The sequence below is a fragment of the Paenibacillus auburnensis genome (genome assembly GCF_927798115.1).
Classification (GTDB): Bacteria; Bacillota; Bacilli; order Paenibacillales; family Paenibacillaceae; genus Paenibacillus_AQ; species Paenibacillus_AQ auburnensis.
Genome location: NZ_CAKMMG010000001.1, coordinates 1,672,475 through 1,728,808 on the forward strand (window position 1 = coordinate 1,672,475; position 56,334 = coordinate 1,728,808).

The following is a 56,334-nucleotide window of genomic DNA, read 5'->3' on the forward strand; positions in this document are numbered from 1 at the left end:
GAAGCTGCCCCTCCAAGGGCAATCATAATTTGATGCTCCAGATAATCCTTAGTGTAGAGGTATTGCTCGGTCTGCGGATTATGCCGAACATAACCCAAAGCCTGTCCGCGTGGAGTCAGGGTAACCTGGCTGACACTTCCCGGACGCAGCAGCTCTGCCATAATCGCATGGCCAAGTTCGTGGATAGCCACCCGCTGCTTTTCTTCCTGGTTCGTCTCACGGTCTGTCTTTTCGCCCATCATCACCTTGTCGATGGCCAGCGAGAGATGCCGCTGTTCCACTTCGGTCAGGTTCTCACGCATCATGTAAATCGCGGCCTCGTTCATTACACTTTCCAGCTGGGCACCAGAGAACCCGTAGGCTTCTTCTGCTACCTTGTCCAGATTGACATCCGCGTGCAGCGGCTTATTCTTGGCGTGCAAATCGAGAATCGATCTGCGGCCCTTCTTGTCAGGCATATCGACCTGGATATGACGGTCAAACCGGCCCGGACGCAGCAGCGCGGAGTCAAGCATCTCTTTACGGTTCGTCGCAGCAACCAGCAGGATGCGCGGGGTGTCGTTGTTGTAGATCCCGTCCATTTCAGTCAGCAGCTGATTCAGCGTCTGATCATACTCGCGCTGCTGCCCGCCTTCACGCTTACCGCCGATTACATCAATTTCATCGATAAAAATAATTGCGCTTTGCTTGTTTTCTTTTAAGGCGCGGTTGCGGGCATCCTTAAACAAATCACGGATACGTCCGGCTCCGACACCCACGTACATTTCCACGAACTCACTGCCTGATGCCGCGACAAACACGGAATTAGTGTAATGTGCCGCCGCTTTGGCCATCAGAGTCTTCCCTGTTCCCGGAGGGCCGGTAAGCAGAATACCCTTCAACGGGCGAATGCCGAACTTGCTGATTTCCTCATGCCGGATCAGAAAATCCAGTGCTTCGCGCAGCTCTTGCTTCGCATTGTCCTGTCCGCCGATTTCTTCAAAGGTAAGCTTGGATGGGCCGCTCTTCTTACGCTTCTTATCCGCGCCCGCATTTACCGTCAATCCGCCGCGCAGGTGGGCAATCAGCAGCAGTGCGCCGATCATGCCGGCGGCAATAATCACCGGAAAAATATTGATACCGACAAACGCCATAAAAATCAGCAGTACCGGAACAAATCCGGCCAGAACTTCTTTCCAATACTTAGGCATTGTTCCACACTCCTATCGCTCCTGGAACCCGGGGTAAAATAATAAATTTGCTCTCTTTACCGTTTGTAAGGCTTACATATACGTTACTGTCATCAATTTCGGTCGTTGCAGTCACATCTTTATATTGCGAATATTCCGCGATAAGTCCATCCAGCTTGGCAGGGATAAGTGTATATTTACGGCTCTCCATCGCTTCAGCGACCGAGAACATCGCCTTGTCCCAATATTCGTCAAGCAGGGCGCTGGAGTGCTGATTCACATCAAGTTTCAGGGTACGGCCGTCAATGGCGGAACTGCCCTTAGTGTTCACATACTGCACCAGCTCACGCAATTTCGTGCCGGGTGCGAGATCCAGTTTCAAAGTGACCTCGTTACGGTTAATAGTAATATGTGAATCGTTGACTCCTTCGTAGGATGATACAATCTTTTGGAGCGGCTCCTGCACAACGAACTGGCGATAGGAGTACCAGCCGCCAAAGAGCAGCGCAGCAGACAACAAAGACGTTAAAAGCACAGGCACAAGACGTAATTTCAAGAAACGTCCTCCTCTCAGATATGGGGCTATAACTATATGAATGCAATAGATAGCGTGTCAAACAGGTTTCCGATTCTGACATGCTCTTTGGCATGTCTTAATACAAATAGTAGTATATCATATGTGTATATACGATTCCGAATAAAATTGTGAATATATTTAAAATTTTCGATACTAATTTCTGGGTGTTTTATTACTCTTTGCCCCTTTATCGACAAAAAAGACCTGAATGATTAGTTCATTCAGGTCTTTTTTCCATTCGTTTGCAAATTCGCGAGAATATTATTATAGCAAGATATTAATTTTACTAATCATATAAACGGCAAAGTCCTGACTGTCTGTGGTAACCTCATTACCGCCGGATGCTCCGCTATATTCCGCAAGACAAAGGTATGTATTACTGCTACTAATATATCAATCATATACATCATCGTCTATATCAATCATCATTACACTTTATCAGAAAAGAAAACAGCAGGTAAACAGTTGCCTGTCCACCTGCCGCCCGTTCCTCTTATGATGTCTTATTTGCTTGGCAGACTGTAGCCCTCGCCAATCGCCGTACCATCCGCGAACCGGTAGAACTGGTAATAATACCTGTTGTCCAGCTTGTAAAAGACCTGCCATGCGTATTCACCGTTAAACACACCCGGAAGCAGCCTCTTAATTGCTGCACCCGGTAGCTGAGCGGCTATAATTGCGCGGATCTGCTTCTCCGAGGTTCCCTTAGACAGCTCTTCCGCATAAATATCGTTGGTCCCTCCAGCCGGCTTCCCGTCAAGCGTAAAACGGACCCAGACCATAAGCTTCGTCCCGGCACCGTTTTTTCCCGTAAGCACCCAGTAGATCGAGTTTGCATCCCAGACCGATTTCTGCGCTTTAGTGATCTCCGTCAGTCCGGCACGGGACTTAGCAACTTCCTTGGCTGCATTCCGCTCATTCCACTGGTCCTTCATGATATAGGCATAGAACTGCCCGAGTCCGAACAAAAGGAGCAGCACCACGCCAATCCCCAGCGGAAGCCATTTTTTCCTTTTCCTCAAAGTGCAGCTCCCTTTCCTTAAAATAACAACCTGATATTAACGTTTGAGCAGGCTTTCGAAGGTTTCCTGCGCCTTACGGCGGATTTCTTCCTCATCCAGCGTCAGGCATTTACCGTGCTTTACAACCTGCTGGCCGTTAATCCAGACATGCTCTACATCCTTGGCACTTGCCGAATATACGGCATGGGAGAGCAGGTCAGAATGCGGCAGCAAATGAGGCTGGTCAATATCAATTGCGATAAAATCAGCCTTCATGCCTGCGGCAAGACGCCCAACATTGTTCAGATAGATAGAGGCAGCGCCATATTCTGTCGCCATCAGCAGTGCTTCCGGTGCCGGTACTGCAGTAGGATCTCCGCTTACACCTTTATGGATTAACGCTGCAAGCCGCATTTCCTCGAACATATCCAGGTTGTTGTTGCTAGCCGCTCCGTCAGTTCCGAGCGAGACCTTCACTTCGGCTCTGAGCAATTCAGGCACACGGGCAACTCCGCTCGCAAGCTTCAGGTTACTGCCCGGATTATGGGATACGCCAACCTTATAACGGGCCAGAATCTCAATTTCTTCATCATTCAAATGTACGCCATGGGCAATCAGGGACGGTCTGGTGAACATACCCAGCTTCTCCAGATGGGCCACAGGGCGCAGGCCGTAATCGGCCACGTTCTGCTCCACCTCATGGCGCGTTTCGGACATATGCGTATGCATCGGCAAATCCAGATCATGGGCTGCCTGCACAAATTTCATGAAAAATTCCGGCGGACAGGTGTACGGAGCGTGAGGCGAGAGCATTGCCGTAATCCGGCCGTCCGCCTTGCCGTGCCAGTTCTGGGCGAACTCTACGGCTTCGGCAAGCTTCTGGTTCTGCACATCCTCCGGACATAGACCGATCGCACCGCGCATAAGCACAGCACGTATGCCCGACTTCTCTGTCACCTCTGCAACGCGGTCCATATGATCGTACATGTCCAGGAAGGTCGTTGTGCCGCCCTTCAGCATCTCGAGAACAGACAAGGCAGTCCCCCAGTATACATCATCTCCGGTGAATTTCGCTTCCATCGGCCACATCTTTTCCTGCAGCCAGCTCTGAAGCACCATATCATCACCATAACCACGCAGAAGCGACATCGCCGCATGGCCATGAGTATTGATCAGACCCGGCATAAACAGCAGGCGGCTGCCGTCAACGGTCAGGACACCCTCTTCAAAGGCGGGTTTGTCTTCCCCTATGTATGTGATCAGGTCATTTTCTATAGTCATATAACCGTTCAGGACGGGTTGCACCGAACCGGGTACGAGAAAGCGTCCATTTTCGATTACTGTCTTATTGCTGCTCATCCGTATGCTCTTCCTTTCCATCATGCAAATAATAGGCCAGACTCTGCAGATCGGTCGTAAAGTCGGCAGCATGAATGCGAATCGTTGGCGGGGTTTTTAAAATTACCGGCGCAAAATTCAGGATAGCTTCGATCCCCGATTCCACCAGAATATCAGCTACATTCTGCGCTTCGCTGTCCGGAACGGTGATAATACCAATCCGGATACCCTGCTCACGAATCGTCTGGCCCAGCTCTTCCATTGGCTGAACAGTCAGAGAGTTGATCTTCTGTCCCACTTTAGGCGCATAAGAATCAAAGACAGCCGTAATTTTCATTGTATCCTTCAGATAGGCGTTATAGTTGGACAAGGCGTGACCGAGGTTACCGGCACCGACCAGAGCCACGTTGATTTGCTGGTCAAGCTTGAGGATATGGCGGATTTTCTCGATCAGGTAGGATACATCATATCCAATGCCCTTTCTGCCAAAATCACCGAAATAGGCCAGATCCTTGCGGATCTGAGCCGGGTTGAGATCCAGCTTCTGCCCCAGCTCCTGAGAGGAAACTGTGGCGATTTCACGTTTCTGGAGATCATTCAGAAAACGCAGGTACACGGGGAGCCTGCGAACAACAGCCTCCGATATTTTATCCGATTTCATGTTTTCTCCTCCTAAAATAAAATCACTCTGATGCGTAGCTTATGAAATCCGCAAGGCACGTTCCGGCAGCATAACCGGGAACGCGCATGCGGAGACTAGAACATTTATGATCAAACTATCAAAACAAAACTGTACAAGATAATTGCAATTTCCGGTTCCTGAAGGAGATCATTGAATGCTGGACTCATTGCCGCCTTCAAGCCATTCTTCAATTCTCGGAACCATCTGATCAGTCAGCATATGCTCCATTTTGGGACCCGGAAGAGAATACAGGAAATACTTCCCGTAATAAGCTTCGATGACCCTGGTATCATATACAATGACAATTCCCCGATCCTGGGCCGTCCGAACCAGCCGGCCAAACCCCTGCTTGAAACGGATAACCGCCTGCGGAACAGACAGTTTCATGAAAGGATTCTTCTTCTGGGCCTGTAACAGCTCGGACTTCGCCTCCGCGAGCGGATGGTTCGGCGGCTGAAACGGAAGTCTGACGATCGCCAGGCAAGTCAGTGCCTCTCCGGGTATATCCACACCTTCCCAGAAGCTGCTGGTCCCGAGCAGCACCGAAGCCGAGCTGTCCTGGAACCGCCGGATCAGCTTGCTGCGGCTGCCTCCCTCCACGCCTTGGCCAAGGACCGTAATATCCTCAGATGCCAGTGCTTCCTTAAGCGGGTCATACACCTGACGCAGCATCTTATACGAGGTGAACAGCACAAGCATGCGGCCTTTGGTTGCGACCGCCGTTTCCGCCAGTGAATGCACCAGCTTATCCACAAAGCGGGCATCACCCACGCTGCCTTTGACGCTGGGGAAATCACGCGGAATAACAAGCAGCGCCTGTTCGCGGTATTTGAACGGCGAAGGCAGCAGTGCTGTCATAAGACGATCCTGTTCGGCGGCCTCGCTAAGCCCCAGATTATCGATCATGAACTGGAAGGATTTATCAACAGAAAGTGTCGCTGATGTCAGCACAATACTCTTCTTCTTGTCGAAGAACAGCTCCTTGAGCTGTGTACTGACATCGACCGGAACAGCATACAGCTGCAGCGATTTGCCGCGGTAGTTGCCGCTCCCCTCCATCCAATAAACGATATTCTCATCATTTAAACCCATGAAGAAACGGATCTGTTCACGGATTGAGGCTAAATCCTTAAACAAGCCGCCAATATCCGTCACCAGACTGTCCGACGAGGACTGGCTTTCAGTATCACGCATCTCGCTGAGCATTTTGTCGCCTCTGCGGATAATATCGCTAAGGCTTAAATTCAGCGTATTTTCTAATGTAGCCAGCTCTTCCCAGTCCTTCGGCTTCTTACCGGGATGAAGGCGTGTCACCAGCTGCCCGGCCTCACCCGCCGCTGCGTCACTTCGTTCGGGCAGGAGGCCAAACAGCTTGTCGCTGAGCGCATCCCAGGTTTCCTTAACCGTCAACAGGTCCGGATAGATCCTGTCGATCACACCGCTCCACTCGGAAGCCTCTTCGCTGCCGGAGGATTGCAGGGTCTGGCGCAACGCCGGCAGCTGTCCGTTACGACTGTCTTTGTACAGCCGCGTCAGGGTGTGGGCTACCGTGAAATACTTCATCTGCATGCCAAGATGCTTGCCGGCCACATCCTCCAGATGATGAGCTTCATCAATCACGAGATGTTCGTAAGCAGGAAGCAGCTGATGTCCGGCCTTCACATCGGCGAACAGCTTGGAATGATTGGTAATGACCACATCAGCAATACCGGCTTCATGCTTGGCCCGGTGGTAATAGCATTTACGGAACCATGGGCAGGCGCGGCCCAGACAGGAGTCAGTATCACTCGCCACAGTCTCCCAAAAGTCGCCACCACGGCCGTTCAGATTCAACTCCTCGTCATCACCTGATTGGGTCTGGGTCAGCCACACAATCATTTGTGCCGCAGTGAGGGCTTCTTCTCTGGGGCTTACAAAGTCTTTTTTATTAATTTTGTGTTCAAATTTGCGCAGGCATAAATAATGCCCTCTTCCCTTAAAGATCGCAGCTTTGAACGGAAACGGCACCACGCTCGTAAGCAGGGGGATGTCGCGCTCACGCAGCTGATCCTGAAGATTGATGGTATGTGTGCTGACCATTACCTTCTGGTCAGTGCGCACGCTCTGATAGATTGCCGGCAAAAGGTAGCCCAGCGATTTACCGGTACCGGTGCCCGCCTCAATCAGCAGATGCTTCTCCTCCTGAAGAGCCGTCTTCACCTCGCCGATCATAATTTCTTGGGCTTCCCGGCTTTCATATTGCGGCAAAGTATCTTTAAGGCGCTTGGTTACTTCAGCCATATAGTCTTCAAAGGATATATTCTCCAAAGGATTGCTGGAACCTTCTTCCCGCGGCGGGACAAGCTCAGTCCAGTCTCCTACAGCCAGTGCCAGCTGACGATGAAAGGTCAGCTCGCCTTCCGGCTGAAAGGTCTCCATTTCCCGTTCCCGCAGGAGGCCGTCAAAATACCATGCGAGATCACTGTCTTCTTCAGCAAACAGCTCAGTCAGCCGCTGAATAGTCAGCAGAGGCAGGCTGTATAGCTCTTCCAGACATTGAAGCAGCACCAGGGCTGTTGCCAGCGCATCACTGTCCGCCTGATGCGGACGTTCATGGGTAAGCCCGAAATGCGAGCTAACCGCTCCAAGCTGGTAGGTCGTCAGTGACGGAAAGCAAATTTTGAGAAAATCAATCGTATCGAGAATTCTTCCCTGAAACGGCAAATAGCCGCAGCGATCCAAAGCACTCTGTAAAAAATGAAAATCAAAAGCGACATTATGTCCAACAAGCACAACATCATCCAAAAGCGGGACAAGCTCCATCATCATTTCGTCCAGCTCCGGGGCATTCGCTACATCCTCATCGGTTATGCCTGTCAAGCCCGTAATAAAAGGTGGAATCGGCGTTCCGGGCTTGACATAGGAACCATACACCCGGGAGATGGACCGGTCTTCTTCTATAATGGCAAGGCCAACCTGGATGATCTCACCCACGGATTGGGTTCCCGTAGTTTCAAAATCAAGCACGGCAAATTTCATTATAAGTTCTATTCCCTTTCACTTGAGACTCCTTATCAGCATAACAGAAGTTACGTAAAAAGGCGATGCAAGCCGCTTGTTCAAGTGGGTGCATCGCCTAAATGAATGGCTATAATTACAACAGCGAAACAAGCTGATTCCCAAAATGAAGCTTCCCGCCCCGTTTGCGGCAAACCTCCAGATTGACACTCGGCTCCGGCAAAGCGGGATCATGCAGTAAAGAAAGACTGAACAATTCACTTGCTTCCTTGAAGCGCTCCTGTGAGGCTCTGATGCAGCCCAGAGCATTATAGATCATTGCCTTGAGCTTGCTCTCGCGGATCAGCGCCAGCATATGGTTCAGATGGCCCCAGGCCGTCTCTCCGTCACCTTCCTGCAAGTAGGCCATAGCCAGATACAGGCGGGCGGCCAGACTGTCCGGATGCTGCTGAATCACTTCTTTGAACTGCTCAATACATTTGCCGTACATCAGCAGCTTATAATACCCCTGTCCCCTGACAAAAGAGTCCATGGCAAGCTCAGGAGCTTCCTGCTGCACCGCTTCCTCCGGCTGAACCGGAAAATCAGAATGCTCCCGGAATTGGCTCAATTTCTCGGCAAAGGCCAGCCATTCATCCATCACTTCATCGCTAAGCCTGTGAAGCATATTGTACTTGCATAACAGATCATTCCGGCGCGCCCCTTCCGCAGAAGGATAGTCCGTGACAATCTCCTGGAGCATCTTGTTCATCTCAGCAAATAAATGTTGAAACATCGGGACATCCCCCTTTACTGAAAATGAAATCAGCCTAAGCTTGCCTGCCTTCATTTTTCGCAAAGTACGGGTACTTCATCCCTGCCATTGATTACATGGCTCAAAAACAGCTGCTTAAGCGATGGTTGCGTGCACTTCATGATCTACCAGCTTCACCGGCTTGTTGTCGGCATCCACAAAAACTACAGTCGGCTTATGTCCGGCCAGCTCCTCGGATGACAGCATGGCGTAGGAAATAATAATGACCGTATCTCCGGGCTGCACTAGGCGGGCGGCCGCCCCGTTGAGACAAATCACTCCGCTGCCCCGCGGTCCCGGAATGACGTAGGTTTCCAGACGCGAGCCGTTGTTGTTGTCCACAATTTGCACTTTTTCGTTTTCAAGCAGATCGGCGGCCTCCATCAGGTCCTCATCAATGGTTATGCTGCCCACATAATTCAGATTAGCTTCTGTCACCGTGGCACGGTGAATTTTGGATTTCATCATATGTCTAAACAAGAGCGTGAGCCTCCTTCGGGATAAATACATTATTATCAATCAGGCGGGTTCTGCCGAACTTCACGGCCAGTGCCATGATGATTTCGCCGTCAGCATCCGTTAAGAGTGAGCTTCCATCCAGAGTCTCCAGTTCAGGGAAAGTCAGAATTTCCGCATAATCGATCACTGCAAGCGGAGAAGAGGAAATCACCGAAACGAGCAGGTTCCGCGCGTCGTCTACGGTACGGACTTTGCCTTCCTCCATGGCTTGGCGTACGCTCTGGAGTGAGCGGGATAGCACTAGTGCCTGACTGCGTTCTTGCGCCGACAGGTAGACGTTACGCGAGCTGAGCGCGAGACCGTCATTCTCCCGGACAATCGGACAGGCGATAATTTCCACATTCATGTTCAGGTCAGAAACCATCCGGCGCAGTACAGCCACCTGCTGGGCATCTTTAAGACCGAAGAAAGCATAGTCCGGCTGCACGATGTTAAACAGCTTGCTGACCACAGTGGTCACACCGTCGAAATGTCCAGGACGGGAAGCACCGCAAAGCTGGGTAGTTAGCGAGGATACCGATACTTTCGTGCGGATCGGCTGCGGATACATCTCTTCCACACTTGGAATAAATACAATATCTGCGCCTTCGCGTTCCGCAAGCTCCAAATCCCGGACTTCATCGCGGGGGTATGAAGCAAAATCCTCATTGGGCCCGAACTGCAGCGGATTGACAAAAATGCTCATTACGACCGTGCTGCTCATTTCTCCTGCCCGCCGCAGCAGACTGGCATGTCCTTCATGAAGATATCCCATTGTTGGCACAAAACCGATGGGAGTATGCCCTCCTTGACGCATATATTCAAGCGCTTCACGCAATTGTGCTACTGTTCTGACTACTCTCATCTTATTTCGCTCCTTTTCCGGAAGCACCGTATAAAGATTCCAATACATGCTCATCCGCATTAAAAATATGATTCTCAGAAGGGAAGGAACGCTCCTTCACTTCCTTAACATAGTTGCTGATTCCTTCACGGATTACGCTGCCCACATCGGCATAGGTTTTGACGAACCGTTTCTCCCGGTAGGGTGAGGCATAACGGAGTATATCATGGAATACCAGCACCTGACCGTCGCAATACCGGCCTGCACCGATGCCGATCGTCGGAATGCTGAGCGCCTTCGTAATGGCCTCCGCCACCTCTTCGGTTACCAGTTCCAGCACAATCCCGAACGCCCCGGCTGCTTCAAGCGCTTTGGCCTCGTTTATCAGCCTCCGGGCATCCTCTGGATCTTTCCCTTGAATCCGGTAGCCGCCGATCATGTTGACAGACTGTGGAGTAAGACCGATATGTCCAAGCACAGGCACACCGGCTTTCACCACAGCAGAGACAGTATCACAGATTTCCAGCCCGCCTTCCATCTTGACGGCTTGAGCCCGGCCCTCCTGCATCAGCCGGCGCACACCGCGCAGAGTCTCATCAACGCTGCCGTGGTAAGTCATAAAAGGCATATCCGTTACTATAAAGGTATCCGGTGCCCCCCGGACGACTGATCGTGTATGGTACACCATATCGTCAATCGTTACCGGCAGGGTAGTATCGTAGCCAAGGACCACATTCCCCAAAGAATCTCCGACCAGGATCAGATCAATCCCTGCCTCTTCAGCTAAACGTGCCGACGGATAGTCATAAGCGGTCAGCATGCTCAAGGGCACACCGTCCGTTTTCATTTTTTTCATTTTCACAATATTAGTAGCATGTTTTTCAGCCATTCGCTCCCGTTCCCCTTTTCGCAGTTAAATTACGCGTAAACGCGCAAACAAAAAAACCCTTTAGCATAGTCCGCTAAAAAGGTCCGATGGGCAAAAAAGAGTCACTCGCGATCGTCCCTTCTGTCTCGGTCCTTACGGCTCAGAGCAGAATCCAACGTAACCGTGTAGTACAGTTATGAAGGTGTATCCCAATAGCAATTTCTGAAGTAACAAAAAATTCCCGGAGTACAGTTCGTCAGAACGATACCGTCTCTGTCCATAGTATAGCAAATTCAGCCGTCAATTACACCAAAAAAATGTGACAAGGGATGGAACCCTTGTCACTCAGATCATTTCTATTTCACCGGACAATATACTGATGATCTTCCCGGAGGCGTCCTGCAGCAGTAAACCGCCGTTCTCATCAAGACCCATTGCAGTTCCTTCGCAACGCCCCTGAGGCGTGCTGAACGAGATTTGGCGGCCCAGCGTCACCGACATGGCTTCCCAGAAATCCTTAACCGGCTTAAAGCCCTGCTCTATGTAAAGCGTATATAAATATTCCAGCTCTGTCAGCACAGCTTCTGTAAGCCGGGTACGGTCAACAGGAATCCCCCCGCCTTCGATCAGCAGCGAGGTACCGACTCCCTGCAGGTAGTCTGGATAATCTTCTTCGGTCAGGTTAGCAGAAATACCGATGCCCGCGATAGCATAATGCAAACCGCCTTCCCTTAGAGAGGATTCCAGTAAAATCCCGCAGATTTTGCGCCCGCCGGCCAGCAAATCGTTCGGCCATTTGATCCCGGCCGGCACACCTGTAACCTCACGGATAGCCCTGCACACTGCTACTCCGGCAAGCAGCGTAAGCTGCGGAGTCAGGGACAGCGGCAGGTCAGGGCGAAGCACGACGCTCATCCAGATGCCTTTTCCGGCTGGGGAGTGCCATTTCCTGCCCATCCGCCCGCGGCCGCCAGTCTGTTCTTCCGCCCGGACCGCTGTTCCTTCCGGCGCCCCTTTCTCGGCTAGCTTCTTCGCTTCCTCCTGGGTAGACGCCACCGTCTCCAGCAGTTGAATATTGTCTTTCCAGCTGGAAACGAAATGATCACGGTTCAGCCGTGTCAGGTGCCGGGTGTCATCGCTTTTCATTTGAATCCATCCTTTTTTGCTTCCTGCAGCAGTAATTGATTGTCGTTAGGAATATCTCCGGCTGCGGCAGAATGCAGCAGCCTCTGCAGCAGCTCCCCCAGCCACGGCCCGGGACGTTTGTCCAGGGCTGCAGACAGCTCTTTTCCCGTAACTGCCAGCTCCGCCAGCGAGCTGAGCGGCATACCTGCCATCCAGGAGCGCAGGCGGCTAGGCGGGATGTGTAGCGGCGCAGCCGAAGCATGTGCGTCCCCAGCGGAAATATTCTGCCGCAGAGGTATGGAAGCCGGGGCCGGCTGCCGGAAAGGCATAGCGGGCTCACCGGCAGTGCCCGCGCCGGACTGGCTGCCCGGCGGCTGCGCGCCGCCCAGCGTAACGCAGGCGGCCTGCGGCACCGCCTCCAGCAGCGTCAGCCACCCTTCGGCGGCTTCCGTGCCGCAGGCGAGCACAGCGGCGATCCAGCGCCGCCGCAGTGCCTCCTCCGCGCCGGATCCCCCCGGCGCAGAGGCCAGTGCCGCGTCCCATGCTTCGCGGACGCGCAGCACCCGGGCGACGGCGCTGCGCGTCGCCCCCGGGAACGTCCATGCCCGCAGCAGCTCATCGGCCGAAACGGCCGACTGCCCCAGGGCATGGAGCAGCAGCGCCCACCGCAGGCGGGCGCTCTGCAGTTCCCCGATCCCGGGCAGGATGGCGGCGGCTGCCGCCAGATCGGTGCCGGTCCAGGGGAACGGGGCTTTGCCGCGCGGCAGCAGGCCGCTGCGCGCGAGCAAGCCGAGGCCGCGCCAGGGATGCGGCCCCTCGATGATGCGCTCCGTCTCACTGCGGACGCGCTCCACGGCAATATGCGCCAGCTTATCCCGCTGGCGCAGCAGCCCCCGCCAAGTGTTCTTGGCGATGGCAAAGTCCAGCACCGACGCGAAGCGGATGCAGCGCAGCATGCGCAGCGCGTCCTCGTCGAAGCGTTCCTCCGCTTGGCCTACGCAGCGGATCAGCCGGGCGCTTAAATCACGCGCCCCCCCAAAAGGGTCCACCAGCACACCGTCAAGACCGCAGCAGATGGCATTGATTGTGAAATCACGCCGCCGCAGATCCTCTTTAACATCGCTTACAAAAAAGACGTGCTCCGGACGGCGGTGATCGGCATAGCCGCTTTCCGTCCGGTACGTCGTCACTTCAAAGCTGTAGCCATCCTGCAATACCGTAACCGTGCCGTGCGCTAGTCCCGTAGGGATACAGCGGGTGAACATGGCCATAACCTCCTCCGGCAGCGCAGAGGTCGTCAGATCCATATCATGCACCGGCCGGCCCAGAAGCTCATCACGGATGCAGCCCCCGACATAATAGGCTTCACGGCCGCTCTGAAGCAGGCTTGCTATCACCTTGCCGGCTGCTTCCGCCATACCGGATGGTGCCATTGTCCATTCCATGAAGCTCTCCTTACCCCCGGATGGTATCCATTCCGAGCACCCTGCGCCCTAGCACACGGTAGTAAATATCCTCATACTGATTTGTGATGCTGTCCCGGCTGAAATCATTGCATGATCTCTCTAGACACGCCTTTCTGAACTGTTCTGTCATCCCCTCGTCCGACAGCAGCTTCACCGCATATTTTGCCATAGCGGTTGTGTCCCCGATCGGCGCCAGGAAGCCGGTTTTGCCGTGCTGAATCAGCTCCGGTATACCGCCAGCCTGGGAACCGATTGTCGGAACGCCGCAAGCCATCGCTTCCAGCGCTACCAGACCGAAGCTCTCCTTCTCAGAAGGCAGCAGGAGCAGATCCGCCAGGGAGATTACCTGGGCAATTTCATCCTGCTTACCCAGGAAGCGGACTTTGTGCTCCAGACCCATTTCATTGATTTTTGCCTGAATCTTAGGCAGCTCGGGACCTTCACCTACAAGCAGCAGCTTCGCAGGAATCTCCTTGCTCACCTTGGCAAAAACATCAACAACATCACTAACCCGTTTGACCGGACGGAAATTGCTGATATGCATCAGGATCTTCTCATCCGGATTGGCAAAATCGCCACGGAGATCGGTTACGTCACGCGGGTAATACACACGCTTGTCGACAAAGTTATAGGTCAGATCAATATCACGGGTAATATCCAGCACGCGCCGGGTTTCCTTGATCAGATCCTGAGAGACAGCGGTAACCGCATCACTCTCATTAATGCCGAGGCGGATCAGGTCCTTAAGCGATTCATCCTGGCCCAGTACTGTAATATCCGTCCCGTGCAGGGTTGTGACTACCTTGATATCATTGCCGAGCATCTGCTTGGCCAGGAAAGCACATACGGCATGCGGCACCGCATAATGAACATGTAACAAATCCAGCCCCTGCATCTTGGCTACCTGCGCCATCTTGGTGGCAAGCGCCAGATCATAAGGAGGGTAACGGAAGACATAGTAATCGTTAACCTCAACCTCGTGGTAAAATATATTCTTCTGAAACGTTCCAAGCCGGAACGGGATACTGTGTGTAATAAAATGGACTTCATGGCCCTTTTCAGCCAGAAGCTTCCCCAATTCAGTTGCCACTACCCCCGAGCCGCCCAGAGACGGATAACAGGTGATGCCTATTTTTAGCCGGTCCATAGCTCCGTCCCCTTCGTTAACTTATCTCTTACTTCAAGTAATGATATGAGTTTATTATAGTTGCATCTCAGGAGGAAATAAAGTTTGTTCCTAATAGCCCCCGCTTATGAATAGATCAACGGCATGGGGAACCTTCGCTGCGAACCCTTCAGCAAAGGGAATCAGCCTCCGCTGTCCGAGCAGCATATCCCTTGAGCGGACCCGTTCGATATAGCCCTCGTTGAGCGGTGTCGATACCACATCCTCACCCGGGGTCTTCTCGAATTGGGAACGGTAGCAGGACAACGCCTGCTCCTTCAAGCCATATTGCTGAGTCACATCTACTATAAGGTCAGTACGGCCTAAGTCATTAATAAAGTAAAAATAGAGCAGCGGTGCAGGTATGGCCGGCTTGTCCGGCATATATTTGCGCAGCTTCGAATTGAATACCGCTTCTTCCACTAGCTTACTGCAGGCAATATGATCAGGATGGCGGTCTTCCCAGTAAGGGGCAAACACAATGGCCGGGGCAAATTTCCGGATTTCTGCAGTGACTACAGCCAGATGTTCCTCTGACATATAAAGACCGCGGTCCGGTAATCCAAGATTGGTGCGTACGGATGCCCCTAGCACTTCAGCAGCCTGCTGAGCCTCCTGCTTACGGCGTTCCACGGTTCCGTTCGAGGACATTTCCGCTGCAGTCAAATCGCACAGGCCGACCTTCAGACCGGCAGCAGTATGCTTGGCAATGGTTCCCGCCATCCCGATCTCAGCATCATCTGCATGAGCCCCGAATACAAGAATGTCCAGTTTCATTATTCGTCCACACCCGGCTTGTATTTATGTACCAGCTCCCGCCATCCGAAATCGCCGCGGTCGATCGCCTTTACCAGAATTTCAGCTGTAGCGATGTTAGTCGCTACCGGAATACCGTACACATCGCACAAACGGAGCAGTGCGGTGATATCCGGCTCATGCGGCTGTGCCATTAGCGGATCACGCAGGAAAATAATCAGGTCCAGCTCATCCTGTGCCACCAGCGAACCGATCTGCTGGTCTCCGCCGAGCGGTCCAGACATGAAACGGTGAATCTTAAGCTGGGTTACATCCATAATCCGCTGGCCTGTAGTTCCCGTTGAATACAATTCCAGGCCGGTAAAAACATTCTCATAAGCGGTAACGAAATTGACCATCTCTTCTTTTTTCCGGTCATGTGCAATAAAGGCAATCTTCAACATGATGAGTTCTCCCCTGTCTATTCAATAAAATGCTCAAAGCCATAGATCAAGCCTGTGTATTCCATCACTTTCTGGATACCCATTTTGACCCCTGGCATGTAACCTGCCCGCTCGTATGAATCATGGCGGATTTTAAGCGATTGTCCAAAACCGCCGAATACTACTTCCTCCTGCGCAAATACGCCGGGAAGGCGGACACTGTGAATCCTGAAACCGTTGTAAAAGCCGCCGCGTGCACCCTCAATAATCTCCTCTTCCTGCGGATTACCCTGACGGAGCTCCTGCCGGGCTTCAGAGATCATCTCAGCCGTCTTGATCGCTGTACCTGACGGGGCATCCAGCTTCTGGTCACCATGGTACTCGATAATTTCCAGATGCGGGAAATACTTAGCCGCCTGGGCGGCAAATTTCATCAGCAGAATCGCACCAATGGAGAAGTTCGGGGCAATCAGCCCACCGATTCCCTGCTCCTGACATTGCTTGTCCAGCTCGGCAATCTGCTCCGGGGTGAACCCGGTAGTCCCTATAACCGGACGCACCCCGTATTTGATTGCAAGCGAAGTGTTGGCATAAGCGGATTGCGGAATCGTAAAATCAACAAGCACATCTCCGCGGCTTCCTGCCAAGGCAGCTTCCAGATCTGAAGTAACTGTTATCCCGCATTCCTCTAGTCCTACCATGCGGCCTGCATCTGTTTCGCCTGCGGAACGGTCTACCGCCGCTGCAAGTTCCAGTTCTTCATCCTGCAGTACCAGCTTAACAACCTCTTTACCCATTCTGCCTCCTGCTCCGGAGACAATCACTCTGATCTTGTCGCTCACCTTTATTTCCTCCTCGCTTTCACTGGTTCCATCATTAGTGGATATATTTTTGCAATGATCTTTGCAGGTCTTTCATAAGCTGCCGGAGACCGGAGTCGTCCGGGTGGAGGGCAATAACCTCTTTCATCGCGGCAATCGCCTGTACGTGCTCATTCATCCGGCTATGCGCAATCGCGAGCCAGACGTAGGCGTCGCCATACAGAGGATCAAGTGAAATCGCTTCTTTCAGGAGTGTGACTGGACGATACGGATTAAGCGTCCCTCCTGCTTCATCCTCCAGCAGACGTTTAGCCTCCTGAACAAGCTTAAGGGCCTGCAAATGCTGGAGATGCAAATGGTATTCCGGCTTGCCGCTATCCAGCTTCACCGCTGCGAGCGCATGCTCCAGCGCCTTATCCATCATACCGCTGCGCGCATAGGTAATCGAACACCGGTATCTGACCTCGGCGTCGTCCGGGCTGGCCGATATCGCAGCTTCAAAATATTGAATGGCCTCTTCAAAATCGCTGCGCAATATAGACCGGTATGCCGCATTGACATAATCGTTATGATTCATATACTCACCATCCTGACGGCTAAATCCCGTTCGTTTGGTACAGCATATGTTATAGAGGCCTAATCGGTGTTTTTAAGTGTCCACCGTCCGGCGTCACGGGTATTGAACTTGTGCATCACTTTATTATGGGCTTCCGTCAGGTCAATGCCCAGAGAATTGGCGAAGCATACGGTTATGAACAGAATATCACCCAGTTCAAGTTCAATAGAATTGTCCGCCTCGTCTGCCTTTTTAGGCTTTTCGCCGAATTGATGGTTCACTTCGCGGGCCAGTTCACCCACTTCTTCCGACATCCGGGCCAGCATAGACAACGGGCTGAAGTAACCTTCCTTAAACTGTGAGATATAAGCATCGACTTCTCGCTGTATCTCACCTAGACTTTTATCCATAATTTGTTGCTTCGCCCCCCTATAAATTCTTGCCTTCTGTTTGCCCCTATGTTATCGTAAAGACGTTTTGAAGACAAATCTTTTTTACATTTGCAGCTGTACAACATGAAAGTCATGCATGTATAAAACGCCCGTAAGAGGGCTCAGGCGAGGGATTATATGAAATCATTAAATGCAATGAATATCGGCAAAACAGTAGCGCCTATCATGCTGGGTGCGGCAATATATGCGTTCGGGCTCCTGTACTTTATCGTCCCCAATCAGCTGATGGAGGGAGGAGTAACCGGGATTACCATCCTGCTGAATTATGCTTTTGATATTCCGATCTTCCTGACTACGCTCCTGCTGAACCTCCCGCTGTTCCTGCTGGGCTGGAAAGTACTTGGTTCTCATCAGATTGTCTATACCGGTGTCGGCATTGGGGCATTGTCTTTTTTCCTGTGGGTTTTTGAACGGCTGATTGCCGCAGGCTGGCTGGTGCCCTTCAGCACCGAGCATGATTTTATTCTTGCTTCATTATATGCCGGGGTCACGCTTGGCCTTGGACTCGGTATCGTCTTCCGGTACGGCGGGACCACTGGAGGCGTTGACATCGTTGCCCGGATTCTCGGGCGCAAGTTCGGCTGGAGCATGGGTCAGATTATCTTAGCTGTCGATGTTATCATTATCGGCGCATCACTGCTCTACATACCCCGCGAAAAAATATTGTATACCCTTGTGGCCGTATTTATCTCTTCTCGTGTAATTGATTTCATCCAAGAAGGCGCTTATGCCGCCAAGGCGTTCACGATCATCAGCGACGATGCTCCACAAATCGCGGACCTGATCACTGCCGAAATGGAGCGCGGTGTGACGCTGATCCCGGCCATCGGTGCATATTCGAAGCAGGCCAAGCATATGGTGTATTGCGTTGTCTCCCGCCAGGAAATCCGCCGGCTCAGCCAATTAGTGAAGTCCGTTGATCCTACGGCATTTGTAATTATCAGCGATGTTCACGATGTCATGGGCGAAGGCTTCCGGGAATCCTGAATACATAATGGTATATTACCAGCTGAATCTTCAGTAAACTATCGGAGTTCGAATCCTATATTGCAAAAGAAGAAGGCTCTCCTTTCGTGTCACAAACACGAAAAAGGAGAGCCTTCTTGTTATACATTTAATAGAGAGTTCATTCATGTCCATCATCACCACTAGACCGGCTTCAAATCCTCCTGCTCTCCACGGTACTTGCGGTACCCGGCATAAGCCAGTGCGGAGAGGATAAAAGCTCCGGCAAGCATTCCCCAGGCTCCGTATTTCTGGGGCGACAGTGGGAGCGACAATACGGGCTCATCCCGCTCCTTGCCGAACATCACCCTAACAGCATCCTGACCGTAAGAGATAATCTCAAGCAGCCGCGAACGCTCTGGGGGCTGGGCGGATGTTGTCACTCCCGCTGCATAGGACAGCCATGAATCAAAGGCATTTACGACTTCCGGACGGCTGGAAATGACAACCGCAGGCCGGATGGTATCATATCTGCTCTGCAGCCGGGTAACGGCTGTCTTCCAGCCTTCCAGATCACCAGCCGCAGCGCTTTTCTCCATATCATTCAGATCCTCACGGAACAGCTTGTAATACTGCTGCCACATAGGCTGACGGGGATGATTCAGGCTGTTGGCAGCAAGCCGGACTCTGGCTGCCGCAGCTTCTATTTTCTCCGGAACAATCTGCGCAGCCGCAAAGGCAGCCTTAAGGTCCACAATGACCCCTGACAGTGCATTAACCCCTTCAACCGAAGTCTGACCCTCAAATGAAGAGGATACAAAGATCTTCGAGATCTCTTCGCTCTGCTGTTTTGCCTTGGCGATATCGCCTTTGAGCACATAATTATATAAAGCTTCAGCCGCTTGTTCCAGGCGCTGTGCACCGCTTCCGGTCTGCACCGGTGAACCGCTTCCGGCTGCTACTGATGCATGCCCGGTCTTATTCGCGGCTTCTCCGGGGCCATACACCCCGTAGGCCGATACTTTCCCGCCGTTCATCCAGGCAAGCAGCCAGCACAACATTAATCCTGTCAGCACAATATATCTCCTGCGCCGCATGAGACATCCCCCCTACTCTAAATGTATGGGAGAAGGACAAGAGATAGAACAGCCTGTCAGCGTCTCATCCCAGCCCGCTGCATGAGATGTGCTGCCCTGGCTTTTGACCCGAAAACCCAAGCCGCTGCCGCGCTCAATAAAGTTAGAAGGATTGTGAAGTTCTGCACTTTGAGGATATCATCATCAAGTTCCGACGGCAGCCAAGGATAAATGCCAACTGAATAATCCACCATATCGTTCGCCAGTGTCCAGAGCACTGCCAGCGGAAGCATCCGCCGGAATGAGAAGAACCGTGCATAGATCAGCGCCTCAACCGCCATACCGGTATGTGACACTACCAGCATCCAGTCCTGCCAGCTCACGGTATCCCCCTGATAGCCGCCGGCAAAAATCATACTGACCGCCCAAATTCCGTACTTCACAGAAGTGACAACGGCCAGTGCTTCGATGAGCTCCCGCACCATTGTTCCTTTAAGCCCTTTCGGGGGATATAGCATTAGAACCAGTGCAACCGTAAAGAACAGGCTTGCCGTCGGACTGTCAGGAACGAACGGAAGCAGCCATGCCGGATAGTTCTCTGCTGTAAACGCTAATTGATTGCCATACCATATGTATCCGTAAATCGTCCCAAGGAAATTCACAATAATTAGCAGCCATATGACTCCCCGGTGCTTGAACAGCTTGTCTATAACCGGCATAAACGATTTCACCCTCCACCTCATGACAGACTCTTCTCCATACAGACAAAAACCTGACCGCATATACGATCAGGCTGCGCTAATATTATTTTACTGTTCGCTTTTTTGTTTGGCAAGCCAGCCGGCAAGCGAGTCGATATCCTGTTCGGTGAGCCCTGCCCCCATGGCTGTTTCATACATCGGAGGCATCTGGCCCTGGCCTTCTTTGATAATGGTCAGTATCGCTTCCTTGTCGTGAGTATCCCCGACTCCGCGCAGCGACGGTCCGGCTCCGCCCTTCAAATCTACAGCGTGACAGGTAACACATGTAGCCTGCTTGAAGAGCGCCATTGCCGGATCATCCTTGTCCACGATCGCGATATCCTTGGCCTGCACGGCACTTGTCGTGGGCAGGCCCTTGGCCCTGTTCTCAGCCGCTTTCTCCTCACGCTGCACATCTTCCGGGATCTGGCCCGTTTCAGCCATCTCATGCTGATATTCCGTCCAGGCGGTATTGGTTAGATAGATAATTGCTACAAGCGACAGGAACATCAGCGAGGAAGCGATCGGCCGCCGGTAGAACCGCCGTTCACGGCCCGTATCCAGGAACGGGGCAAGCAGCAGAGCGCCAAATGCCACCCCGGTTACCCCGAGTGTGCCCAGAACGATATAATCACCCGAGGCATATGGCAGCTTCAAATATTGATACAGAAACAAAAAGTACCAGTCAGGAATCGGGATAACTGTAGCTCCGGCATCGGCAGGGAACCCCAGCGGTGCGGGCTCTGAAATTGTAAGTACAAGAATGCCAACCAAGACCACTACCCCAACCATCCACTCCTTCAAAAGAAAGTTTGGAATGAAGGCCTCCGATTTCCCCGGATACGCCGTATAATCAGGCGGTGTTATAAACCCGTTGCCCTTCTTGACACGGGAATCACCGACAAATACAACTTTTTCTTCAGAGCCGTTCTTGCCCTTATGTGCCATTCAAGAGTCCCTCCTTTTCGTCAATTGACTTACAACGGACCGGATATACCCTGTCTGCGGATCATAATAAAGTGTCCGACGAGCAGTATAAGCAGGACCGCCGGGAGGAAGAATACGTGAAGAGCAAAGAACCGGGTCAGCGTCTCGGCTCCGACAATCGTACCGCCCTGCATCAGTTCCTTAAGCACTGGTCCCATGACCGGAACGGAATTGGCGATCTCAAGTGTAACCTTAGTGGCAAAATAGGCTTTGTTGTCCCATGGCAGCAGATATCCGGTAAGTCCCAGACCCAGCATGACAAAAAAGATCAGCATGCCCACCACCCAGTTCATCTCGCGCGGAGCCTTATAGGAGCCTGTAAAAAACACCCGCATCGTATGCAGGAACATCATTACAATAACCAGACTTGCACCCCAGTGGTGCATGCCGCGTACGATTTGCCCAAAAGCAACCTTAGTTTGTAAATATTCCACACTGGCATAAGCATTTATAATGTCCGGTACATAATACATGGTCAAAAACATGCCCGATAAAATCTGAATCACGGTGATAAAAAAGGTAAGTCCGCCAAAGCAATACACGAACGCCGAGAAGTGATGCGCGGGATTGACGTGCTCGGGAACCTCGTGATCGGCAACATCTCTCCAGATCGGCGTAATATCCAGACGCTCATCAATCCAGTTGTAGACATTTTTAAACATCAGGATCACGCCTCCTTCTTAGCTTCGGTATTGGGGATGATATCGCCAAGATATACCCAACCGCCGTCGATCTTGGTCTTGTACTGGTCCAGCGGCTTCGGGGCGACCGCAAGATTCTTGCCAAGCTTCGTGTACCTGGCTCCATGGCAGGGGCAATGATATTCGTCAGGAAAAGCTTTATCATTGTTCCAGCCGACCGTACAGCCCAGATGCTTGCAGATGGGTGAAAGCGCATAAATTTCTCCGCTCTCATCTTTCCGGATCCATGCCGTCAGCGTCGCTGTACTGGCATACCACCCGTCCTGCTGTTTAAGCTCAAAGTTAAACTCCTGCGGCTCATTGGTTATTTTGGAGGCTTCCGCAACCTTGATGAATTCTCCTTCACCCTTCTTATGTAATATCGGGTCTACAGCGAACCGCACCATAGGCAGGATGGCGCCTGCTCCCATAAATGCGGTTGCACCGCCAAGCGTATAGGTCAGAAACTGTCTGCGTGACATCTCTTTTCGGCTAGGCGGTTCTTGCGGATTCAATTCATGCTCTTCATTGTAGCTGCTCATACGGTGTGTAACCCCCTTTTCAAAATTGAGAAGGCACCTGCAGTGTTCCAAAGGAATTATCTGTTAGTAATACGTTTACAATGACATAAATCACATGTCACATCAGTTCACCCTTATCATAGCTTAGGCCCAATTACCCGTCAAGAATATTGTCTAAATTGTGACAGGCTGAACAAAGGGTTTTTACTGAAATTGTTGAATTTCTGTCACATTTAACTCATTTCCCCCGTTGCCACATCGCTTGAATTTTATCGCTTATTTCAGACTTAACCAATCCTTTCTGCGAGGACTCAAATCCGGACAGGGAAAGGACTAAATCGCTTTCATAAAGTTCGCCGGAAGATAACTCCGCGGCTGCTGATGCCACGATGACGAACTGGAATTGATTGGATTTGACTTTCCTGCACACATCATTCAGGGTGGCTACACTATGCTCCGTAGCATACTGTACCGCCGGGTAGGTAACTATACGTCCCTGAAACGGCTGCTCTATAAGCTCCAGCAGGTCTCGGAGCTGCTCCAGTATCGCCGCCGCTTCGGATGGGCTTTCTCCCCCATGCAGTCCCGTAAACGGAAGCAGACAGGTATCATAGTACTTGTGGTTCTCTTCCCAGCTCTCTGCGGTAAAACTGCTGAACTTCATTTTGAATCATCCCCTCACATGAATTCCCTATTATAAATAAGCTCCTTCGCCTCCCGTGAAACGAAAAAAAGAAATGCGCTAAGCGCATTTCGTTATGCCAAACTCTTCAGTTCTTCAGTCAGATACCGGAAAGCCGCTTTATCTCCGGCCGCCAGCGCTGTGTCGATCTCCCGGTACAAGATGTCGGTACGTCGCTTTCTAAGCGCTTCATCCCACACCATTTCTGCCGCAAGCCCTAGCATCACTTCATAGGTAGCCTTCATTTTGTCCATTCGATACACCTCCGCTGTTTAGAAGATTCCATATTCCTTTGCTTTGTTCACATAACTTTCGCTGGTGCGCTTCATTCTTAGCAGGTCTTGTTCGGTCAATTCCCGGACCACTTTAGCAGGAGAACCCAGGGAAAGAGTGTAGGGCGGGATAATTTTGTTTTCGGTTACAATAGAACCGGCTCCTATTAAAGCATATTCACCAATCTCTGCTCCGTTCAAAACAATTGCTCCCATTCCGATTAATGTGCCATTGCCTATCTTGCAGCCATGGATAATCGCAGAATGTCCGACCGATATATCATCACCCAGCATAAGCGGCAATCCCTCGGCTACATGTCCTACAGTACCATCCTGAATATTGCAGCGCTGCCCGATAATCACCGGAGCCAGATCTCCCCTAAGCACAGCATTAAACCAGATACTTGAATGCTGCCCCACCGTTACGTCACCTACCAGCTTTGCACCTTCTGCCACGTAAACAGATTCGTCAATACGCGGTATGTACTTCCCATAAGCAATCCGCATTGTCCTCCCCCTTACTTAGGCAGCCGCCTCGGAGTAGCCGCTTCCATTCCCCATGGGGTCATCATGACTACCGGTCCACCCGGTGTCTCACCCAGCCGGATCATCCCCAAATGCAGCATCATCCGTAATATACGCTGTTCCAGGATTGAAGCGGCATCATCATAGTAGAACGGTTTAATGAGCCAGCCTATTCCTTCTACCAGAGAAGAAACGGTCACCCACTCACCGGCACTCTTACTAATCCAGTATACGATTGACGGAAGATTGGGAACAGCACCTTTATAAAGTTTTAACCAAAAGAGGAATATCTGCATCAGTCTTTCCGATTTTCCTTCGGCGAGTAATGCCTCTCCTGCCAAAGTTACCTGTAAGCGGTAGCCTTCTTCAGCAATAAAGCGGCGGTGCCTGGCATAATCATACAGGAGGGCTAATCTGGGCGGGTAATGCTCGCAGGCTCTACCGTAACCAAACCTCCAGCCCCCTTTACCGAGCAGCGGTTCCGGAATTTGAAGTGCATTCATCAGTCCCTGCTGATACCGTTTATAGAGAGCCCCCTCCTGATTTAGCTCAGGATTATTCTCCTTCACATAACGCAGGAACAGCAGCAAATCTTCTGCCAGTAAATCCCCTTCTCCGCGGTACATTGCCGGTTCACAGCTGCCGGATACCTTTTCTTTGATGTATTCGCCCATCCGCTCACGGAAACGGTTCTTCAAATCCTCCGGAACCTGGAACAGATACTTGCTTTGCTGTGAAGCACCGCTGAACAGCCAGCCGCCGCTTTTGAACCGGCTGACCATCTCACGGTATCCCCCTGTTTTACCGGCAGGAGCATCGAAGGATGCCTGTCTCGCCGCAGCTAGCAAATCTTCAAGACTGAAATGGCTGCGTTCGTCAAACAGCAGTGTGTTCAGGAACCGTAATTCCTCCGGTGTACAGCTCCGGATATGGGATTCCATGAAATCCCGGCTTCCAAGTGTGATGAGAATGCTCTGGATCAAATCATGTTTCGAATTCCGTTTGCAATCGCACTGATAGCGTCCCGCTATGGCGGTAAGCTGACCAATGTCTGCGTAAGTGAGCATATCCGCCAGATTCATCATTCATCGCCTCACTGTTTTACTACCATTATGGGAAATACAGCCCTTTTTATTCCTTATTTCTCAAAAAAAATAACCCGAAGATTCGGGTCACCGCTGATTTTGCAAAATATGACGGGTGCAATTATACAGAAGCGGCTTCCACTCCTGCTCGTTCTTTTCGATAATGGTCAATGATAAATTGCCTAGCCGCTCCGTGTACTTGTCTTTATAGAGCGCAGTGTACAGCTGGGCGAGGAAACCTCCGTGGGAGATGACCAGCACATTGCTGCCTTGGTACCGGGTGGAAAGATCCTCCATAAAGGCAAGTCCGCGCAGCTGCAGCTCCTCGTCTTTTTCCTGCCCAAGCTCCAGCAGATTCCATTCCTTACCCCATTTCGCTTCGCGCTCCAGGGCGGTCATCCCCTCAACCTGTCCATAAGCGCGTTCCCGTATACGCTGATCAGGCTCGAGTAACGGGATACCCAGCTTGGCGGCAATGATCTTCCCTGTCTCTTCTGCACGGGACAAGCCGCTTGTGATACAGTAGTCCCAATGGTAGGGTTCATGCAACAGCCGCTCACCCAGCATATCAGCCTGCCTCCGGCCCTCGTCGTTAAGCGGAATGTCACTTTGTCCCTGTATTTTCCCTTCCGCGTTCCAATCCGTCAGTCCATGGCGTATTAAGCCGATCAGCATCGCATAGCACCCTTTCCATCCAATATGTTTGCTTAATAATGTATCATGAATGAAAACAAATGTCTTCTTTTTGAACTATAATGCTCCGTTTTGAATAAAATTACAGGCTTAACGGCAACAAAAAAGTCCGCTTTACCTGAGTAAAGGGACTTCATCATTGTCTGCGGTATCGGTTGAGCCGGGTCAGTAAAAAGATAGACAACGCCACGCCCAGCATGGACAGCACCATCCAATACTGCGGATGTGTCGGCCCCATGCTCACAACAAGCGGTTCGATAATGCCACCCTGGGATTCTGAGACAGGATAGGAAGATGACCAATCCAGCGTAAGACCGGCTACTCCTGTTTCAATAATGCCGCTCTGTGCCGAACTCGTGTTATCCGGTGTTTTGAACATCGTAAAGTACAGGAAACTTGATAAAAACACTGCCAGAAAGCAGGCAATCCAAAGGCTCAGGCGTTTGCGGAAAACGGCAGTACTGCCTGCAGATTTCCCGTCCCCCGGCATCAGCCAAGGGCTTTCCAGATAAATACGCTCCATAACCTTGAGATTAATGGCTTCAGCGCGTTCGGCGCTGATCTCCACCCTTGTATCTTGCATAAGCTCGATGCTCTCCTGCCATAAAGCCCATTCAGCAGCACAATAAGAACAACCCGCGATATGCCTCTCCAGCTCAATCCGCTTAGGGTCAGTGGGGGGAGCGTCCCACAAAAGCGGAATGGAATCTTGCGCTTCCCTACAGTTCATTGGCCTTACACCCTCTCAGCCTGCTCTTCTACTTCAGGCTCATAAAAATAGGATTCGAGTTGGAGCTTCACACTGCTCCTTGCACGGAACAACAGTGATTTCACGGAGCTGACACTCTGATCCAAAATGATGGCAATTTCCTGATAATCCATTTGATCGTATTCACGCAGAATCAGCGCCGAGCGCTGTTTCTCCGGAAGATTATTGATGGCTTCGCGGACCAGGTTCATCCGTTCCTTACGCAGTGCAGCCTGTTCAGGAGCTACCTCAGCCGGTGCTACCGGCGTGTACCCGCTCTCTTCGAGAGAGACATTGCCTGCACGGTTTTTGCGGAGCTCGCTGAGCACTGTGTTGCGGGCGATCGTGTACAGCCATGTCGAGAATGAAGCATCTACCTCGCGAAAGGAATGCAGGCTCCGGAATGCTTTGTAAAATGTCTCCGAGCAGAGATCTTCGGCAATTAGCTCCATATGGGAGTTTTTAAGCATATGATAGACAAAAGCCAGTATTTTACGTTGGTATCTTCGCATCAGTTCCGAATATAGTTCTGTGTTTCCTTGCTTGATTAGCTGGATCAACTGGGAATCCGTCATGGTGAGTTCGGCCCTCCTCGCCCTAGCACGATTAATCCCGTCCGGTCCGTACCTAATTATACCGGGCAGGTTTGAAAAAGTTGCGTTGAATCCTCTACATTTGCAATAAATTAGACAGTACTTCCTATGTATATTCCGGGTCCTTTGAAAAAAGATATGCTGTACTTAAATACAGGCAGAAAATGCATCTTTACAGATTTCAGAGCCTCCGTTAATCCCATGCTGGAAATACCAGGAAGAAATCTATAAACATACTTAACCTAGTATAGCATACATTCTAACAGGATGACATTAATAGACTTAAGCCAACACCAGGATGGCCTACTTTCCCATGCGGCGTCGAAAGCTGGAGAATCGCACCCGGCATCTGCTGAATAGCATAACCTGCTTCAATAACATGCTTGGAAAAATAAGTTTATAGAAATGGTTGACAAAATGTAAACGGATACATATAATAAAAGTACAGTATGGTTTCTCTCCACTCCTATCCAAACACTGTACGATTCCAATATCAATTGTGAATTGTAGCCGCTTACTTTGTAAGCGGTTCTTTTTTTTGGGTTTAATTCATTACCCGGCTAGTTATTGATATGGTTGTGCAATGATTACCCGCTGAACATCCAGTTCTTCTTTAATATCCGCAAAAACCTTCTCCAAGGATTCAAAAAACAGCAGTGTATTCTGGCCAATATAACTCAGCACCAGCTCAGTACTTTTGGCAAATTCCTCGATATGCGGACTTTTAACATTTTTTAAGATTAAATCACAGAAAGTTATCAGATTTAAATAACCTGAGAGGATACTGTTTTGCATATACAACTCATTCTGTTTTAATCTTACCCAGGCATATGTACCTGAGCTTACATACTCTATCGGCATTTCTACATATTCAATTGAGGAATTATTATGAATAAAATATTTTAGCTGTTCTTCGATTTCATCGAACGATTGATTAATATTAGCCAGAACGCCCAATTGACCTGCCCCCGCTTCTTTGTTTGAAGGCCTCTCTGCAAGGCGCCCTTTGTAATCCTGTGTTCTGCCTCAAGTATATACTTATTTTCAGGAAGTCTGTTGTTTTCTCCTTTTGGTACTACGCTATAACAAAAACAGCGTGTACCGCAAAAGATCGGCACACGCTGTCCGCACTTGATTTGTATATCTGAGGTTTACAAAGTGATGGAGGACCCGGTTGTGTAAGGCTCCTATACGTACACTGTATAATCGTTATGCTGCAGCAGAATTTTGGCCCGCTCCATATCGTTCTCCTGGCGGAAAGACAGTCGCATAATGCCTGGAACATCCTCGCGGCTCTCAATGATCTGCACGTTGCTGAGGTTGATGCCCTGATCCCCCAGCTCGGTTGCGATACGGCCAATGATCCCCGGATGATCGGGAACGTCAATATGAAGATCGAACAGCGGAGTAATCATCCCTTTGCGCCGTTCCGGCAATTGGCTGCGGAAACCGTTCGCTTCCTGGAAAGCTTCCTCTATTCCGTCTCCGTCCGAATCCTCAAGTAATTGAATAAATGATGATACCTCTTCATTCCAGTCCTTCAACAGACGCAGCATCACCGAGCGGTTATTCAGTAAAATATCGCGCCAGATGATCGGATCGCTCGAAGCAATCCGGGTAATGTCACGGAAACCGCCGGCAGCCAGGGTGCTGTATAGCGAATCCTCAGAATCATACGCGTGAATCTGATTCACAAGCGCAACTGCAATAATATGCGGCAAATGGCTGATCGCTCCGACAATTTCATCATGGCGTTCCGGATCAAGTCTGACAATCTGCGCTTTCGTATGTAGGAGCAAGGTTTGAAGTGCCTCGTAAGCCTCCTCCGGCACTCCTGGCGGAGGGGTCAGCACATAATAGGCATTCTCGAACAGCAGTGACGAGGCAGCTTCTACCCCTGAGCGTTCCGAACCTGCCATTGGATGTCCGCCTATGAAATGGACACCGGGAATATCCAGCGAAACCGCACATGCTGCGATACTGGCTTTGGTGCTGCCGACATCTGTAATGATGCAGCCCGGCTTGAGTGGAAGCTTGCTTAATTGCTGCAGATAATTCTCTAGCATGCCCACAGGCACACACAGAAAGATGTAATCGGCGCCCAGCGCTGCTTCCTCAACAGAAAGGGTAGCCTGATCGACTACGCCTCTGCTGACATATTTAATCGCGGATTCAGGGCGGTGGGCATGGCCGACGACGGTCAGGCCCGGCTTGCCTTTGAAGCAAAGCGCCAGTGAGCCTCCGATCAGACCGACACCGAAGATTGCTATTTTTGTCGTCATATCTTTGTACTACCTGCCTTCTATGGTATCGTCTTGAACGTTTCCCTCTTACGCCCTTACTTCCTGCTCCTTGAGCGTCTGTTCCAGAGCAGTAATAAATGACTTATTCTGCTCGGCCGAGCCTACGGTAACGCGGATGCAGGTCGGGTATAACCGGTGTCCGGCTCTCACGATAATCCCGAGGCGCAGCAAGGCATCAAAAACTTCGGTAGCTGGCTTACGCACATCCACCATGATGAAATTACCGTGCGCAGGGAAGGATTTGAGACCCAGACGCTTGAATTCTCCCTCGAGCTGCACAATGCCTTCACTGTTGAGCCGGCGGCACTCTTCCACATAGTCCTGATCAGCCAGAGCAGCCAGCGCACCAGCCTGGGCCAGACGGGAGGTATTGAACGGTTCACGTACCTTGTTGATTAAGTTAATAATTTGCGGGCTGGCAACCCCGTAACCGATCCGAAGCGCAGCCAGGCCATAAATCTTGGAGAAGGTCCGCAGCACAACCAGGTTCGGGTATTGATCCAGCAGCCTGATTCCATCCGAATAGGACGGATCAGTCACATATTCAAAATAAGCTTCATCCAGCACAACCATTACCCCGGCAGGCACCGCATTCAGGAACTTCACCAGCGCCTCTTCCGGCACAATCGTTCCGGTCGGGTTATTGGGATTGCAGATCCAGATGACCTTGGTCCGTTCGGTAACCCGGGCCAGCATACCGTCAAGATCATGCGTTCCGTCTACAAGCGGCACCTCAATGGTAACGGCGCTTTCGATATCCGCATTGCTTTTATATACGGAAAAGGTCTGATCAGCCATAATCGTCTCATCCCCCGGCAGGAAAAAGGCCCGGGCAATCAGGGCGATAATCTCATCTGAGCCGCAGCCGAAAATGATATTGTCACTCTGCACCCCAAGATGGCTGGCCAGCGCAGCAGTCAAATCAGCAGCTGATCCGTCAGGGTACAGGAATAGATTGTCCAGATCTGCGATGATTGCGGCTTTTGCACTCGGCGACGCACCATAAGGATTCTCATTAGAAGCCAGCTTAATAACTTCGTCTAAGCCAAGCTCCTTTTTTACCTCTTCGATTGGTTTTCCCGGCTTATAGACAGGGAGGTTAACAATATTCGGTTTCGGATTCATCTGTGGTCCTCGCTCTCCAGTGATAATTACAGCTTATTTAAGGTCCGTCAGACCATTATGGCTTTAATTGTGCCACAAATTCACGGATTTGCAACAGTCCTTCACTTCGTGTGGCTGGATTATCCAGCAGCGGAATAACATCCTCCACCTTGCGGACTATGGCGCTGCCCACGACAACACCGTCGCAAATCTGAGCAAAACGCGCGACCTGCTCACTGGTGGAAATCCCGAAGCCTACCGCTACCGGAAGGTCTGTCGCCCGGCGTACGGAAGCAATAAAATCATCAACACCGGTATGGAAAGAAGATCTTTCTCCCGTTACACCCAGTGAGGAAACGCAATAAACAAAGCCGCTGGCTCCCGATACAATCCGCTCAATCCGCTCACTGGAGGTCGGTGCAACCAGCGGAATGAGGTTCACTCCAGCTTCACGGCTGCGCTTACGCATCTCCTCCGACTCTTCCACCGGCAGATCGGGAATAATCAGCCCGCTGATCTCATGAGTATCCAGCTCGGCAAAAAATGTATCCAATCCCATTTGCATTACCGGATTATAATAAGTGAACAGAATAAACGGCAGCTCACTGCCCGCCTGGCGGGCTTTCAGTGCAGTCTCCATACAGGTGCGGAGATGAATATTTCCGCGCAGCGCTCTGGATGAAGCCCGCTGGATAACAGGTCCATCAGCCAGCGGATCGGAATAAGGAACCCCAAGCTCCAGAATGTCTGCACCAGCCGCTTCCAATTCGGCAATAATATCTAGCGTAGTTTCCAGATCGGGATCCCCTACCGTAAGAAAGGGAATCAGCGCAGCCTTCCCTTCGGCTTTGAGCTTGCGGAAGGTCACATCCATCCGGTTGGTTGTTTCTGTTGTCATCACTTATCCGCCCCTTCCGTATAAGCCATGATCGATTCCACATCTTTGTCTCCGCGTCCCGAAAGGCAGATGACGACAACGTCATCCTTAGTAAGATCCGGAGCAATCTTCGCTACATGAGCTATGGCATGGGCCGATTCCAGCGCCGGAATGATCCCCTCAGTGACGCACAGCAGCTTAAGTGCATCAAGAGCTTCTGCGTCGGTAATAGGGACATACTTGGCACGTTCAATATCTTTGAGATAGGAATGCTCCGGTCCGACTCCCGGATAATCCAGGCCTGCGGAAATGGAGTGAGCCTCTGTAACCTGACCGTATTCATCCTGTAGCAGATAGCTTAAAGACCCTTGGAATACCCCCTGGCTGCCCTTGCTCATTGTTGCTGCATGAAACGGGGTATCAATTCCCTTCCCTGCAGCTTCTACACCGATCATGCCTACCTGCTCATCTTCCATGAAAGGATAGAACATGCCGATGGCATTGCTGCCGCCCCCGACTGCAGCCACCAGGAGATCCGGCAGACGTCCTTCAGCCTCAAGGATCTGGCGGCGGGTCTCGTCACCAATAATCCGCTGGAAATTGCGGACCATCATCGGATACGGGTGAGGGCCGACTGCTGAACCCAAGATATAAAAGGTATCTTCCACATTGCTAACCCAGTAGCGGAGTGCTTCGTTACCTGCATCCTTAAGGGTCCGGGAACCGGATGTCACGGGAATCACCTCGGCGCCAAGCAGCTTCATGCGGAAGACGTTAAGCGCCTGGCGGCGTGTGTCCTCTTCCCCCATGAACACTTTGCATTCCATACCCAGCAGCGCTGCCACCGTTGCTGTAGCCACACCGTGCTGGCCGGCGCCAGTCTCGGCAATAACCTTGGTTTTGCCCATTCTTTTAGCTAAGATCCCTTGACCAATCGCGTTATTGATCTTGTGTGCTCCGGTATGATTCAGGTCTTCACGCTTCAGATAGATCTTGGCTTCCCCAAGCTGCTTGCTCAGCCGCTCAGCATAATATAGCGGTGTTTCGCGTCCGGAATACTGTTTCAGTAAATAATCTATTTCTTCCTGAAATGCCGGTTCTGCCGAATATTTCGCATAGGCTTCCTCCAGCTCAATCAGTGCATTCATTAAGGTTTCAGGAACGAAGCGGCCTCCGAAAGAACCAAAACGTCCGTACTTGTCCGGTACTTGTATCATGATTGCTTCACCCTTTCCACGAAAGAAGTCATTTTATTGAGATCCTTGATCCCGCCACTTTCCACGCCGCTGGAGACATCTACGCCATCAGGTCTGTAGACCTCCAGCAGTTCACTCACATTGTCCGGATGAAGCCCACCTGCTACAAATAAAGGCATTCCATGCGCTTCCGCAGCAGCTTGGAAAACCGGTATCTGCCCCCAGTCAAAGGTGCGCCCAGAGCCGCCGCTTCCCTGGGGATCATATGTGTCAAGCAGCAATGCATCAACAGAGCCGGCATAGCTTGCCACATTGCCGGGCCCATCGGAATCGCCTGCCTGACCCTTGCCTGCCACGGAAATGGCCTTCCATACCTTAACCTGCGGAAAAGCCTGCTTGACCTCCCGGCAGAACGCTGCGCTCTCCTGTCCATGCAGCTGGATCACATCCAGCGGCACAGTTACGAGCAGCTCCTGCAGCTCCTCCAAGCCGGGGTTGACGAATACCCCTGCTGCACCAGGAGACTTCACAGCCTCCCATACCGACAGCTCAGCAATGAGCTCCGCTGCCTGTACTGGTGTTACCCTGCGTCGGCTGGGTGCAAACACAAATCCGATATAATCAAGCGGTAATCGCTTCATAGATTTTAGCACTTCAACGTCCTGAAGTCCACAGATTTTTACCAGTGTATCAGCCATGAAAGGCACGATCCTTTCCGGCGGATACCGGTCCGAGCAGTTTATTCACCGCCTCTTCGACGTTCTGCTGCCTCATCAGATATTCTCCCACCAGTACACCTGTGGTACCGGTCTGGCGCAAATACTTGATATCATCCGGTCCGGCAATCCCGCTTTCGCTGATCACCGGAACTCCATCCGGAATCAGTGCCGCCAGCTCTGCTGTCGTTTCCAGTCTCGTCTCAAACGTGCGCAGATTGCGGTTATTAATACCTAGCAGCACATGGGGCTGCTCTATTTTCCCTGTGCCGGCTACAAGCTCAAGTTCGCGGCGGTCATGGACCTCGATCAGTACATCCAGGCCAAGCGAAGCAGATAAATCTGTAAAGGCAGCTAACTGCCCGGCAGTTAGTATAGCCGCAATCAGCAGGACAGCATCCGCCCCCAATATACGGGCCTCATAAATCTGGCGCTCGTCGATAATAAAATCCTTGCGCAGTAAAGGAAGGTTTACCGCTGCCCTAACCTGCTGCAAATACAAACCGCTGCCTTGAAAATAGTCTTTATCCGTCAGCACCGACAAGCAGTCGGCTCCGCCTGCTTCATACCCCTGTGCGATGGATACCGGATCAAAGTCCGCACGGATCAGCCCTTTGGATGGTGAAGCCTTCTTCACCTCCGCGATAAGGCCGATCTCCCGGTTCCTCCTGCTAACAAGCGCCTCCCGGAAACCTTTTGTAGCCGGAAGCCCGGCGATTGTCTCTTCTGCGTCCTTCAAGGAGAAGGTTTTGCTTAAAGCTTCGACCTCTTTGATTTTGGTAGCGACAATTTTATCAAGATACATAATCAAGCTCCTTCGTCATGGCTTTTAGCTGTTCCAGCTTAAGCAGCGCACTGCCGGAATCGATCATACGGCGCGCCTCCTGGACACCTGCACTCAAGCTGTTCGCCAAACCGGCAACGTAGATACAGGCACCGGCATTAGCCAGTACGATATCACGGTATGGGGTTAAGGCTCCCTCCAGCACTGCAGTGATGATTGCTGCGTTCTCAGCTGCATCTCCGCCCAGCACATCCTCCAGCGGATGCCGCTGCAGGCCCAGGGCCTCAGGGGTAATTTCATAGGTGGTGACAATGCCGTCTTTCAGTTCGGATACCTGGGTAGGTGCCGATATACTGATTTCGTCCAGACCGTCGAGACTGCTGACAATCATTGCCCGCTTGGAGCCCAGCTCCTTAAGCACATTGGCCACAATCTCAGTCTTATCACGGTCGTAGATGCCCATAAGCTGCCGGTCGGCTCCTGCCGGGTTGGTTAGCGGGCCCAGCATGTTGAACACTGTCCGGAAGCCCAGCTCGCGGCGCGGTGCGGCGGCATATTTCATGGACGGATGATAGATCTGGGCAAAGAGGAAGCAGATGCCGATATGATCCAGGCATTGCCGGGCCTGCTCTGCGTTCAAATGAATGTTAACTCCCAAGGCTTCCAGCACATCCGCACTTCCAGCTCTGCCGGAGGCGGAACGGTTGCCGTGCTTAGCCACACGCACGGAAGCCGCAGAAGAAATAATTGCCGAGGCGGTCGAAATATTGAATTTATGAATGCCCGAACCTCCGGTTCCGCAGGTATCCAGCAGACGGGTACGCTCTGTGAGCACCGGTGTCCCGAATCCGCGCATCGCTTCCGCGAAGCCGGTGATTTCCTCGACGGTCTCACCTTTGATCCGGAGTGCGGTCAGCAGTGCACCAATTTGCGCCGGGGACGCCACCCCTTCCATAATGGTCCCCATAATCTCACGGGCCTGGGTCCGGCTAAGATCTCTGCCCTCGATCAGCCCGGCAATTCCTGATTGTATCATTTGACTTGCATCCATAGTCTTTTTCCTCCTAAAAGTTTTGTGAGCATATACTTCTTGAAACCGCTTCGGCAAAACTGGCTTCGGAAGCATATGCTAAAAGTTTTATGGAGCATTCTCTGCTCTGCTCGACTTCGTAATAAAACTGGCTTCGAAAGCATTTGCTAAGTTTTATGGAGCATTCTCTGCTCTGCTCGACTCTTCTATCCTGTCTCTGATTAAGGCGTATATTCGTACATGTAATCCTGATTGATTACCTGTTTTTCTTTGATCTCTACCGGGAACATGGCTTCCGCCATCCGGATGGCTTTGAGCATGGCCTTCGCTTTGTTAAGGGTCTCTTCATATTCCTTCTCCGGCACCGAGTCCCACACAATCCCTGCTCCAGCCTGCACATAGGCCCGGCCTTTACGGAAAATGATGGTGCGGATGGTGATACAGGAATCCATATTCCCGGAGAACCCGAGATAGCCGATAGCTCCGGCGTAGGCGCCTCTGGCTTCACGCTCCAGCTCGGAAATGATCTCCATCGCCCGCAGCTTCGGTGCGCCTGAGACGGTACCGGCCGGCAGACATGATAGGAAGGCATCGAAGAAATCTTTATTGTCGTCCAAGGTCCCCGACACATTTGAAACCATGTGCATGACATGTGAGTACTTTTCGATTTCCATAAAGGAGTCGCATTTCACCGAGCCGAACTTGGAGACCCTGCCCAGATCGTTGCGGCCGAGGTCAACCAGCATCAGGTGCTCCGCCCGCTCTTTTTCATCCTCTAGAAGTTCAGCAGCGAGGGCCCGGTCTTCGGCCTCATTCGCCCCCCGCGGCCTGGTTCCGGCGATCGGGCGGGTGGCCACGCGGCTGCCGTCCACCTTCACCAGCGCCTCCGGAGAGGTACCGACGATGATCTCTTCATCCATTTTGAGATAATACATATACGGAGAAGGATTCAGTGTACGCAGCATCCGGTAGACATGCAGCGGGGATACTTCTGTCTCAATATGCAGGCGCTGCGACAGCACCACCTGAAAAATATCTCCGGCCCGGATATATTCCTTGGCCTGCTCAACATTGGAAATGTACTGTTCCTTAGTAAGGTTGGAATGAATCTCGCCCAGCTCGATATCCTGGGGGATGCTGCGGCGGTTAACGTTCTCCTTCGGCCCTTCCTTCTGCAGCTCCTCGGCGAAGTCCTCCAGCTTGCGGTTCAAAGCCTCATAGGCTGTACGGATGTCGGAGTCCGTATCCCCGTCTTTGATGTGCAGATTGCCTACGAGCAGGATCTGCTGTTTCACATGATCGAAAACAATGATCCTGTCGCAGAACATAAAGCGTATATCATCCGTGCCGAGATCATCAACCGCATGCGGCGAAAGCTTCTCATAGTATTGCTGCAGATCATATCCGAAGAATCCGATCGCACCGCCGGTAAAAGGAGGCATCCCGTCCAGCTTTGGACTGCGGTAAGAGCGAAGCAGTGCTTTTAGCTCCTCGATCGGTTTGCCTGTCAGCCGCTTCTGCTCCCCGCCGACCTTCACGTGGATGACATTCTTTTTTCCGGATATCAACAGAAACGGATCACTGCCGATAAAAGAATACCGGGCCCATTGAATGCCGCCTTCTACGCTTTCCAGCAAAAACGCGTGGGACTCACCGGCAAACCGCTGAAACAGCCGGATCGGAGTCTCCATATCAGCAAGCAGCCGCTTCACTACCGGAATCAGGTTATATTCCCGCGACAGTGATACCACTTCTTCAACACTAGGATTAGTCATTTTGGGATACCTCCTTGGAATGTATGAGTAATTATCCGAAATACAGAAAAACCTCTACCGAAGTAGAGGTTGTTGTAGGTAAGTATATGAAAAAGTGCTCAGGACCGGGCATTATTCCAAACCATGCATGAACTGTCTGATTAAGGATATACGGGTAGCGTAAATAAACCGTTAATTCTATCCAAAAAGACATCTGCAATTAAATGGAATGCCTCAGATTTATCATCCTGCACTCATCTCAGCTATACTCAACTAGGCTAAACTCAACTCGGGCTTTACTCGGCTAATTACACTATACATGATGACGGTGTTCATTGACAACCCGGATTCGATAATAAATTACTTGCTCTGTGAGAGATCCGGACGAAGCTTCTGCGCCTCATTCAAGTAAACATGGCGGATATCCCGCTGCGACTTATCCGTGTTGACCTGTACCATCAGCCGGATGCACATCGGCAGACCGCCTTTGACAGGAATCTCAACGGAGCACATTAGAGGCACCAGATCCCAGCCCTCAATTTCGCGGATGGCCCGCGCCGGGAAAGTAGCATCCAGATCACCTGTCACGGTAATCCATACACTGCAGATATCTTCGGCAATAACATCGTTGCGCTCGACAATTTCCCGCAGCAGCACAACGGTTTCGCGCAATATTTCATTTTCCTCGTTTTTGGTTACGGTTGTTGCACCGCGTATCCCCCGGTTCACCATGGGCTTCCCTCCTTCTTAAGCTGTGCGATAACCTCACGTACATCACTCTGCTGCACATTATTTACAATGCTGACAGCACCGATAGAATCCGGCACGATAAAGGTCATCTTGCCTTCCTTGAACTTCTTGTCATGCATCATGGCTTCCATCAGCTCATCCTCGCTGAACTCTGCAGGCAGACTCACCGGCAGCGATAATGCGGACAGCATAGAAACGGTGTCCTCATAAATCCCCTGATCGCGGCCCAGCTTGGCAGCCAAGAGTGCCGACCCGGCCATCCCGATGGCAATCGCCTCACCGTGCAGGAATACACCATAACCGCCTACCGCTTCGATTGCATGTCCGATCGTATGTCCCAGGTTCAAAATCGCCCGCTGACCTTGCTCGCGTTCATCATTGCCGACGACTACTGCCTTAATGGCGCAACCGCGCTCTAGGGCATAGCCCAGCGCCTCTGCATCCAGGGCAAGCAGGTCCCCTGCATGCTCACGGCACCAGTACGCAAATTCACTATCCAGAATCAGACCGTGCTTCACCACTTCAGCCAGGCCCGATGAGACTTGGCGCGGCGGCAGTGTACTCAGGGTATCGAGATCATACAACACCATCAAGGGCTGGTAAAAAGCCCCGACCATATTCTTGGCCAGCGGATGATTGACAGCCACTTTGCCGCCTACACTGCTATCGTGTGCAAGGATCGTCGTTGGGATCTGAATGAACCCTATGCCCCTCATGTAGGATGCGGCTACGAAACCCGCCAAATCTCCTACTACACCGCCTCCAAGCGCCAGCACCGCTGAACTGCGGTCCAGGCCAGCCTGAATCGCAGTCGTAATCACTTCCTCGTATACGGCAAGTGACTTAGAAGCTTCTCCGGCTGGAATAACGTGGCTTACAACCGAATAGCCTTGTTCGTGCAGCGAAGCTTCGACTTCAGCCAGATAACGCGGGGCTACTTCGCTGTCGCTGACAACCAGCAGCGGGCTGCGGAGCGGAATGCCGGCTTCCCGGCAACGCTCCCCGATCGTGCGCAGCAATCCGCTGCCGATATGAATTGGATAAGAGCGCTCGCCTAAATCTACAGTAATACTGCGCATACTCAGTAGCTCTCCAGCTGCGCCAGGTAATTATTGTAGTTCGCTCTAATCTCCTCAAGCGAATCGCCGCCGAACTTCTCAAGGAATGCTTTGGCAATCTCCCAGGCAACCACATTCTCCAGCACTACACAAGCTGCCGGAACAGCGCAGGCATCCGAGCGTTCCACCTGTGCGGTGAAAGGCTCCTTGGTGTCGATATCCACACTTTGCAGCGGTTTGTACAGGGTAGGAATCGGCTTCATGACGCCGCGGACTACGACTGGCATTCCGTTAGTCATGCCGCCTTCAAAGCCGCCGAGCCGGTTGCTTGCCCGGTAATATCCCCGGGAGGCTTCATACATAATCTCGTCATGGACCTGTGAGCCGCGAAGGATGCCTGCTTCAAAGCCGATACCGATCTCCACACCTTTAAATGCATTAATCGACATGACAGCTCCGGCAATGGCTGCATCAAGCTTACGGTCGTACTGTACATAGCTTCCGAGTCCGACAGGCAATCCTTCAACGATGCATTCCACAATTCCGCCGATGGAGTCGCCTTCCTCCTTGATCTTGTCTATGTATGCCTCCATCTTCTGCTCCGTCTCTTTATCCACGACTCGTACGGAGGATTCTTCCGTCCGGGCAATTAATTCGTCGATAGGCAGATTATTCGCAGGTGCTTCAATCTCACCGATCCGGATCACCTGTCCGGCAATCTTGACACCAAATTCTGCCAGCAGCTGACGGGCAACAGCACCTACCGCCACTCTTGCGGCCGTTTCACGTGCGCTGGAGCGCTCCAGTACATTCCGCAGATCGGTATGGTTATATTTCAATCCGCCGTTTAAGTCGGCATGTCCGGGACGCGGCCGGTTTACCCGCCGCTTCTCTTCATCACTGCCGGGTATCGGCTCAATATTCATGATATTTTTCCAGTGTGTCCAGTCTTTGTTCTCTACTACCAAAGCTACCGGAGCACCTGTGGTATAGCCATGGCGCACACCGCCGACGATCTGTGCGGTATCCTTCTCGATCTGCATCCGGCGTCCGCGGCCGTAGCCCTTCTGCCGCCGCAGCAGCTGAAAATTAAGCTCTTCGAAGTTAAGTGTCAAATTGCTGGGCAGTCCCTCAATAATTGCTGTAAGCTGGGGGCCGTGCGTTTCCCCCGCTGTTAAATAGCGTAAACTCATGCTGCGTTCCCCTTTCACACTTTTAAACTGTAAACCGCTAAAATATTAAAACTCTTGCCTCATTATAGTATAGCCTTCCCGCTTTGACAAGAAAGGGATCATGAGCAGAAGGCAGACTTACGCCCATATAAGAACAGCGCCGCCTTACTCTTTCGAGCAAAGGCGGCGCTGCTAAACGTCCCGGTTCAGAGCCCTGAATCAGCTTCCGATCTTTCGCTGTGCAGGAGGAACAGTCTGCTTGCTCTCCTCAAGCTTAAGCAGGCTTTGCAGCTGCAGCTCTTCGACACCAAGAATTTGTCCGCATTCACGGACGGTCAGAAACCCGCGTCGGTATGCGGCAATGACCTTGCTTTTGTCCATCTGGATTAACGACCTTTCGCATGGCGTAAAGTACCTACTATTCAGTATCACTGAAAGATTGCGAAAGTATACCTAGAGGGTGCAAGGCAGAGCAACACCGCTATTTTTTCCGGTAGAAGAATGTTTCTGTTGACTCAAATCCGTATTGTGCAGGAGTGAAGATCTGTTCCGTGCTGCCTACAAACAGATAACCACCCGGACGCAGGCTCGCCGAGAACTTATGATAGAGCTTGTTCTTCGCTTCCTCCGTGAAATAGATCATTACATTGCGGCAGATGATCAGGTCAAACCCTTCATCGAATTTGTCGAGCAGCAGATTTTGCTTACGGAAATCAATATTCTTCTTCAGCGATTCACTAACCTTGAAAACAGGGCCCTCCGGTGTAAAATAACGGTTTGCCACATCCTTTGGCACATCTTTCAAGGAGCGTTCCAGATAGAGTCCCTGCTTCGCCTTCGCCAGTGCCCCGTCATCAATATCGGTAGCCAGAATGCCGGTCTGAGACAGGATGTTTTTGTCAGACAGGATCATAGCCAGCGTATACGGCTCTTCTCCGGTTGAGCAGGCAGCGCTCCATAATTTCATCCTGCGGCCTGAGCGCTGCAGTTCCGGCAGTATAACATCCCGCAGTACTTCCCAGCGGTTGGGGTTGCGCCAGAATTCTGAGACGTTAATCGTCATCCGGTCCAGAAATTCATAGAATAAAGATTTATCCTTCATCATTGCAGCAAAAAATTCAGCAAAAGTATGATACCCGTTCTTCGTCCGGAGCGTCGTCAGACGGCGCTTCATCTGAGCTTCCTTGTATTGGGCCAGATCAATTCCGGTGCTCTGTTTAACATTATGAATAAACCCGGTGTAATCCGGGTCTGGTGCTGTTGAAGTCTCTTCATGATCAGCCATTATAATCACTGCCTCCCGCCTGGAATTACATCCAGACTGCGATGTCTTTGTTGTAGTCTGCCAGTTCTTCCGGAGCAAAGAAATTAGCTATTTCGCGCTCTGCACTTTCCGGCGAATCCGATCCATGGATCAGGTTAAGCGGAGTATGGCTGGCAAAATCGCCGCGGATCGTGCCCGGCAGTGCTTCGCCAACTTTCGTTTTGCCGATCATCAGACGGGACAACGCGACTACATCATCGCCTTCCCATACCATAGCGAATACGGGACCGGAAGTGATAAAGCTTACCAGTCCAGGGAAAAAGTCTTTGCCTTCATGTTCTGCGTAATGCTTTTTGGCTTGCTCTTCCGTAACGGTAATCAGCTTCGCGGCAATCAGCTTGAATCCCTTATCCTCCAGGCGGGCAACAATACGCCCGATCAATCCGCGCTGTACGCCATCGGGCTTGATCATCAGATACGTTTTTTCCATAGAGTCACTCTCCATTTTCGCTTAGTCCAATAAATAACCGGTTTGAGACAAGTCCCAGCTTTTATATTATGGTTATATTTTCTGATATTATCAGAAACCCTGCCATCTGTGAACGTTTAATATTTTGGGGAGTAGGAGGCTTAGTAAGCACGTCCGGTCACAAAAAAGGCAATATCCCGCAGATTCCGTTTGGTCTTGTTAGCCGGAAGCTGATCCAGCGCGGCCAGCGCTTTGTCGATGTAGCGTGAAGCCAGCGCTTCTGCACGAGAAATTCCGTCTCCGGATAGGATCAGATCAATGGCACGGCCAACACCGGCCTGCTCTGCGCGGATCGAGGCCAATTCTTCCAACAGCGGCGCACGCAGGCGCGTGTCCTCCAGACTGTAAATCACCGGAAGCGTAATATTGCCTTGCCTCATATCACTGCCCGGCGGTTTGCCGATCTGCTTCTCTGTTCCTGAGAGATCCAATAAATCATCGCGGATCTGAAAAGCCATCCCGACATTATAACCGTAATTATAGAGCAGGCGGGCAGTTTGTGGTTCTGCGTCCGCAGCCAGTGCACCAAGCTCGCAGCTGATAGCGATAAGCAGTGCTGTTTTGCGGCGGATCCGCCGCAGATAATGGCGTACACTTTGCTCACTATTGAAAAAATCGCGGATCTGTTCCATTTCTCCGATGGACATCTCCACCATTGCTTTGGAAAGAATCTGATGAATCCGCGGATTTTTGAGTTCAGAGGTGATGACAAGTGCCTTGGCGTAGATATAATCACCGGTATACATGGCGATCTTATCACCCCATTTAGCTTTGACGGTAAGCTCTCCCCGGCGAAGCTCGGCATCGTCGATGACATCATCGTGCACAAGTGAAGCGCTATGTATCAGCTCCAGCGGAATTGCGACACGCTTCAGTTTCTCCAAATCATATTGTCCGAATTTGCCGCCCATGAGCACAAATACCGGCCGCAGCCGTTTGCCGCCTGCCTTCAGCAGGTGAAGGGAAGTCTCTGTCAGCAGCTCGTCGTCACCTTGAACACTGCGGTACAGCTCTTTTTCAATCTGATCCATATCCTTATTCAGCAATCCGAATATTTGCATTCGCTTCATTCTTTCACCCGTGTCAGCAGATTGTGGCTCCAAAGCTCCATCTTCACTTCCTGCGGCAGCAGGCCCAATTCATAGGCATAGCGGAAATAGAGGTTCAGACCTTCCTGCTGCCTTTCCCCAAAGTCATAACATAAATTACTGAAGTACCCGTGCCAATATTCAGGTGTGCCTCCAACCGACGAGCAGGCCTCCCGGATAATAGGAGCAAGCTTATTTACCCCGCGTACTTTACTCTCTACAAAAGCCTCGGCAATTTCTGCGATCGCCTCCGGCTTGTCTCTCGCTGCCTCACGGTTAACGGCCCAGACTGCAAAGGTCATGCTGTGTCCGGTCCATTCTTTCCAGACCTCACCCAGATCCGTGACGATGTAGCCCTGATCCTGCCAGGTAGCTTTGATCGCATTGTCGCCAATCAGGAGACAGGCATCCGCCACTTCCATCATCCTATCCAGGTCGGGTTCTGCCGTTACATATTCCGGCTTGTTGCCGGCCGCCCTCTCCAGCAGAATCTTCAGCAGATTCACCGAAGTCGCTGAGGTGTTGGTTACCGCAATTCTTCCATTCCCAATCTGCGTGATAGGCACGCGGGAGAACAGCATGATGGATTTCACCGGGCCGTCCGCACTGACAGACAAATCCGGCAGCAGCAGCAGCCGGTCACTTAACGCCGCATAAGCAAAAGAAGATAATGCGCCTACATGAATCGTCCCCTGGGCCATCCCCTGATTAAGAATGGCAGGCACTTCACTCACCATCTCTGCCGGATAGCTTAACGAAGAGGGGTGGAAATTGTGAAATACCGGCCATGAGTTGGTATAGCTGATTTTACCGATAACGGTATGCTGAGGATTACTCATTCGTCTCCCCCCCATCTGCGGAATAAATGGTGCTCAATGTTAAAGCTGTCCAGCACTTTACCAACCATGAAGTTAACCAAATCATCCATGCTGGTCGGCCCAAAATAAAAGGCTGGCATAGCCGGTATCAGCTTGACTCCTAGCCGCGAAAGCTTCAGCATATTTTCCAGATGAATGGCATGAAGCGGTGTCTCACGGGGCACCAGCACCAGGGACCTGCCTTCCTTCAGCATCACATCAGCAGCCCGCGTCATCAGGTTGTCCGAGCTTCCATGCGCTACAGCAGACAGCGTTCCCATCGAGCAAGGCATGATAATCATTCCTTCTGTACGGAAGGAGCCGCTGGCAATGGATGCCCCGATATCCGCGATAGGGTGATAAAGCAGAGAACCGGGATAGCCTTTGAACTGTTCGTTCAAAAAGCCTTCCCGGTCTGTGGCGGCAAAACCCAGTTCTTCTTTGAACACCCGCCAGCCTGCATTGCTGACCACAAGATGGACCGTATACCCCAGTGCAAGCAGGGTTTCCGTCAGACGGACGCCGTAAATTCCGCCGCTCGCCCCGGTGATTCCTACGACGAAGTGTTTCGGTTTCAGCTCTGTCATCAGTAAAACTGCACCACCAAGTCAATCAGAGTAAAGGAAAACACGACGATGCTCAGCACACCGTTCATCGTAAAGAACGCTGTCTGCAAACGGCTTAAATCGCTTGGAGACACAATATGATGTTCGTAAAACAGGATAATATAAGCAATCAGCATTCCAGCCACATACCACCAGCTTAAATCAGTGATAAAGAGCAGTGAAACAAATCCGATGCCCGTTAGAATATGGAATACCTTGGCAATATTAAGTGCACGGGCCACTCCAAAGCGCACCGGGATGGAATACAAGCCTTCTTTTACATCAAAATCAACATCCTGGCAGGAATAGATAATATCAAAACCGGCGGTCCAGAACACAATCGTGAAATAAAAAATCATGGCGGTCCAGTCTACATTACCCGTAACCGCAACCCAGCCCCCCAGAGGAGCGAGCGCAATGGTTAGTCCGAGGATCAGATGGCAGGCCCAGGTAAAACGCTTAGTGAAGGAATAGAACACAAGCAGAAATACAGCAATGGGCAGAAGCTGAGCAGATAGGGGATTCAGCTTAAAGGCAGCCCAGAATAATAAAAAGAACGAAATTGCGATGAACACTGATACTTCTCCAACCTTCAAAAGCCCTGCGGGAATTGCCCTTCCGGCTGTCCGGGGATTCTTCGCATCACTAATCCGGTCTATTAACCGATTCAATCCCATAGCCGCGCTTCGTGCACCGAACATGGCGATAATGATCCAGCCTATCTGTGACCAGGATGGCAGCTGGCCGAACATTACAACGGATCCTAGCAGCGCCCCCATAAAGGCGAACGGTAAAGCAAATACAGTATGTTCAAACTTAATCATTTGCAGAAAAACGCCGACTTTTTTAAACATTACAATTCTCCTTGAACCCAATATGTAATGCAGCGATGCCTCCGGTCAAGGGGAAGGATTCCACTTTCTGCAGCCCGGTTTCACGAAAAATCACCGAAAGCTGCTCTCTGTCCGGGAAGAGGGCCAGTGATTCCGGCAGCCATTTATATTGCTCATATCTTTTGGCAAACAGTTTGCCGAGAAGCGGAAGCATCCGCTCAAAATAAAAATAATAAATACCCTTGAACGGCTGCTTCATCGGTTTAGAAAGCTCCAGACAGACAACCATTCCTCCCGGTTTCACCACACGCTTCATTTCATTCAACACTTGAACGAGATCAGGCACGTTGCGAAGCCCGAAGCCTATTGTTGCATAGTCAAAGGAGTTGTCACCAAACGGAAGATCCATGGCATTGCCCTGGATGAGCGAGATACGGTCCTGAAGGCCTTGCGATTCCACCTTGCGACGGCCCACTTCAAGCATTCCTGCACTGAAATCCAGTCCCATCACGGAACCGGTCTGGCTCGCCTCTGCGAGTGCAATACTCCAGTCACAGGTGCCGCAGCAGAGGTCTACAGCAGAATCGCCCCGCTTCATCGCCATCTTGCGCATGGTGAATTTACGCCAGGCTTTATGGCGGCGGAAGCTCAGAATATCATTCATCAGGTCATATTTACCGGCAATGCTCTCAAATACGGAATGAACAAATTGCTCCTTCGGCTTAACACCTTTATCGCCCAAAGAAGAAGTTTTCTCTATCGTCATACTCTACCCCTCCACGGCTGCTTGTCCAGAAATTTTCATCTGCAGGAGGAAGCGATCCAGAGCGGTGCTGAGCTCACTGATCAGATGCTCGTCCTTAATACCCTGCAGCAGTCCTTGGATGGACTGAAGCGATTCGTGAAGCTTATCGGTCAGCAGGGTGTCACATTTGTATTTCATTTTCAGTTTCTTCCAGTCCTTAAGATCCATGTTCTGGCTGCGGAGCAGTTCAACCTCATCCTCCGATGCACTCTCCAGCATTTTCCAGTAACAGTACCCTTCCCGGGCATTGCCGGGATCATTGCTGCGCCGAAGTTCGGAGCATACCGTTTCACAATGGCTGAATTCAGCCAGCAGCTTCTCCCAAAGTTCGGTGAGCGCCCCTTCAATCATCGGTGTAAAAGAAAGGAACAGCCGCATATTGAGCTGAACCGAATGCCGCAAATATTGTTCCGCGGAGAGCAGCATCTCCTTCATTTTGCCGTATAAACGGGCCTTCATCACGTTAAAGTCAGCGATCGCCGAGCTTAAACTGCCCACCATCTCAATCTGTCCGCGCTTAGCAAGCAAGTGGTAGAACCAGCCGCTGAAATAGTCGCCGGCCAGCACTTTAAGCTGCCGGGAACGCATAAGGTCGCCACCGGGATCATCCTGAGTACGGTCGATGATCTCATGCGTATCGAGAGCAAGCTGCACAAGGCCTGTAACAAGCGTGTAGAGCTCCCTATTACGGTCTTCCGCTTCAGTGCCGTAACTAAGAAAAATATATAACAAATGACTACGCCCATCCGAAAACGGCGGCAATTCCGTATGCCGCTGAATCATGTCGTAGTCTGTGTAGGGTTGAACTAATTGCGGTATGCGGTACGGTTTCATTTCAGCCTCCGAAGCCATTGACGTTATTACAATATCTTTGTTCACAATCTTGTCTATTATATCACATGTTTTTTTGTCACGCACGATGGGACATCCTAGTTTCTTTTACCCATATCAGGGATAAATGAACTGCTTCCGCCACAGCTCGCTTTCACTAATACGGAAGCCATTCTTAAGGCGGTCAGGCAACGGCCCATTGCCGGCCGATTGCAGCTCCTGCTGCAGCTGGAGCGACCATTCCTTACGGCGGATATCCCCGGCGAGCAAGAGGCGCCGGCTGTCCAGCCATTTATCCTCCGCTACGATACGCAGCAGCAGCTGGTCAATATTCTCCGTATCTTGAAAAGCAAAAGAAATCGCCAGTGCCATGTTCTGATATAACTCCTGAGGCTCATGATCGTTGCCAGTTACCTTTAAATCCAGCGACAGGATCTGATTCTTCCAGCCAACGCTGTCAATATCCAGGCTGAAGGGCAGCTTGCTTATCACATCTACAAGATTATCATTTGCAAGCGTGGTACTGCCCCCGCCAAGAGTCTCCACCGCACGAGACTGCTGCAGAGCTGGTTCGAGGGACGCCAGACGCGGCAATATTACAGCAACCGCGGCGGTCAGCAGCATTGCAATTCCGATCAGCCAGCTCCGGTTCATAGCCCGCCCCCTATCCATAGTTTCCGCCAAGCAGTGACATTATACGAACATGCAGACTTGCCTATAACTAGTTATATTTTGAAAAAAAGCAGGCTATGCCTGCTTTTCAGCTTTCACTCTCCAGTTGTCCGTGTTTGCTCCAGATTTCTGCTTTACCGCGGATTTTCATAGCTGAGGTATGATCGGTGAATTGGGCGATCAGCACCTCTCCTTTATCCAGCTTCTCCGTGTGGTGAAACCGCGTATCCAGGCCCCGGGTAAGGCCGATAACTTGAACGCCGTTTTCCTTGGCCTTTACCACGATGTATTCGCTGCCGGCCGGTGCAGGGCTAACGCCATTATTCTTCTCGGTCATGTCTAATCCTCCTTAACATATTAGTCCTTCAACAACAAATGCCGCCTTGGAGGGCGGCATCGTTAATACTCGGAAAGAGACTATAGGATTGATATGTAGAAATCTCTATTTGATTCCGTCTTTAAGCGCTTTACCTGGTTTGAAAGCAGGTACTTTGCTTGAAGGAATTTCGATTTCTTCACCAGTTTGCGGGTTACGGCCTTTACGTGCGGAACGTTCGCGCACTTCAAAGTTTCCGAATCCAACCAGTTGTACTTTATCGCCGCTTTGCAGAGCTCCTGTGATCGCTTCGAAAACGGCATCTACCGCTTTAGTAGCATCTTTCTTGGGAAGTTCAGTTGCTTCTGTAACTACGTTGATCAAATCTGATTTATTCATGTCTTCTCACCTCCCTGGGCAAATTTCCGGTATCATACACTGTTTCCGTTTCAACGCAAAATATACGTGATAATCCCGTTTATTACTAGATACTGGCGCCCTTCTTCCTAGAAGCGCAACAAACTTATAGTAATACAGCCCACCCATAATTTCAAGGCGTTACTCAAAAAAGGAGCAGAAAGTATCATTTGGGCAGAGAATTTTCGCTGAAATGATAGACTAATACTGTTAGATTCTTCAATTTAAGCACAAAAAAGAGAGCGGATTATCCTCCGCTCCCTTTTTTGACAACTGGTTCATCAGGTTTCGTTGATTTATAAAATAATGGCGATAAGTCCGCCTGAGCCCTCATTAATGATTCGTCCAAGCGTTTCCTGCAGCTTATAGCGGGCATTGTCCGGCATCATGGCTATTTTGCCCTGTATGCCTTCACGCACGATGGAATGCAGCGAGCGGCCGAAGATATCAGACTCCCAAATTTTAATCGGGTCGTTCTCAAAGTCCTGCATCAGATAGCGTACCAGCTCTTCACTCTGCTTCTCAGTGCCGATAATCGGGGAAAATTCCGATTCCACATCAACCCGGATCATATGAATGGATGGGGCTGTCGCCTTCAGGCGGACTCCAAAACGCGATCCTTGGCGGATCAATTCCGGTTCATCGAGCGCCATCTCAGCCAACGAAGGTGCAGCAATACCGTAGCCTGTTGTTTTGACCATTTCCAGCGCTTCTGAGAATCGGTCGTATTCACGCTTGGCATGTGCGAAGTCCTGCATCAGCTGCAGCAGGTGATCTTTGCCGCGGATTTCCACACCGACCACTTCCATGAGCACCTGATCGTACAGCTCTTCTGGAGCGTACAGATCAATTTCGGCCACTCCCTGACCCATGTTCATACCGCTGAGTCCGGCTCTGTCAATGAAGTCATATTCAGTAAACTGGGAAACCAGACGGTCAACATCCCGCAGACGGCGGATATCTTTTACCGTATCCCGGACGGAGTTCTCGTAGCTGCTGCGCAGCCAGTGGTTCTCGCCAAGCACCATGACCCAGCTAGGCAGGTTGACATTAACCTCATGTACCGGGAATTCATAGAGCACTTCCCGCAGCACACCGGTCACATCCTCCTCCGTCATATTGGCGGCGCTGAGCGTCATCACCGGAATGTCGTATTTCAGAGCCAGCTCACTGCGGAGCTGCTGTGCTTCCTCACTGCGCGGCCGGGTAGAGTTGATTACAAGCACGAACGGCTTGCCGACCTCCTTCAGTTCGGCGATCACACGCTCTTCCGAGTCAATGTATGAGTGGCGCGGGATTTCAGCAATTGTGCCGTCCGTAGTCACTACTACACCCAGTGTGGAGTGCTCCTGAATCACTTTACGTGTACCAATCTCCGCCGCTTCCTGAAAAGGAATCGGTTCCTCAAACCAAGGTGTGGAAATCATACGTGGCCCGTTTTCATCCTCGTAGCCCTTTGCGCCTTCGACGGCATACCCTACACAATCCACCAGCCGGACATTCACTTCAAGGCCTTCCGCAACCTTGATCTGCACCGCGTTGTTCGGCACAAATTTCGGTTCTGTTGTCATGATTGTTTTGCCAGCTGCGCTTTGCGGCAGTTCATCCACAGCTCTTACCCGGTCTGCTTCGCTCGTAATGTTCGGCAGAACAATCGTCTCCATGAAGCGTTTGATGAATGTCGATTTCCCCGTGCGAACCGCGCCGACGACGCCAAGATAAATGTCTCCGCCGGTACGCTCGGCAATGTCCTTGAAAATATCCACTTTTTCCAAAAGAGATCCCCTCCTCATATTACTCCGAAGAAAAAATGCCTGAAGAGCATCGACTTCGCGTTCCGCCGGTAAACGGACCCTTGCAGGACATCCACCGGACTTTGGCATTGCCCGCCAGGGAGCCTAGCCTGCCTAAGCGGAACATTCTTGCCCCGCGCTAAACTCCGAATGCTCGGACATGCATTTGGACTAGTATCATCATATGTATCCGGAACGGATTTATGACCCGCAGCTGAGCAATTTATACACGAATTTCACAAAAGCCAGCTGCTGCCCGGAAACCTTCTCATCAAGCATATGAAAAACGGGCGGCGTATAGAACTGATTCACTCTTTCCAAAGCACTGCAAACACAAATAAGCCCCCTGGGATAGGGGGACGGTTACACACTGCTGACTATTTACTTAAGGCTGGGGAACAGGCTTGCCGCTGACCCACAGGTAGGGTAAGGACTTCACCGGCACATAAAAAGAAGCCTTCCCCAATTCGGTTCTCAAGTCCTTATCGGGTTCAGGAGTACTGCCGTTTTTGTCCATTGCAGACATAATATCAAGGACATAATCAACATATACCCTGCCGTTCTTATCCATCATAAACTCCAGCGGCTCTCCGGAATAAACACTCTTCAGTGTAATCCCCGACGTCCCCGCCTGCTTGGAATCAATGGAAAAAAGGCCCGGATAACGTTCCTCCCCTGCCGGAAGCTTGCCCCCGTGATCGGACTTGTAGCGGTTCACCTGACGCTGGACATCATTGACCTTCTGCACAGTGACGAGATCCATCAGCTTCACGACAGGAGTAGTTTCCTCATCCAGAATCAGAAAATTGGCATTTCCGCCCTTTTCGAATGCAGCGGACGGAATTTCCTCTAAATACCCCTGCTGGCGCAATTTTTCAAGATCAACCACGAACTTCTCATAACGCGGTGTAGACTCGTCACTATTAAGAATAGGCAGCAGCCCTTCCACCTGCTGATAATCATCGACAGCCGCCTGAACACGCCTGACGCTCTCCCTGCTGCTGCTTCCCGGCTGCATCTGCTCTTCGGGATACATGCAGCCTGCAAGTGCAGACAACAGTAGGATGATTCCTGCAAGCAGCCCTAGTCTTGCTCTTTGCCTGTTCACTCTCATGGCGAGTTTCACAGCTTCCGCCTCCCGTCGATTCAATCGCTGAAGAATCCGATCTTTAGCATCTCAGCGTTTTCTACCATAGCTCGTCCCTTTCACCACGGCGTGCAGCTTCCAGCCTGCGGCGTACAGCCGCTTTGAGCGGGTCTTCGGGAACACTGACGTTCAAATCGCTACAGACGGCAGCCTGGCAGGCCAGACGGACGCCCTGCTCCAGCAGGCTGCCCAGCTTGCGCCGTTCGGCCTCCCCGGGTGGACGCACAGCTCCGGATTCTTGCTGTGCCACAGTCACCTTGCACATCAGACAGGCGGCTTTACCTCCACAGCGTGTAGGCAAGACCACTCCGGCCTTGCGGGCAGCCTCCAGCAGCGATGTCCCATGCTTAACAACCGCTATTCGTTCCTCGGGCAGAAAAGTAACCTTACATCCGTTTTGCAGCTTCATCATACAGCTTCCTTCCCTAGCTATGTTTCAGGCATTGCGTTTTTGTAAATGCTTACATAATTGAAGCCGCTCCGCTAAGCAGGCCGATTAACATGATAACAAAGGCAACTATGGACAAAATGGCTCTAAGCACGCCTTTCGTCTTGCTGCGGGCAAAGGTGATCAGAAACACAGATACTCCCATGATTAATATTGCAATAAGAGATAACCACATCTTCGTCATCGGATCCATTGCTGAGCCGCCTCCTGCCGTTTATCTTTAATTGCGAATATTATAGCATGAACATTATATCAAGAAACCTATAAAGTCCATCCACCAGCAAAAAAAGAGCAAAGACCCTGGAATCAGCTTGGATTCCGGGTCGTTTGCTCTCCGCGATATGAAGAGAAATACTATTTTTTCAACAACATTTTCATCAAAGACTCCATTGTGCCGGAATTTGTGCCGCCTTTTTTGACAGCACTAATAATCTCCTGCACAGTAGCCTCGCTGACGGGCACCTTCGCCATGGCTGACACCTGTTTGATTAACTGGCGGAGCTGGGCTTCATTCTGCATGGTTCCCGGCTTGACCGTACTTGCCAGCTTTTTAACAGCACCCGGCGTTATATTCTTGCCTGCCTTTTTGTTGATGGCATTTAATGCATCTTTGGAAAAATCTCTGTCCACTCTTCTTCCCTCCTCCGTCAATCCCCATTACAACATATGAGAATCGCCGGCAAAAGGTGAACAGTCCTCAGGAATGCCACTGCTCCCAGGTTTCTTGCGAGATAGCTTCCATCTCCGTCTTGCGGTCACGGCCCATCAAGGCTTCTACTGCGCTGCGGGGTGTTCTTCCCTTGAACAGCACGTGGTAGATCTGGTCGGTAATCGGCATCTGCACGCCCAAATTCAATGAGATCGCATAGGCCGCCTCTGTGGTACGAATTCCTTCTACAACCATGCCCATTGAATCCAGTACTTCAGCAAGCGGCTTACCTTGTCCCAGCATCCAGCCTGCACGCCAATTACGGCTATGCTGGCTCGTTGCCGTTACGACCAGGTCACCGAGTCCAGCCAGACCGGAGAAGGTCAGCGGATTCGCCCCCAGCTCGACACCGACGCGGGAAATTTCAGCGAGTCCGCGGGTCAGCAGCGCTGCTTTGGCATTATCTCCGAAGCCCAGACCATCCGACAGACCGGCGCCAAGGGCGATAATATTTTTTAGCGCTCCTGCCAGCTCTACCCCCAGCTGATCACGGTTGGTATAGACACGGAAATCGTTGTTAATGAACAGTCCCTGCGCGATGGCAGCCCGTTCTTCATCAGCCGAAGCGACAACAACCGTTGTCGGACAGAGACGGACGACTTCCTCGGCATGACTGGGCCCGGAGAGGACCACAATCTGCCCTTCACTGCACCCCAGCTCTTCGGAAATCACGGTTGACATCCGCTTCTTTGTTTCTGTCTCAAACCCCTTCGTGGCATGAATACAGAGCATATCTTCCTTCCAGAAGCTCTTTAAGCTGCGCGCTACCTGACGCATACCAGATGACGGTGCAACAATAACTACCGCTTTGGAACCGGCAACTGCCTTCTCCATGTCTGTAGTGGCAATAATGTTCTTGGGTAAAGACACTCCCGGTAAAAAGTGTTCGTTCCTATGCGCCTCATTAATCTCGGCAGCTTGCTCAGGCCTACGTGTCCATAGATAAACTTCCGAGTGGTTAGCCGCCAGCACAGATGCCAGCGCAGTTCCCCAACTGCCCGCGACCAGCACGGTTACTTTATCAGACAACGCGATTCCCCTCCTTGACTTTGGAGCCGATTTTATTCTCTCTTCCCTGAGAAATCTTTACAATATTGCTGCGGTGCCGCCAGAAGGCAAAAACAGCGATAATCAGGCTGCCCCAAAGCTCTGGAGCCGTAAATCCGGTAAACAGCAGGAAGACCGGAGTAAGCGCCACAAAAATAAGTGAGCCGAGAGACACATAACGGGTGAACACAATAGCCAGGATTGCAATAATGCCGGCAGTCAGCGCAGGCCAAAAGCAAAGAGTGGCCATCACGCCGATGGTAGTCGCAATCCCCTTCCCTCCGCGGAAGTGAAAATAAAGCGGCCAATTATGCCCGATAATGGCAGCAATACCGCAGGCAACGGCCACCCAGCCTCCCCAGCCGCCGGCCCAGGTTCCGAGCCAGACCGCAGCAATTCCCTTCAGTACGTCCAGAACCAGCACCAATATGGCCGGTCCTTTCCCCATCACTCTAAGTGTATTGGTAGCTCCGGCATTCCCGCTTCCATATTGGCGGATGTCAATCCCCTTGAGCAGCCGGGCAAGCAATACACTAAAGCTGACAGAGCCAAGCAAATAGCTTACAACGATAACCAGAAGTTCAAACGCCACTACTCTTCTCCCCTAACCTTCGTTTTCGGATTTGCGCCGCGTAAAGAGACGGATCGGTGTACCTTCGAAATTGAACGCTGCACGGATTTTGTTCTCCAAATAACGTTCGTAGGAGAAATGCATCAGTGACGGATCATTTACGAACACAACAATCGTCGGCGGCTTCACCGCAACCTGGGTTACGTAGTTGATACGCAAACGGCGTCCTTTATCTGTAGGCGGAGGGTTAATCGCAACAGCATCAGATACCACATCATTAACCAGATGCGTCGTAATCCGCAGTGCATGCTGCTGGGCAACATGCTGTACAACCGGGAGCAGCTTCTGAAGACGTTGTTTCGTAAGTGCTGACAAGAAAACAACCGGAGCATAGGTCATAAACAGGAAATGGTCGCGGATGGTGTTCTCAAAGTTTTGCATCGTCTTGTCATCCTTCTCGACGGCATCCCATTTATTCACTACGAAGATCGAGGCTTTCCCTGCATCATGGGCATAACCGGCAATATGCTTGTCCTGGTCGATAATACCTTCCTGGCCGTTGATGACAACAAGTACTACATCTGCCCGCTCAATAGCACGCATGGCACGCATGACACTGTACTTCTCTGTAGTTTCATATACTTTGCCGCGTTTACGCATACCCGCCGTATCAATCAGGACATACCGCTGTCCATCCCGTTCAAAAGGAGTATCTATCGCATCGCGTGTAGTTCCGGCAACATCACTGACTATGACGCGTTCTTCACCGAGAATAGCGTTCACGAGCGAGGATTTCCCTACATTCGGACGTCCAATCAAAGCTACACGAATCACATCTTCATCGTATTCTTCATCTTCCTTTTCCGGAAGCTTTTCAGTAACCGCATCCAGCAGATCGCCGATTCCAGTACCATGGCTGCCGGAAATACCGATCGGATCGCCAATTCCGAGGCCGTAGAATTCATAGATGTCTTCCGTACGCTTCATATTATCCACTTTGTTGATCGCCAGCACGATCGGCTTGCCGGACCGGAACAGAATCTGCGCTACCTCTTCATCCGCATTCGTAAGACCGCTTTTCGCCTCACACATAAAGACGATGACATCCGCTTCCTCAATCGCCAGCTCCGCCTGAACGCGGATCGATTTCAGAATCGCATCTTCACCGTCAATCTCAATTCCTCCGGTATCAATTACACTGAAGGATTTACCGTTCCAGTCAGAAACGCCATAAATCCGGTCACGGGTAATCCCCGGTTTATCTTCTACAATGGCCAGTCTATCACCAATCAGCCTGTTAAATATCGTCGATTTCCCGACGTTAGGCCTGCCTACAATGGCCACAACGGGTCTTGCCATATTCATTCCTCCTGTCTTCCTTACGATTTCATCATAGCAAAAAACAATTCAATTGGAAAACACAATCGGCGAACCCCCGAATGAGGGCCCGCCGATTACTTTACCCGGTATGACACCAAATATAAGACACATAAGTCACCCTATGCGGTATCCTTATATTTCTGTGTAAACATAAATTAAGGGATTAGTTATTGCCCTTGAATTTGTCCAGCTTGTCGCCGAAACGTTCAGCCAGAGTGAAGCTGAGGCCTTCGTTGCTGAGCGATACGTTAGGATTGTTCAGCACTTCTTTAGGCGCTCTGTCTCTGCTCTCTCTGCGTTCAGGTCTAGCCGTAGGAGCCGGAGCTTCTTCGGTTTCCTTGATGCTGAGGCTAACACGCTTCTCGGATGGATTGAAGTCAAGAACCTTCACTTGAACTTCTTGTCCTTCTTTGAGAACTTCATGCGGAGTGCCGATGTGCTTGTGGGAGATTTGCGAGATGTGCACAAGGCCTTCAACGCCTGGAAGTAGCTCAACAAATGCGCCGAAGTTTACAAGGCGTTTAACTTCGCCTGTTACTACATCGCCAATGTTGATTTTTCCGGCAGCGGAATCCCAAGGACCTGGAGCAGCCGCTTTGATGCTGAGGCTGATTTTGCCTTTTTCTGGATCCACTTTAAGGACTTTAACGCGAACTTTGTCGCCTTCAGAAACAACATCAGATGGTTTTTCCACGTGGTTCCAAGCGATTTCGGATACGTGAACCAGACCGTCAACGCCGCCTACATCAACAAATGCGCCGAATTGGGTCAGACGTTGTACTGTACCTTCGATGATTTGTCCTTCGGACAGCTCGGACATAATCTTTTGTTTGTTGGCTTCGAATTCTTCTTCCAGTACTTCTTTGGCAGACAGAATAACCTTGCTGTTCTCGCGGTCCAGTTCTTTTACTTTTACGCGCAAGGTACGGCCTTTGTAGTCGCTGAAATCTTCTACGAAGTGACGTTCAACCATGGATGCAGGAATAAATCCGCGAGCGCCAACGTCAGCCACAAGGCCGCCTTTGACAACATCAGCCACAGTAACTTCGAATGCTTCTTGGGAAGCAAAATACTTTTCAAGATCTTCCCATGATTTTTCGCTGTCAACCGCACGTTTGGAGAGCACAAGGCTTTCCTTGTTGTCGTTGATGCTAACTACTTTGCACTCCACTTCTTGTCCAACTTCAACCGCTGCAGCAGC

64 protein-coding genes and 1 pseudogene (2 of these 65 only partly in view) are annotated in these 56,334 nt (G+C 51.2%); 1 reads left to right on the forward strand and 64 read right to left on the reverse strand.

Annotated elements, in window-relative coordinates; genetic code table 11:
* The 18 genes from L6H70_RS07735 to L6H70_RS07820 form a co-directional block, all read right to left on the reverse strand.
* Positions 1-1,190, reverse strand: the 5' portion of a protein-coding gene (locus tag L6H70_RS07735; RefSeq protein WP_236331579.1) for an AAA family ATPase. It extends 313 nt beyond the left edge of the window; the window shows 1,190 of its 1,503 coding nt (coding positions 1-1,190); its start codon is at positions 1,188-1,190; the stop codon falls past the left edge of the window.
* Complete coding sequence (locus L6H70_RS07740) at positions 1,183-1,725, reverse strand: hypothetical protein (protein WP_236331581.1); 543 nt, start codon at positions 1,723-1,725, stop codon at positions 1,183-1,185. Before L6H70_RS07740 ends, L6H70_RS07735 begins: the two co-directional genes overlap by 8 nt.
* Positions 1,726-2,249: 524 nt before the next feature.
* A complete protein-coding gene (locus L6H70_RS07745) occupies positions 2,250-2,768 on the reverse strand; it encodes a cell wall elongation regulator TseB-like domain-containing protein (RefSeq protein ID WP_236331583.1) in 519 nt (172 codons plus the stop codon).
* Between the two features lie 36 nt (positions 2,769-2,804).
* Positions 2,805-4,106: an amidohydrolase gene (locus tag L6H70_RS07750; RefSeq protein ID WP_236331585.1), complete on the reverse strand. Its 1,302-nt coding sequence runs from the start codon at positions 4,104-4,106 to the stop codon at positions 2,805-2,807.
* Positions 4,093-4,746 (reverse strand): redox-sensing transcriptional repressor Rex, encoded by a 654-nt coding sequence (locus L6H70_RS07755; RefSeq protein ID WP_236331587.1) that lies wholly within the window; start codon positions 4,744-4,746, stop codon positions 4,093-4,095. The genes L6H70_RS07750 and L6H70_RS07755 overlap by 14 nt, the downstream gene beginning before the upstream one ends.
* Before the next feature lie 168 nt (positions 4,747-4,914).
* Positions 4,915-7,785 (reverse strand): ATP-dependent DNA helicase DinG, encoded by a 2,871-nt coding sequence (gene dinG / locus L6H70_RS07760; protein WP_236331588.1) that lies wholly within the window; start codon positions 7,783-7,785, stop codon positions 4,915-4,917.
* Positions 7,786-7,900: 115 nt separating this feature from the next.
* Entirely contained in the window at positions 7,901-8,539 is a 639-nt protein-coding gene (locus L6H70_RS07765) for a tetratricopeptide repeat protein (protein ID WP_236331591.1), read from the reverse strand.
* A gap of 114 nt (positions 8,540-8,653) precedes the next feature.
* A complete protein-coding gene (panD, locus tag L6H70_RS07770; RefSeq protein WP_236331593.1) occupies positions 8,654-9,037 on the reverse strand; it encodes an aspartate 1-decarboxylase in 384 nt (127 codons plus the stop codon).
* On the reverse strand, positions 9,030-9,872 hold the full coding sequence (panC, locus tag L6H70_RS07775; protein ID WP_423802810.1) for a pantoate--beta-alanine ligase: 843 nt from the start codon (positions 9,870-9,872) through the stop codon (positions 9,030-9,032). Before panC ends, panD begins: the two co-directional genes overlap by 8 nt.
* 49 nt (positions 9,873-9,921) lie before the next feature.
* Positions 9,922-10,788: a 3-methyl-2-oxobutanoate hydroxymethyltransferase gene (gene panB, locus L6H70_RS07780; protein WP_236331597.1), complete on the reverse strand. Its 867-nt coding sequence runs from the start codon at positions 10,786-10,788 to the stop codon at positions 9,922-9,924.
* Between the two features lie 324 nt (positions 10,789-11,112).
* A complete protein-coding gene (locus tag L6H70_RS07785; protein ID WP_236331599.1) occupies positions 11,113-11,913 on the reverse strand; it encodes a biotin--[acetyl-CoA-carboxylase] ligase in 801 nt (266 codons plus the stop codon).
* Positions 11,910-13,337, reverse strand: a complete 1,428-nt coding sequence (locus tag L6H70_RS07790; protein ID WP_236331601.1) for a CCA tRNA nucleotidyltransferase — start codon at positions 13,335-13,337, stop codon at positions 11,910-11,912. The genes L6H70_RS07785 and L6H70_RS07790 overlap by 4 nt, the downstream gene beginning before the upstream one ends.
* A gap of 10 nt (positions 13,338-13,347) precedes the next feature.
* Complete coding sequence (gene bshA / locus L6H70_RS07795; protein ID WP_236331603.1) at positions 13,348-14,505, reverse strand: N-acetyl-alpha-D-glucosaminyl L-malate synthase BshA; 1,158 nt, start codon at positions 14,503-14,505, stop codon at positions 13,348-13,350.
* A 90-nt stretch (positions 14,506-14,595) separates the two neighbouring features.
* The gene (gene bshB1, locus L6H70_RS07800) at positions 14,596-15,300 is read right to left on the reverse strand and encodes a bacillithiol biosynthesis deacetylase BshB1 (RefSeq protein WP_236331605.1); all 705 of its coding nucleotides are present in this window, start codon (positions 15,298-15,300) and stop codon (positions 14,596-14,598) included.
* Positions 15,300-15,722 (reverse strand): methylglyoxal synthase, encoded by a 423-nt coding sequence (mgsA, locus tag L6H70_RS07805; RefSeq protein WP_054941333.1) that lies wholly within the window; start codon positions 15,720-15,722, stop codon positions 15,300-15,302. The genes bshB1 and mgsA overlap by 1 nt, the downstream gene beginning before the upstream one ends.
* A gap of 17 nt (positions 15,723-15,739) precedes the next feature.
* A complete protein-coding gene (gene dapB, locus L6H70_RS07810; protein WP_236331607.1) occupies positions 15,740-16,543 on the reverse strand; it encodes a 4-hydroxy-tetrahydrodipicolinate reductase in 804 nt (267 codons plus the stop codon).
* Positions 16,544-16,577: 34 nt separating this feature from the next.
* On the reverse strand, positions 16,578-17,099 hold the full coding sequence (locus L6H70_RS07815; protein ID WP_206100820.1) for a tetratricopeptide repeat protein: 522 nt from the start codon (positions 17,097-17,099) through the stop codon (positions 16,578-16,580).
* A gap of 59 nt (positions 17,100-17,158) precedes the next feature.
* Positions 17,159-17,488 (reverse strand): nucleotide pyrophosphohydrolase, encoded by a 330-nt coding sequence (locus tag L6H70_RS07820; RefSeq protein WP_054941336.1) that lies wholly within the window; start codon positions 17,486-17,488, stop codon positions 17,159-17,161.
* 159 nt (positions 17,489-17,647) lie between these two features.
* Here L6H70_RS07820 and L6H70_RS07825 point away from each other — a divergent pair, with 159 nt between their 5' ends.
* Positions 17,648-18,517, forward strand: a complete 870-nt coding sequence (locus L6H70_RS07825) for a YitT family protein (RefSeq protein WP_236331609.1) — start codon at positions 17,648-17,650, stop codon at positions 18,515-18,517.
* A gap of 161 nt (positions 18,518-18,678) precedes the next feature.
* On the opposite strand, the gene L6H70_RS07830 is transcribed toward L6H70_RS07825, so the two are convergent.
* From L6H70_RS07830 to rpsA, 46 genes and pseudogenes are all read right to left on the reverse strand, one after another.
* Positions 18,679-19,572 carry a sporulation protein YpjB gene (locus tag L6H70_RS07830; protein WP_236331611.1) on the reverse strand — a complete coding sequence of 298 codons (894 nt, stop codon included), beginning with the start codon at positions 19,570-19,572 and terminating at the stop codon, positions 18,679-18,681.
* Between the two features lie 56 nt (positions 19,573-19,628).
* Positions 19,629-20,294, reverse strand: a complete 666-nt coding sequence (locus tag L6H70_RS07835; protein WP_423802778.1) for a DUF1405 domain-containing protein — start codon at positions 20,292-20,294, stop codon at positions 19,629-19,631.
* A 66-nt stretch (positions 20,295-20,360) separates the two neighbouring features.
* Positions 20,361-21,239, reverse strand: coding sequence for a menaquinol-cytochrome c reductase cytochrome b/c subunit (locus L6H70_RS07840; RefSeq protein ID WP_236331613.1), 879 nt, complete (start codon positions 21,237-21,239; stop codon positions 20,361-20,363).
* A gap of 29 nt (positions 21,240-21,268) precedes the next feature.
* The gene (qcrB, locus tag L6H70_RS07845; RefSeq protein WP_020427667.1) at positions 21,269-21,940 is read right to left on the reverse strand and encodes a menaquinol-cytochrome c reductase cytochrome b subunit; all 672 of its coding nucleotides are present in this window, start codon (positions 21,938-21,940) and stop codon (positions 21,269-21,271) included.
* Positions 21,941-21,945: 5 nt separating this feature from the next.
* The gene (locus tag L6H70_RS07850; RefSeq protein WP_236331615.1) at positions 21,946-22,500 is read right to left on the reverse strand and encodes a QcrA and Rieske domain-containing protein; all 555 of its coding nucleotides are present in this window, start codon (positions 22,498-22,500) and stop codon (positions 21,946-21,948) included.
* 217 nt (positions 22,501-22,717) lie between these two features.
* Complete coding sequence (locus L6H70_RS07855) at positions 22,718-23,143, reverse strand: DUF2487 family protein (RefSeq protein ID WP_236331617.1); 426 nt, start codon at positions 23,141-23,143, stop codon at positions 22,718-22,720.
* 92 nt (positions 23,144-23,235) lie between these two features.
* Positions 23,236-23,415, reverse strand: coding sequence for an IDEAL domain-containing protein (locus tag L6H70_RS07860; RefSeq protein ID WP_038594463.1), 180 nt, complete (start codon positions 23,413-23,415; stop codon positions 23,236-23,238).
* An 18-nt stretch (positions 23,416-23,433) separates the two neighbouring features.
* Entirely contained in the window at positions 23,434-23,940 is a 507-nt protein-coding gene (locus L6H70_RS07865) for a gamma carbonic anhydrase family protein (RefSeq protein ID WP_236331619.1), read from the reverse strand.
* 11 nt (positions 23,941-23,951) lie between these two features.
* On the reverse strand, positions 23,952-25,040 hold the full coding sequence (locus tag L6H70_RS07870; RefSeq protein WP_236331621.1) for a hypothetical protein: 1,089 nt from the start codon (positions 25,038-25,040) through the stop codon (positions 23,952-23,954).
* A gap of 90 nt (positions 25,041-25,130) precedes the next feature.
* Positions 25,131-25,718 carry a histidine phosphatase family protein gene (locus L6H70_RS07875; RefSeq protein ID WP_236331623.1) on the reverse strand — a complete coding sequence of 196 codons (588 nt, stop codon included), beginning with the start codon at positions 25,716-25,718 and terminating at the stop codon, positions 25,131-25,133.
* Positions 25,719-25,872: 154 nt separating this feature from the next.
* Positions 25,873-26,319, reverse strand: a complete 447-nt coding sequence (locus tag L6H70_RS07880; protein WP_236331624.1) for a hypothetical protein — start codon at positions 26,317-26,319, stop codon at positions 25,873-25,875.
* Positions 26,320-26,367: 48 nt separating this feature from the next.
* Positions 26,368-26,466 (reverse strand): annotated as a pseudogene (locus L6H70_RS28900) (zf-HC2 domain-containing protein); the annotation flags it as partial.
* A gap of 5 nt (positions 26,467-26,471) precedes the next feature.
* Complete coding sequence (locus tag L6H70_RS07885; RefSeq protein WP_236331627.1) at positions 26,472-27,059, reverse strand: RNA polymerase sigma factor; 588 nt, start codon at positions 27,057-27,059, stop codon at positions 26,472-26,474.
* Between the two features lie 582 nt (positions 27,060-27,641).
* Entirely contained in the window at positions 27,642-28,034 is a 393-nt protein-coding gene (locus L6H70_RS07890) for a hypothetical protein (protein WP_236331629.1), read from the reverse strand.
* Positions 28,035-28,264: 230 nt separating this feature from the next.
* On the reverse strand, positions 28,265-29,359 hold the full coding sequence (locus L6H70_RS07895) for a prephenate dehydrogenase (protein WP_236331631.1): 1,095 nt from the start codon (positions 29,357-29,359) through the stop codon (positions 28,265-28,267).
* A gap of 48 nt (positions 29,360-29,407) precedes the next feature.
* The gene (gene hisC, locus L6H70_RS07900; RefSeq protein WP_236331633.1) at positions 29,408-30,505 is read right to left on the reverse strand and encodes a histidinol-phosphate transaminase; all 1,098 of its coding nucleotides are present in this window, start codon (positions 30,503-30,505) and stop codon (positions 29,408-29,410) included.
* A gap of 55 nt (positions 30,506-30,560) precedes the next feature.
* Positions 30,561-31,382 carry a tryptophan synthase subunit alpha gene (trpA, locus tag L6H70_RS07905; RefSeq protein WP_236331636.1) on the reverse strand — a complete coding sequence of 274 codons (822 nt, stop codon included), beginning with the start codon at positions 31,380-31,382 and terminating at the stop codon, positions 30,561-30,563.
* Positions 31,382-32,578, reverse strand: coding sequence for a tryptophan synthase subunit beta (gene trpB / locus L6H70_RS07910; RefSeq protein ID WP_236331639.1), 1,197 nt, complete (start codon positions 32,576-32,578; stop codon positions 31,382-31,384). The genes trpA and trpB overlap by 1 nt, the downstream gene beginning before the upstream one ends.
* Positions 32,575-33,255 (reverse strand): phosphoribosylanthranilate isomerase, encoded by a 681-nt coding sequence (locus L6H70_RS07915; RefSeq protein ID WP_236331641.1) that lies wholly within the window; start codon positions 33,253-33,255, stop codon positions 32,575-32,577. The genes trpB and L6H70_RS07915 overlap by 4 nt, the downstream gene beginning before the upstream one ends.
* The gene (trpC, locus tag L6H70_RS07920) at positions 33,248-34,078 is read right to left on the reverse strand and encodes an indole-3-glycerol phosphate synthase TrpC (protein WP_236331643.1); all 831 of its coding nucleotides are present in this window, start codon (positions 34,076-34,078) and stop codon (positions 33,248-33,250) included. The genes L6H70_RS07915 and trpC overlap by 8 nt, the downstream gene beginning before the upstream one ends.
* On the reverse strand, positions 34,068-35,108 hold the full coding sequence (gene trpD / locus L6H70_RS07925) for an anthranilate phosphoribosyltransferase (RefSeq protein ID WP_236331645.1): 1,041 nt from the start codon (positions 35,106-35,108) through the stop codon (positions 34,068-34,070). Before trpD ends, trpC begins: the two co-directional genes overlap by 11 nt.
* A 200-nt stretch (positions 35,109-35,308) precedes the next feature.
* Positions 35,309-36,862 (reverse strand): anthranilate synthase component I, encoded by a 1,554-nt coding sequence (trpE, locus tag L6H70_RS07930; protein WP_236331647.1) that lies wholly within the window; start codon positions 36,860-36,862, stop codon positions 35,309-35,311.
* Between the two features lie 339 nt (positions 36,863-37,201).
* Positions 37,202-37,573, reverse strand: coding sequence for a chorismate mutase (gene aroH / locus L6H70_RS07935; RefSeq protein ID WP_206100838.1), 372 nt, complete (start codon positions 37,571-37,573; stop codon positions 37,202-37,204).
* Positions 37,567-38,670, reverse strand: coding sequence for a 3-dehydroquinate synthase (gene aroB / locus L6H70_RS07940; protein WP_236331649.1), 1,104 nt, complete (start codon positions 38,668-38,670; stop codon positions 37,567-37,569). The genes aroH and aroB overlap by 7 nt, the downstream gene beginning before the upstream one ends.
* A gap of 2 nt (positions 38,671-38,672) precedes the next feature.
* Entirely contained in the window at positions 38,673-39,842 is a 1,170-nt protein-coding gene (aroC, locus tag L6H70_RS07945; RefSeq protein ID WP_054941358.1) for a chorismate synthase, read from the reverse strand.
* Positions 39,843-40,040: 198 nt separating this feature from the next.
* Positions 40,041-40,202, reverse strand: coding sequence for a hypothetical protein (locus L6H70_RS07950; protein WP_167347619.1), 162 nt, complete (start codon positions 40,200-40,202; stop codon positions 40,041-40,043).
* Positions 40,203-40,302: 100 nt separating this feature from the next.
* Complete coding sequence (locus tag L6H70_RS07955) at positions 40,303-41,106, reverse strand: CheR family methyltransferase (RefSeq protein ID WP_236331651.1); 804 nt, start codon at positions 41,104-41,106, stop codon at positions 40,303-40,305.
* 25 nt (positions 41,107-41,131) lie between these two features.
* The gene (gene ndk, locus L6H70_RS07960; RefSeq protein ID WP_236331664.1) at positions 41,132-41,575 is read right to left on the reverse strand and encodes a nucleoside-diphosphate kinase; all 444 of its coding nucleotides are present in this window, start codon (positions 41,573-41,575) and stop codon (positions 41,132-41,134) included.
* A gap of 140 nt (positions 41,576-41,715) precedes the next feature.
* Positions 41,716-42,684: a polyprenyl synthetase family protein gene (locus L6H70_RS07965; protein WP_236331667.1), complete on the reverse strand. Its 969-nt coding sequence runs from the start codon at positions 42,682-42,684 to the stop codon at positions 41,716-41,718.
* Entirely contained in the window at positions 42,681-43,541 is an 861-nt protein-coding gene (locus L6H70_RS07970; protein ID WP_236331668.1) for a menaquinone biosynthetic enzyme MqnA/MqnD family protein, read from the reverse strand. Before L6H70_RS07970 ends, L6H70_RS07965 begins: the two co-directional genes overlap by 4 nt.
* Positions 43,538-44,146 carry a UbiX family flavin prenyltransferase gene (locus L6H70_RS07975; RefSeq protein WP_236331670.1) on the reverse strand — a complete coding sequence of 203 codons (609 nt, stop codon included), beginning with the start codon at positions 44,144-44,146 and terminating at the stop codon, positions 43,538-43,540. The genes L6H70_RS07970 and L6H70_RS07975 overlap by 4 nt, the downstream gene beginning before the upstream one ends.
* Positions 44,146-45,018 (reverse strand): UbiA-like polyprenyltransferase, encoded by an 873-nt coding sequence (locus tag L6H70_RS07980; protein WP_236331671.1) that lies wholly within the window; start codon positions 45,016-45,018, stop codon positions 44,146-44,148. The genes L6H70_RS07975 and L6H70_RS07980 overlap by 1 nt, the downstream gene beginning before the upstream one ends.
* The gene (locus tag L6H70_RS07985) at positions 45,011-45,763 is read right to left on the reverse strand and encodes a demethylmenaquinone methyltransferase (protein ID WP_236331673.1); all 753 of its coding nucleotides are present in this window, start codon (positions 45,761-45,763) and stop codon (positions 45,011-45,013) included. The genes L6H70_RS07980 and L6H70_RS07985 overlap by 8 nt, the downstream gene beginning before the upstream one ends.
* 3 nt (positions 45,764-45,766) lie before the next feature.
* Positions 45,767-46,636, reverse strand: a complete 870-nt coding sequence (locus tag L6H70_RS07990) for a heptaprenyl diphosphate synthase component 1 (protein WP_236331675.1) — start codon at positions 46,634-46,636, stop codon at positions 45,767-45,769.
* Positions 46,637-46,750: 114 nt separating this feature from the next.
* A complete protein-coding gene (locus L6H70_RS07995) occupies positions 46,751-47,287 on the reverse strand; it encodes a hypothetical protein (protein WP_236331677.1) in 537 nt (178 codons plus the stop codon).
* A gap of 106 nt (positions 47,288-47,393) precedes the next feature.
* On the reverse strand, positions 47,394-47,642 hold the full coding sequence (gene mtrB, locus L6H70_RS08000; RefSeq protein WP_206100849.1) for a trp RNA-binding attenuation protein MtrB: 249 nt from the start codon (positions 47,640-47,642) through the stop codon (positions 47,394-47,396).
* Between the two features lie 105 nt (positions 47,643-47,747).
* Positions 47,748-48,020: an HU family DNA-binding protein gene (locus L6H70_RS08005; protein ID WP_019909963.1), complete on the reverse strand. Its 273-nt coding sequence runs from the start codon at positions 48,018-48,020 to the stop codon at positions 47,748-47,750.
* Positions 48,021-48,334: 314 nt separating this feature from the next.
* On the reverse strand, positions 48,335-49,813 hold the full coding sequence (spoIVA, locus tag L6H70_RS08010; RefSeq protein WP_206100850.1) for a stage IV sporulation protein A: 1,479 nt from the start codon (positions 49,811-49,813) through the stop codon (positions 48,335-48,337).
* Positions 49,814-50,216: 403 nt separating this feature from the next.
* Entirely contained in the window at positions 50,217-50,957 is a 741-nt protein-coding gene (locus tag L6H70_RS08015) for a DUF3939 domain-containing protein (protein WP_236331679.1), read from the reverse strand.
* A gap of 61 nt (positions 50,958-51,018) precedes the next feature.
* Complete coding sequence (locus L6H70_RS08020; RefSeq protein WP_236331681.1) at positions 51,019-51,387, reverse strand: 2Fe-2S iron-sulfur cluster-binding protein; 369 nt, start codon at positions 51,385-51,387, stop codon at positions 51,019-51,021.
* A gap of 52 nt (positions 51,388-51,439) precedes the next feature.
* A complete protein-coding gene (locus L6H70_RS08025; RefSeq protein ID WP_054941370.1) occupies positions 51,440-51,619 on the reverse strand; it encodes a DUF2768 family protein in 180 nt (59 codons plus the stop codon).
* A gap of 161 nt (positions 51,620-51,780) precedes the next feature.
* Complete coding sequence (locus L6H70_RS08030; RefSeq protein ID WP_236331683.1) at positions 51,781-52,056, reverse strand: stage VI sporulation protein F; 276 nt, start codon at positions 52,054-52,056, stop codon at positions 51,781-51,783.
* Between the two features lie 67 nt (positions 52,057-52,123).
* The gene (locus L6H70_RS08035) at positions 52,124-53,164 is read right to left on the reverse strand and encodes an NAD(P)H-dependent glycerol-3-phosphate dehydrogenase (protein WP_236331685.1); all 1,041 of its coding nucleotides are present in this window, start codon (positions 53,162-53,164) and stop codon (positions 52,124-52,126) included.
* A complete protein-coding gene (gene plsY, locus L6H70_RS08040) occupies positions 53,157-53,774 on the reverse strand; it encodes a glycerol-3-phosphate 1-O-acyltransferase PlsY (protein WP_054941373.1) in 618 nt (205 codons plus the stop codon). The genes L6H70_RS08035 and plsY overlap by 8 nt, the downstream gene beginning before the upstream one ends.
* Before the next feature lie 12 nt (positions 53,775-53,786).
* Positions 53,787-55,112: a ribosome biogenesis GTPase Der gene (gene der / locus L6H70_RS08045; RefSeq protein WP_236331688.1), complete on the reverse strand. Its 1,326-nt coding sequence runs from the start codon at positions 55,110-55,112 to the stop codon at positions 53,787-53,789.
* A 184-nt stretch (positions 55,113-55,296) separates the two neighbouring features.
* Positions 55,297-56,334, reverse strand: the 3' portion of a protein-coding gene (gene rpsA / locus L6H70_RS08050) for a 30S ribosomal protein S1 (RefSeq protein WP_236331690.1). 276 nt of this gene lie beyond the right edge of the window; the window shows 1,038 of its 1,314 coding nt (coding positions 277-1,314); the start codon falls outside the window, past its right edge — the gene reads right to left on this strand; the stop codon is at positions 55,297-55,299.

Excerpts from the sequence above, each read along its gene's own strand:
- L6H70_RS07750 (WP_236331585.1), bottom strand. The coding sequence starts at position 4,106 with ATGAGCAGCAATAAGACAGTAATCGAAAATGGACGCTTTCTCGTACCC.
- L6H70_RS07755 (WP_236331587.1), bottom strand. The coding sequence starts at position 4,746 with ATGAAATCGGATAAAATATCGGAGGCTGTTGTTCGCAGGCTCCCCGTG.
- dinG (WP_236331588.1), bottom strand. The coding sequence starts at position 7,785 with ATGAAATTTGCCGTGCTTGATTTTGAAACTACGGGAACCCAATCCGTG.
- L6H70_RS07765 (WP_236331591.1), bottom strand. The coding sequence starts at position 8,539 with ATGTTTCAACATTTATTTGCTGAGATGAACAAGATGCTCCAGGAGATT.
- panC (WP_423802810.1), bottom strand. The coding sequence starts at position 9,872 with ATGCGTCAAGGAGGGCATACTCCCATCGGTTTTGTGCCAACAATGGGA.
- panB (WP_236331597.1), bottom strand. The coding sequence starts at position 10,788 with ATGGCTGAAAAACATGCTACTAATATTGTGAAAATGAAAAAAATGAAA.
- L6H70_RS07785 (WP_236331599.1), bottom strand. The coding sequence starts at position 11,913 with ATGAAAAGCGATGACACCCGGCACCTGACACGGCTGAACCGTGATCAT.
- L6H70_RS07790 (WP_236331601.1), bottom strand. The coding sequence starts at position 13,337 with ATGGAATGGACAATGGCACCATCCGGTATGGCGGAAGCAGCCGGCAAG.
- bshA (WP_236331603.1), bottom strand. The coding sequence starts at position 14,505 with ATGGACCGGCTAAAAATAGGCATCACCTGTTATCCGTCTCTGGGCGGC.
- bshB1 (WP_236331605.1), bottom strand. The coding sequence starts at position 15,300 with ATGAAACTGGACATTCTTGTATTCGGGGCTCATGCAGATGATGCTGAG.
- mgsA (WP_054941333.1), bottom strand. The coding sequence starts at position 15,722 with ATGTTGAAGATTGCCTTTATTGCACATGACCGGAAAAAAGAAGAGATG.
- L6H70_RS07815 (WP_206100820.1), bottom strand. The coding sequence starts at position 17,099 with ATGAATCATAACGATTATGTCAATGCGGCATACCGGTCTATATTGCGC.
- L6H70_RS07820 (WP_054941336.1), bottom strand. The coding sequence starts at position 17,488 with ATGGATAAAAGTCTAGGTGAGATACAGCGAGAAGTCGATGCTTATATC.
- L6H70_RS07825 (WP_236331609.1), top strand. The coding sequence starts at position 17,648 with ATGAAATCATTAAATGCAATGAATATCGGCAAAACAGTAGCGCCTATC.
- L6H70_RS07830 (WP_236331611.1), bottom strand. The coding sequence starts at position 19,572 with ATGCGGCGCAGGAGATATATTGTGCTGACAGGATTAATGTTGTGCTGG.
- L6H70_RS07835 (WP_423802778.1), bottom strand. The coding sequence starts at position 20,294 with ATGAGGTGGAGGGTGAAATCGTTTATGCCGGTTATAGACAAGCTGTTC.
- L6H70_RS07840 (WP_236331613.1), bottom strand. The coding sequence starts at position 21,239 with ATGGCACATAAGGGCAAGAACGGCTCTGAAGAAAAAGTTGTATTTGTC.
- qcrB (WP_020427667.1), bottom strand. The coding sequence starts at position 21,940 with ATGTTTAAAAATGTCTACAACTGGATTGATGAGCGTCTGGATATTACG.
- L6H70_RS07850 (WP_236331615.1), bottom strand. The coding sequence starts at position 22,500 with ATGAGCAGCTACAATGAAGAGCATGAATTGAATCCGCAAGAACCGCCT.
- L6H70_RS07855 (WP_236331617.1), bottom strand. The coding sequence starts at position 23,143 with ATGAAGTTCAGCAGTTTTACCGCAGAGAGCTGGGAAGAGAACCACAAG.
- L6H70_RS07860 (WP_038594463.1), bottom strand. The coding sequence starts at position 23,415 with ATGGACAAAATGAAGGCTACCTATGAAGTGATGCTAGGGCTTGCGGCA.
- L6H70_RS07865 (WP_236331619.1), bottom strand. The coding sequence starts at position 23,940 with ATGCGGATTGCTTATGGGAAGTACATACCGCGTATTGACGAATCTGTT.
- L6H70_RS07870 (WP_236331621.1), bottom strand. The coding sequence starts at position 25,040 with ATGAATCTGGCGGATATGCTCACTTACGCAGACATTGGTCAGCTTACC.
- L6H70_RS07875 (WP_236331623.1), bottom strand. The coding sequence starts at position 25,718 with ATGCTGATCGGCTTAATACGCCATGGACTGACGGATTGGAACGCGGAA.
- L6H70_RS07880 (WP_236331624.1), bottom strand. The coding sequence starts at position 26,319 with ATGCAAGATACAAGGGTGGAGATCAGCGCCGAACGCGCTGAAGCCATT.
- L6H70_RS07885 (WP_236331627.1), bottom strand. The coding sequence starts at position 27,059 with ATGACGGATTCCCAGTTGATCCAGCTAATCAAGCAAGGAAACACAGAA.
- L6H70_RS07895 (WP_236331631.1), bottom strand. The coding sequence starts at position 29,359 with ATGACGACAAAAATAGCAATCTTCGGTGTCGGTCTGATCGGAGGCTCA.
- hisC (WP_236331633.1), bottom strand. The coding sequence starts at position 30,505 with ATGAATCCGAAACCGAATATTGTTAACCTCCCTGTCTATAAGCCGGGA.
- trpA (WP_236331636.1), bottom strand. The coding sequence starts at position 31,382 with ATGACAACAGAAACAACCAACCGGATGGATGTGACCTTCCGCAAGCTC.
- trpB (WP_236331639.1), bottom strand. The coding sequence starts at position 32,578 with ATGATACAAGTACCGGACAAGTACGGACGTTTTGGTTCTTTCGGAGGC.
- L6H70_RS07915 (WP_236331641.1), bottom strand. The coding sequence starts at position 33,255 with ATGGCTGATACACTGGTAAAAATCTGTGGACTTCAGGACGTTGAAGTG.
- trpC (WP_236331643.1), bottom strand. The coding sequence starts at position 34,078 with ATGTATCTTGATAAAATTGTCGCTACCAAAATCAAAGAGGTCGAAGCT.
- trpD (WP_236331645.1), bottom strand. The coding sequence starts at position 35,108 with ATGGATGCAAGTCAAATGATACAATCAGGAATTGCCGGGCTGATCGAG.
- trpE (WP_236331647.1), bottom strand. The coding sequence starts at position 36,862 with ATGACTAATCCTAGTGTTGAAGAAGTGGTATCACTGTCGCGGGAATAT.
- aroH (WP_206100838.1), bottom strand. The coding sequence starts at position 37,573 with ATGGTGAACCGGGGGATACGCGGTGCAACAACCGTAACCAAAAACGAG.
- aroB (WP_236331649.1), bottom strand. The coding sequence starts at position 38,670 with ATGCGCAGTATTACTGTAGATTTAGGCGAGCGCTCTTATCCAATTCAT.
- aroC (WP_054941358.1), bottom strand. The coding sequence starts at position 39,842 with ATGAGTTTACGCTATTTAACAGCGGGGGAAACGCACGGCCCCCAGCTT.
- L6H70_RS07950 (WP_167347619.1), bottom strand. The coding sequence starts at position 40,202 with ATGGACAAAAGCAAGGTCATTGCCGCATACCGACGCGGGTTTCTGACC.
- L6H70_RS07955 (WP_236331651.1), bottom strand. The coding sequence starts at position 41,106 with ATGGCTGATCATGAAGAGACTTCAACAGCACCAGACCCGGATTACACC.
- ndk (WP_236331664.1), bottom strand. The coding sequence starts at position 41,575 with ATGGAAAAAACGTATCTGATGATCAAGCCCGATGGCGTACAGCGCGGA.
- L6H70_RS07965 (WP_236331667.1), bottom strand. The coding sequence starts at position 42,684 with ATGAAGCGAATGCAAATATTCGGATTGCTGAATAAGGATATGGATCAG.
- L6H70_RS07970 (WP_236331668.1), bottom strand. The coding sequence starts at position 43,541 with ATGAGTAATCCTCAGCATACCGTTATCGGTAAAATCAGCTATACCAAC.
- L6H70_RS07975 (WP_236331670.1), bottom strand. The coding sequence starts at position 44,146 with ATGACAGAGCTGAAACCGAAACACTTCGTCGTAGGAATCACCGGGGCG.
- L6H70_RS07980 (WP_236331671.1), bottom strand. The coding sequence starts at position 45,018 with ATGTTTAAAAAAGTCGGCGTTTTTCTGCAAATGATTAAGTTTGAACAT.
- L6H70_RS07985 (WP_236331673.1), bottom strand. The coding sequence starts at position 45,763 with ATGACGATAGAGAAAACTTCTTCTTTGGGCGATAAAGGTGTTAAGCCG.
- L6H70_RS07990 (WP_236331675.1), bottom strand. The coding sequence starts at position 46,636 with ATGAAACCGTACCGCATACCGCAATTAGTTCAACCCTACACAGACTAC.
- L6H70_RS07995 (WP_236331677.1), bottom strand. The coding sequence starts at position 47,287 with ATGAACCGGAGCTGGCTGATCGGAATTGCAATGCTGCTGACCGCCGCG.
- mtrB (WP_206100849.1), bottom strand. The coding sequence starts at position 47,642 with ATGACCGAGAAGAATAATGGCGTTAGCCCTGCACCGGCCGGCAGCGAA.
- L6H70_RS08005 (WP_019909963.1), bottom strand. The coding sequence starts at position 48,020 with ATGAATAAATCAGATTTGATCAACGTAGTTACAGAAGCAACTGAACTT.
- L6H70_RS08020 (WP_236331681.1), bottom strand. The coding sequence starts at position 51,387 with ATGAAGCTGCAAAACGGATGTAAGGTTACTTTTCTGCCCGAGGAACGA.
- L6H70_RS08025 (WP_054941370.1), bottom strand. The coding sequence starts at position 51,619 with ATGGATCCGATGACGAAGATGTGGTTATCTCTTATTGCAATATTAATC.
- der (WP_236331688.1), bottom strand. The coding sequence starts at position 55,112 with ATGGCAAGACCCGTTGTGGCCATTGTAGGCAGGCCTAACGTCGGGAAA.